The 57,671-nt window shown below is 44.6% G+C and carries 49 protein-coding genes and 1 pseudogene (1 of these 50 running past the window's edge); 21 read left to right on the forward strand and 29 right to left on the reverse strand.

Annotated elements, in window-relative coordinates; translation table 11 throughout:
* From C7Y66_RS30920 to C7Y66_RS06700, 4 genes and pseudogenes are all read left to right on the forward strand, one after another.
* A pseudogene (locus tag C7Y66_RS30920) lies at window positions 1-1,213 on the forward strand (hypothetical protein); the annotation flags it as partial.
* Between the two features lie 497 nt (window positions 1,214-1,710).
* A complete protein-coding gene (locus tag C7Y66_RS06690) occupies window positions 1,711-3,789 on the forward strand; it encodes a PAS domain-containing protein (protein WP_106544968.1) in 2,079 nt (692 codons plus the stop codon).
* 10 nt (window positions 3,790-3,799) lie between these two features.
* Window positions 3,800-4,498 carry a response regulator gene (locus tag C7Y66_RS06695; RefSeq protein WP_015155065.1) on the forward strand — a complete coding sequence of 233 codons (699 nt, stop codon included), beginning with the start codon at window positions 3,800-3,802 and terminating at the stop codon, window positions 4,496-4,498.
* Between the two features lie 182 nt (window positions 4,499-4,680).
* A complete protein-coding gene (locus C7Y66_RS06700; protein WP_106544969.1) occupies window positions 4,681-5,319 on the forward strand; it encodes a response regulator transcription factor in 639 nt (212 codons plus the stop codon).
* Here C7Y66_RS06700 and C7Y66_RS06705 read toward each other — a convergent pair.
* Window positions 5,308-5,733 carry a nucleoside deaminase gene (locus C7Y66_RS06705; RefSeq protein WP_015155067.1) on the reverse strand — a complete coding sequence of 142 codons (426 nt, stop codon included), beginning with the start codon at window positions 5,731-5,733 and terminating at the stop codon, window positions 5,308-5,310. The two genes, C7Y66_RS06700 and C7Y66_RS06705, sit on opposite strands and share 12 nt — an antisense overlap.
* Window positions 5,734-5,740: 7 nt before the next feature.
* Here C7Y66_RS06705 and C7Y66_RS06710 point away from each other — a divergent pair, with 7 nt between their 5' ends.
* Both C7Y66_RS06710 and C7Y66_RS06715 read left to right on the forward strand, forming a co-directional pair.
* Window positions 5,741-6,532 carry an ion transporter gene (locus C7Y66_RS06710; protein WP_015155068.1) on the forward strand — a complete coding sequence of 264 codons (792 nt, stop codon included), beginning with the start codon at window positions 5,741-5,743 and terminating at the stop codon, window positions 6,530-6,532.
* A 198-nt stretch (window positions 6,533-6,730) separates the two neighbouring features.
* Window positions 6,731-7,510, forward strand: a complete 780-nt coding sequence (locus C7Y66_RS06715) for a GAF domain-containing protein (protein WP_233222557.1) — start codon at window positions 6,731-6,733, stop codon at window positions 7,508-7,510.
* Here the strand turns inward: C7Y66_RS06715 and C7Y66_RS06720 are convergent.
* From C7Y66_RS06720 to C7Y66_RS30440, 8 genes are all read right to left on the reverse strand, one after another.
* Window positions 7,440-8,582 (reverse strand): PstS family phosphate ABC transporter substrate-binding protein, encoded by a 1,143-nt coding sequence (locus C7Y66_RS06720; protein ID WP_106544970.1) that lies wholly within the window; start codon window positions 8,580-8,582, stop codon window positions 7,440-7,442. The two genes, C7Y66_RS06715 and C7Y66_RS06720, sit on opposite strands and share 71 nt — an antisense overlap.
* Window positions 8,583-8,642: 60 nt before the next feature.
* Window positions 8,643-10,190, reverse strand: a complete 1,548-nt coding sequence (locus C7Y66_RS06725) for a hypothetical protein (RefSeq protein WP_106544971.1) — start codon at window positions 10,188-10,190, stop codon at window positions 8,643-8,645.
* A gap of 197 nt (window positions 10,191-10,387) precedes the next feature.
* Window positions 10,388-11,413 (reverse strand): hypothetical protein, encoded by a 1,026-nt coding sequence (locus tag C7Y66_RS06730; protein ID WP_106544972.1) that lies wholly within the window; start codon window positions 11,411-11,413, stop codon window positions 10,388-10,390.
* Between the two features lie 327 nt (window positions 11,414-11,740).
* Complete coding sequence (locus tag C7Y66_RS06735) at window positions 11,741-12,043, reverse strand: transcriptional regulator (RefSeq protein WP_106544973.1); 303 nt, start codon at window positions 12,041-12,043, stop codon at window positions 11,741-11,743.
* Window positions 12,044-12,052: 9 nt separating this feature from the next.
* Complete coding sequence (locus C7Y66_RS06740; protein WP_106544974.1) at window positions 12,053-13,042, reverse strand: sodium-dependent bicarbonate transport family permease; 990 nt, start codon at window positions 13,040-13,042, stop codon at window positions 12,053-12,055.
* Between the two features lie 56 nt (window positions 13,043-13,098).
* Window positions 13,099-15,156: a dynamin family protein gene (locus tag C7Y66_RS06745; protein ID WP_106544975.1), complete on the reverse strand. Its 2,058-nt coding sequence runs from the start codon at window positions 15,154-15,156 to the stop codon at window positions 13,099-13,101.
* Window positions 15,157-15,602: 446 nt separating this feature from the next.
* Window positions 15,603-16,391, reverse strand: coding sequence for a sulfite exporter TauE/SafE family protein (locus C7Y66_RS06750; protein ID WP_106544976.1), 789 nt, complete (start codon window positions 16,389-16,391; stop codon window positions 15,603-15,605).
* Between the two features lie 239 nt (window positions 16,392-16,630).
* Window positions 16,631-16,846, reverse strand: coding sequence for a hypothetical protein (locus C7Y66_RS30440; protein ID WP_146149744.1), 216 nt, complete (start codon window positions 16,844-16,846; stop codon window positions 16,631-16,633).
* 525 nt (window positions 16,847-17,371) lie between these two features.
* Here C7Y66_RS30440 and C7Y66_RS30445 point away from each other — a divergent pair.
* From C7Y66_RS30445 to C7Y66_RS06770, 4 genes are all read left to right on the forward strand, one after another.
* Window positions 17,372-17,581: a hypothetical protein gene (locus C7Y66_RS30445; RefSeq protein WP_146149745.1), complete on the forward strand. Its 210-nt coding sequence runs from the start codon at window positions 17,372-17,374 to the stop codon at window positions 17,579-17,581.
* Window positions 17,582-18,051: 470 nt separating this feature from the next.
* Window positions 18,052-22,659 (forward strand): glutamate synthase large subunit, encoded by a 4,608-nt coding sequence (gene gltB, locus C7Y66_RS06760; RefSeq protein ID WP_106544978.1) that lies wholly within the window; start codon window positions 18,052-18,054, stop codon window positions 22,657-22,659.
* Window positions 22,660-22,764: 105 nt separating this feature from the next.
* Window positions 22,765-24,252, forward strand: a complete 1,488-nt coding sequence (gene gltD / locus C7Y66_RS06765; protein ID WP_106544979.1) for a glutamate synthase small subunit — start codon at window positions 22,765-22,767, stop codon at window positions 24,250-24,252.
* Between the two features lie 90 nt (window positions 24,253-24,342).
* Window positions 24,343-24,555: a hypothetical protein gene (locus C7Y66_RS06770; protein ID WP_015155072.1), complete on the forward strand. Its 213-nt coding sequence runs from the start codon at window positions 24,343-24,345 to the stop codon at window positions 24,553-24,555.
* 66 nt (window positions 24,556-24,621) lie between these two features.
* On the opposite strand, the gene C7Y66_RS06775 is transcribed toward C7Y66_RS06770, so the two are convergent.
* Complete coding sequence (locus C7Y66_RS06775; RefSeq protein ID WP_106544980.1) at window positions 24,622-25,104, reverse strand: hypothetical protein; 483 nt, start codon at window positions 25,102-25,104, stop codon at window positions 24,622-24,624.
* A gap of 129 nt (window positions 25,105-25,233) precedes the next feature.
* A complete protein-coding gene (locus C7Y66_RS06780; protein WP_106168795.1) occupies window positions 25,234-25,917 on the reverse strand; it encodes an SDR family oxidoreductase in 684 nt (227 codons plus the stop codon).
* An 85-nt stretch (window positions 25,918-26,002) separates the two neighbouring features.
* Here C7Y66_RS06780 and C7Y66_RS06785 point away from each other — a divergent pair, with 85 nt between their 5' ends.
* The gene (locus tag C7Y66_RS06785; RefSeq protein ID WP_106544981.1) at window positions 26,003-26,455 is read left to right on the forward strand and encodes a trans-aconitate 2-methyltransferase; all 453 of its coding nucleotides are present in this window, start codon (window positions 26,003-26,005) and stop codon (window positions 26,453-26,455) included.
* A gap of 215 nt (window positions 26,456-26,670) precedes the next feature.
* Here C7Y66_RS06785 and C7Y66_RS06790 read toward each other — a convergent pair whose 3' ends face one another.
* From C7Y66_RS06790 to menD, 4 genes are all read right to left on the reverse strand, one after another.
* Complete coding sequence (locus C7Y66_RS06790) at window positions 26,671-27,609, reverse strand: GNAT family N-acetyltransferase (protein ID WP_106544982.1); 939 nt, start codon at window positions 27,607-27,609, stop codon at window positions 26,671-26,673.
* A gap of 93 nt (window positions 27,610-27,702) precedes the next feature.
* Complete coding sequence (locus C7Y66_RS06795) at window positions 27,703-28,143, reverse strand: KTSC domain-containing protein (protein ID WP_106544983.1); 441 nt, start codon at window positions 28,141-28,143, stop codon at window positions 27,703-27,705.
* A gap of 511 nt (window positions 28,144-28,654) precedes the next feature.
* The gene (locus tag C7Y66_RS06800; protein ID WP_106544984.1) at window positions 28,655-29,170 is read right to left on the reverse strand and encodes a hypothetical protein; all 516 of its coding nucleotides are present in this window, start codon (window positions 29,168-29,170) and stop codon (window positions 28,655-28,657) included.
* Between the two features lie 68 nt (window positions 29,171-29,238).
* Window positions 29,239-31,047 (reverse strand): 2-succinyl-5-enolpyruvyl-6-hydroxy-3-cyclohexene-1-carboxylic-acid synthase, encoded by a 1,809-nt coding sequence (gene menD / locus C7Y66_RS06805; RefSeq protein ID WP_106544985.1) that lies wholly within the window; start codon window positions 31,045-31,047, stop codon window positions 29,239-29,241.
* 214 nt (window positions 31,048-31,261) lie between these two features.
* On the opposite strand from menD, the gene C7Y66_RS06810 reads away from it, so the two are divergent.
* The gene (locus C7Y66_RS06810; RefSeq protein WP_015155081.1) at window positions 31,262-32,074 is read left to right on the forward strand and encodes a fumarylacetoacetate hydrolase family protein; all 813 of its coding nucleotides are present in this window, start codon (window positions 31,262-31,264) and stop codon (window positions 32,072-32,074) included.
* A 127-nt stretch (window positions 32,075-32,201) separates the two neighbouring features.
* Here C7Y66_RS06810 and C7Y66_RS06815 read toward each other — a convergent pair whose 3' ends face one another.
* Both C7Y66_RS06815 and C7Y66_RS06820 read right to left on the reverse strand, forming a co-directional pair.
* Window positions 32,202-32,678, reverse strand: a complete 477-nt coding sequence (locus C7Y66_RS06815; RefSeq protein ID WP_015155082.1) for a Tic20 family protein — start codon at window positions 32,676-32,678, stop codon at window positions 32,202-32,204.
* A 161-nt stretch (window positions 32,679-32,839) separates the two neighbouring features.
* Entirely contained in the window at window positions 32,840-33,037 is a 198-nt protein-coding gene (locus C7Y66_RS06820; protein ID WP_015155083.1) for a hypothetical protein, read from the reverse strand.
* Window positions 33,038-33,406: 369 nt separating this feature from the next.
* Here C7Y66_RS06820 and glyA point away from each other — a divergent pair, with 369 nt between their 5' ends.
* The 6 genes from glyA to C7Y66_RS06845 all read left to right on the forward strand — a co-directional run bounded on the left by glyA (window position 33,407) and on the right by C7Y66_RS06845 (window position 40,655).
* Window positions 33,407-34,690, forward strand: coding sequence for a serine hydroxymethyltransferase (gene glyA, locus C7Y66_RS06825; protein WP_106544986.1), 1,284 nt, complete (start codon window positions 33,407-33,409; stop codon window positions 34,688-34,690).
* Window positions 34,691-34,758: 68 nt separating this feature from the next.
* The gene (locus tag C7Y66_RS06830; protein WP_106544987.1) at window positions 34,759-36,057 is read left to right on the forward strand and encodes a competence/damage-inducible protein A; all 1,299 of its coding nucleotides are present in this window, start codon (window positions 34,759-34,761) and stop codon (window positions 36,055-36,057) included.
* Between the two features lie 390 nt (window positions 36,058-36,447).
* Window positions 36,448-36,591 carry a hypothetical protein gene (locus C7Y66_RS31615; RefSeq protein ID WP_015155086.1) on the forward strand — a complete coding sequence of 48 codons (144 nt, stop codon included), beginning with the start codon at window positions 36,448-36,450 and terminating at the stop codon, window positions 36,589-36,591.
* Between the two features lie 7 nt (window positions 36,592-36,598).
* Window positions 36,599-37,075: a type II 3-dehydroquinate dehydratase gene (gene aroQ / locus C7Y66_RS06835; RefSeq protein WP_015155087.1), complete on the forward strand. Its 477-nt coding sequence runs from the start codon at window positions 36,599-36,601 to the stop codon at window positions 37,073-37,075.
* Window positions 37,075-37,953 (forward strand): ADP-ribosylglycohydrolase family protein, encoded by an 879-nt coding sequence (locus C7Y66_RS06840; protein WP_015155088.1) that lies wholly within the window; start codon window positions 37,075-37,077, stop codon window positions 37,951-37,953. The genes aroQ and C7Y66_RS06840 overlap by 1 nt, the downstream gene beginning before the upstream one ends.
* 230 nt (window positions 37,954-38,183) lie before the next feature.
* A complete protein-coding gene (locus C7Y66_RS06845; protein ID WP_106544988.1) occupies window positions 38,184-40,655 on the forward strand; it encodes an HD family phosphohydrolase in 2,472 nt (823 codons plus the stop codon).
* A gap of 3 nt (window positions 40,656-40,658) precedes the next feature.
* On the opposite strand, the gene C7Y66_RS06850 is transcribed toward C7Y66_RS06845, so the two are convergent.
* The 8 genes from C7Y66_RS06850 to C7Y66_RS06885 form a co-directional block, all read right to left on the reverse strand.
* A complete protein-coding gene (locus tag C7Y66_RS06850) occupies window positions 40,659-41,627 on the reverse strand; it encodes a putative 2-dehydropantoate 2-reductase (RefSeq protein ID WP_106544989.1) in 969 nt (322 codons plus the stop codon).
* A complete protein-coding gene (locus C7Y66_RS06855; RefSeq protein WP_106544990.1) occupies window positions 41,602-42,540 on the reverse strand; it encodes an ion channel in 939 nt (312 codons plus the stop codon). Before C7Y66_RS06855 ends, C7Y66_RS06850 begins: the two co-directional genes overlap by 26 nt.
* A 272-nt stretch (window positions 42,541-42,812) precedes the next feature.
* Window positions 42,813-43,751, reverse strand: coding sequence for a YihY/virulence factor BrkB family protein (locus C7Y66_RS06860; RefSeq protein ID WP_106168570.1), 939 nt, complete (start codon window positions 43,749-43,751; stop codon window positions 42,813-42,815).
* Between the two features lie 276 nt (window positions 43,752-44,027).
* Window positions 44,028-45,221, reverse strand: a complete 1,194-nt coding sequence (locus tag C7Y66_RS06865) for a glycosyltransferase family 4 protein (protein ID WP_106544991.1) — start codon at window positions 45,219-45,221, stop codon at window positions 44,028-44,030.
* A 384-nt stretch (window positions 45,222-45,605) separates the two neighbouring features.
* On the reverse strand, window positions 45,606-46,550 hold the full coding sequence (locus C7Y66_RS06870; protein WP_106168568.1) for a GDP-L-fucose synthase: 945 nt from the start codon (window positions 46,548-46,550) through the stop codon (window positions 45,606-45,608).
* Between the two features lie 29 nt (window positions 46,551-46,579).
* On the reverse strand, window positions 46,580-47,659 hold the full coding sequence (gmd, locus tag C7Y66_RS06875) for a GDP-mannose 4,6-dehydratase (RefSeq protein WP_015155096.1): 1,080 nt from the start codon (window positions 47,657-47,659) through the stop codon (window positions 46,580-46,582).
* Window positions 47,660-48,088: 429 nt separating this feature from the next.
* Window positions 48,089-48,820: a sugar transferase gene (locus tag C7Y66_RS06880; RefSeq protein ID WP_015155097.1), complete on the reverse strand. Its 732-nt coding sequence runs from the start codon at window positions 48,818-48,820 to the stop codon at window positions 48,089-48,091.
* 109 nt (window positions 48,821-48,929) lie between these two features.
* The gene (locus tag C7Y66_RS06885; RefSeq protein WP_199197278.1) at window positions 48,930-50,069 is read right to left on the reverse strand and encodes a glycosyltransferase; all 1,140 of its coding nucleotides are present in this window, start codon (window positions 50,067-50,069) and stop codon (window positions 48,930-48,932) included.
* 132 nt (window positions 50,070-50,201) lie between these two features.
* Here C7Y66_RS06885 and C7Y66_RS06890 point away from each other — a divergent pair, with 132 nt between their 5' ends.
* The gene (locus tag C7Y66_RS06890) at window positions 50,202-51,140 is read left to right on the forward strand and encodes an NAD-dependent epimerase/dehydratase family protein (RefSeq protein ID WP_106544993.1); all 939 of its coding nucleotides are present in this window, start codon (window positions 50,202-50,204) and stop codon (window positions 51,138-51,140) included.
* A gap of 18 nt (window positions 51,141-51,158) precedes the next feature.
* On the opposite strand, the gene pgsA is transcribed toward C7Y66_RS06890, so the two are convergent.
* A complete protein-coding gene (gene pgsA / locus C7Y66_RS06895) occupies window positions 51,159-51,704 on the reverse strand; it encodes a CDP-diacylglycerol--glycerol-3-phosphate 3-phosphatidyltransferase (protein WP_106544994.1) in 546 nt (181 codons plus the stop codon).
* 302 nt (window positions 51,705-52,006) lie between these two features.
* Between pgsA and C7Y66_RS06900 the strand changes: the two genes are divergently transcribed.
* Entirely contained in the window at window positions 52,007-52,684 is a 678-nt protein-coding gene (locus C7Y66_RS06900) for a sugar transferase (RefSeq protein WP_015155101.1), read from the forward strand.
* A 119-nt stretch (window positions 52,685-52,803) separates the two neighbouring features.
* Here C7Y66_RS06900 and C7Y66_RS06905 read toward each other — a convergent pair whose 3' ends face one another.
* Both C7Y66_RS06905 and C7Y66_RS06910 read right to left on the reverse strand, forming a co-directional pair.
* The gene (locus tag C7Y66_RS06905) at window positions 52,804-53,991 is read right to left on the reverse strand and encodes a glycosyltransferase family 4 protein (RefSeq protein WP_106544995.1); all 1,188 of its coding nucleotides are present in this window, start codon (window positions 53,989-53,991) and stop codon (window positions 52,804-52,806) included.
* Window positions 53,992-54,171: 180 nt separating this feature from the next.
* Window positions 54,172-55,770 (reverse strand): DUF2079 domain-containing protein, encoded by a 1,599-nt coding sequence (locus tag C7Y66_RS06910; RefSeq protein WP_106544996.1) that lies wholly within the window; start codon window positions 55,768-55,770, stop codon window positions 54,172-54,174.
* Between the two features lie 359 nt (window positions 55,771-56,129).
* Between C7Y66_RS06910 and C7Y66_RS06915 the strand changes: the two genes are divergently transcribed.
* The gene (locus tag C7Y66_RS06915) at window positions 56,130-57,527 is read left to right on the forward strand and encodes a TldD/PmbA family protein (protein WP_106544997.1); all 1,398 of its coding nucleotides are present in this window, start codon (window positions 56,130-56,132) and stop codon (window positions 57,525-57,527) included.
* Window positions 57,528-57,556: 29 nt separating this feature from the next.
* Here C7Y66_RS06915 and C7Y66_RS06920 read toward each other — a convergent pair whose 3' ends face one another.
* A protein-coding gene (locus C7Y66_RS06920) for a hypothetical protein (RefSeq protein WP_106544998.1) crosses the window boundary here: on the reverse strand, window positions 57,557-57,671 show its 3' end. Its footprint extends 302 nt past the window's final position; only the last 115 of its 417 coding nucleotides appear in the window; its start codon lies beyond the right edge, outside the window; it ends in the stop codon at window positions 57,557-57,559.

Consider the following 57,671-nt stretch of genomic DNA (forward strand, 5'->3'; position numbering starts at 1 on the left):
AGATGTGTATAAGAGACAGGTGGAGTTGTCTCCTGAAGAACGAAGCCGCGTACCGCAAGTAGCAGCAGATCCATCTGTCATCCCGCCTATCAATACTGCTCAACAGCAAGCGCCTGCGCCTGCTCAGGGTTTTCAGTCAGAAATCTTACCTCCTCTGCCCGCACCATCACCTTTTTTACCACCACCGCCTGGGACTACGCCAATGTACCAAATGCCCAGTAGCGATGCTTTACCTCCACCTGCGCCTATCCCCCTACCACCGCCACCTCAAAATTTACTCTCGCAAAATCCTTTTGGACAGCCCCCAGCACCACAGCCAAATCAAGCAAATCAAAATCTCCAAATGCGGCAGATAGCGCCGCCAGCGAATGCCTTACCACCCATTCCCCTGCCTCCCACGCAAGGTTTGCAGCCTAGTCCACCACTAGCACAACCTCCCAAAAACTCGCCCGATCGCGCTCAACAAGAAAGGATGGCACGGCAAAATGCCCTGGCGCAACGGTTGGCAGCAAATCGCAGTAAAGCCGATACTTCCTCAACGAGCGATCGCGAACGGCTTTTGGACGCAGCAGCGCAACAGCAAGTTCAACGAGCCAAAGAACGCGAGGAACGTGCCTCTCGCTTAGCAGCCTCCTTACAACAGCGTCAATCTAATCCCGCACCGACTAACCCGCCAGCGACAAATCCGAATAGCGATCGCGCCTCTCGCCTCGCAGCCATACTCCAACAGCGACAACAGCGTCAATCTAATCCCACACCGACTACCCCTCCTGCGACAAATCCGAATAGCGATCGCGCCTCCCGTTTGGCAGCACTTCAGCAACGTCTTGCCCGACCGATCGGCGCTCGACCTGACTTTAAACCCGAATCGGGATCTACGCAGACAATTGCTCAAATTGAAGCCTTGCAGCAACAGTATCAAAAAGTACAACAAGCTTATCCGCAATTTGTCACGGCTGCGCCAATCCGCAAACGAGTTCCTGTATGTAATAAAAAACTCAATGGCGGCGAAGCGATTATTGCAGCACTAACCGATCCCACGGGCAAAATTGTGATTGGACCCGACGTGATTTCTAAAGATAGTCCTAGCGCCGTACAACAAGCTGCGATTCGCTATGTCAAACGCTATCCATTCACCAAGTCGGCTGCTCCCGTGAATCAAACCTTTCGTCTAGAATTCAGCCACAATCCTAGATTATGTTCTAGAAAGTAGTGCAACAATTCTGTTTGACTCTGCTGCTAAAGTTAGCTGCGATCGCTCAGTCATAGCTAACTCATACAATAATTTTTGGTTCAGGCAAGTCTCCCCCTAGCCCCCCTTTTTAAGGAGGGAAATAAAGCCCTCTTAAAAAGGGGGTTGGGGGATCTTCGATTATTCAAAATTACTATAAGTTACATCATCTATCACTTGATAATTTCATATACATCTATCTAAAGAGATACTTTTTAATATTTGTAAATTCGCTATTCTTAGCCTCAGACATCAATATAAGACATAAATGAAATTTGAATATTCAAACTTTTTCTGTTAGTTCTCATCTGATATTGGGAATGATAACTATATCGATCTAGGTTGCAATTTTTATGCATCAAATCAGTATAGTAGGAAGTTCGCAAACTTTTTTGACTCGTAGACCTTATTGCTAATAACAGCGATCGCAAAACTGCATCCATTACTATCATCTTTGGTTAGCAATTGGGCAAGAAATCATGAATCAAGAGCCAACCCCTGAATCCCTGAGCGCAACTATTAGTCAACTGAAACAAATCAACGAACAATTACAGCTTCAAGTTGCAGCACACCAGCGGGCAGAGGCAGAAGTTCGATTTTTGCATGGCATTACCCAGTTTATTAATGAATCTCACGATTTTCACTCTGCATTAGCAATCGCGCTAGAAAAAATCTGTCAGTTTACTGGCTGGCAATTTGGTGAAGCATGGACTCCCAGTTCTGACGATCGAAATTTAACATGTAGCCCTGCTTGGTACAGTGCCGACCCAAGCTTAGAGCAATTTCGCCACAGCAGCGAAGGATATAAATTTGCTGCCAATATCGGTTTACCTGGGCGTGTTTGGGTGTCAAAGCGTCCTGAGTGGTTGCACATTTCTCAGGAACCAGAAACCATATTTTTACGCAAATCCTTTGCAGATCGAGTTGGATTCAAAACGGCGTTGGGTATGCCAATTGTTGATAGTGGCGATCGCGTCCTAGCGGTGTTGGTATTTTTCATGTTTGCATCTTGCGCAGAAAATACCCATTTAATCGAGTTGGTTGCAACTATTGCTGTTCAGCTAGGCACTTTATTACAACGCCAACAAGCAGAAGCAGCACTATATCAAAGTCAAGCATGGCTGCAAGCAATTTTAGATAATTCCACAGCACTAATTTATATCAAAGATTTAGATGGAAAATATTTACTCGTCAATGTCTGGTTTAGCCTTCTATTCTATCCCGATCGCGCTGGGGTAAAAGGAAAAACTGACTACGACATTTTCCCTCCAGAAATTGCTGCTGTCTTACAGCAAAACGATCGAAAAGTTATAGCTGCTAAATCTCCAATTGATTGGGAAGAACTGTTACCACATGAGGATGACGGTTTACATACCTATCTTTCCATTAAATTTCCTCTCTATAACGAACGCGGTGAACCTTATGCGATTTGTGGAATTTCTACCGATATTACCGAACGCAAACGCGCTGAAGATGCCCTACGTTCCAGTATGGCGACAAATAGAGCTTTACTCAATGCGATCCCAGACTTGATGTTTCGCATCAATCGTTCGGGAGTTTTTGTCAACTTCAAAGCCGCAAAAGGCGATCGCTTGCACCTACCAGCACATGAATTTTTAGGTAAACATTTATCTGAAGTATTTCCTACTGAAATTGCCAAAGCATTTGATAGTTGTATAAAACGTACTTTATTTACTAATGAAGTGCAAATTTTAGAATGTCAGCTGATTGTAAATGATGAATTCAGAGATTACGAATTACGCATTGCTGTCAGTGCTGAAAATGAAGTTATGGCAATTGTGCGCGATATTACCGATCGCAAGCGAACGGAAGCAGAAATTCGCCTTGCTTTAGAAAAAGAGAAAGAGCTAGGAGAACTCAAATCGCGGTTTGTAACGATGGCTTCCCATGAATTTCGCACGCCTCTAGCAACGATTTTATCTTCTTCAGAATTGCTCGAACACTACAGTCATAAATGGAGTGAAGATCGAAAACTAAATCATTTACAAAGAATTCAAACATCTGTAAAACACATGACTCAATTATTAAATGACGTACTCTTAATTGGTAAAGCCGAGGCAGGTAAATTAGAATTTAAACCCCTACTCATCGACCTCAAACAATTTTGTCACGAAATTGTTGAAGAAATTCAATTAACAGCCAGCGATCGCCAAATTATTTTTCAGTGTCACGCAGACGAGCGGATTACGGGAATGATGGATGAGAAATTGCTACGTCATATTTTTATCAATCTCCTTTCCAATGCTGTTAAATATTCCCCTGCCGACAGTCCAGTTAATTTTGAATTAACTAACGAATGCGACACAGTTATTTTTCGGGTTCGAGATCGAGGAATTGGTATTCCCTTAGCAGAGCAAGCAGAAATTTTTAGTAGTTTCCACCGTGCTAGTAACGTCGGAAATATTTCTGGTACAGGACTCGGTTTAGCGATTGTAAAAAAATCAATCGATTTACACGATGGCAAAATTGCAGTTGAAAGTTCAGTTGGCTTAGGCACGATTTTCACTGTAGTACTTCCTTTAAACAAGCAGGTATAGGTACAAAAACATGGCTAAAATTCTTGTGATTGAAGACGAACCAGATGTTAGAAATAATCTCGTAGAACTGCTAGAGTCAGAAGACTTTGACGTTGCTAGTTCAGAAAATGGTTTGATGGGAGCGCTGTGGGCGCAGCAGTATTTACCAGACTTAATTATTTGCGATGTCATGATGCCAGAAATTGACGGCTATGAGGTACTCGCTGCTCTACGGGAAGAAGCAACAACAGCGACAATTCCTTTTGTTTTTCTCACAGCAATGGCTGATAAAGCAAATGTCCGTCAAGGCATGGAGTTAGGAGCAGATGATTATTTAACTAAACCTTTTACTAGGGAAGAATTATTAGGAGCAGTTACCACTCGGCTAGCAAAACAGCAAGCGGTGGCACAACAATACCAAGCAGAATACAAAAGAGCAGAAGCGCTTAAACAAAGAGTACAAGAGCTACAACAGTATATCGAAACAAAAGATGAAGTCTTGCAGCAATTACAGCAAAATTTGTCTAGTACTGTACCGAAACTGAATATCGCGATTAATATTCTCAAGAATCTCACACCTGGCGCGCAACGCGATCGCTGTTTAGCAATTATTCAAACAGCCTGTGCTGAGGAAATTTCTATGTTAAGTCAACTTCCCTACTCCAAGATTTTTACAGAGGAATTATCAGAGTTGTTACGCCAATGTCAAATTACCAATGAAGAAACTTAGAATGTAGTGAGGAGAATTCAGAATTCGGAATTCGGAATTCGGAATTCGGAATTGGTAATGGGTAATGGGTAATTGGGTGGTGAGTGGTGAGTGGTGCGTGAATTGACTACCCCTCTGCTCCTCTGCCCCTCTGCTCCTCTGCCCCTCTGCTCCCTGCTCCCTCTACTATCTTTCTAATTCAAATGATCCAAATCTTAGTGGTAGACGATCAAAGCTTAATTCGCCAAGGATTGAAAGCATTATTGGAATTAGATCCTGAATTAACCGTCGTTGGTGAAGCAGAAAATGGGCAACTTGCACTTCAATTAGCTCAAGAATTACGTCCAGATGTAATATTAATGGATATTCGGATGCCGTTGATGGATGGCGTTGCAGCAACACGAGAAATTTTGCAACAACTACCGCAAACTAAAGTTCTAGTTTTAACAACTTTTGACGATGACGAATACGTAAAAGCAGCGATCGCTCACGGAGCTATGGGTTACTTACTCAAAGATACACCTTCAGAGGAATTAGCTGTAGCAATTCATGCCGTACATAAAGGATATACGCAATTGGGACCGGGAATTGTGAAAAAACTCCTGGTATCTCCTCTGTCTGTACCAAAACCCACTCCTCCGCCAGTACTGCAAGAACTCACGCCTAGAGAATTAGAAATTTTACAATTAATTGCTTCTGGGGCAAATAATCGCGAAATTGCTCAGAAACTATTTATTTCTGAAGGAACCGTAAAAAATCACGTTACGAATATTTTAAATCGACTGAATTTGCGCGATCGCACTCAAGCTGCCATTTTTGCGAATACTTTTCTATTTAAATAATTTCACACACTCCTCTCGCAACACGCCTTTTGTCACTTTAATATTTCTAAAAGACTTAGCAATTATCTCATCACATGCTAGATCGATCTGCGATTGGTTCACCGAGATCAAATCTTCGATTGAAGCCCCAATTATAATTTCTGATACACCAGCCCATACGCAAACACTCGCGCACATCGGGCAAGGTTCACCTGTAGCGTATATCGTATATCCTTCTAAAGACGGAGTTTGAATTTTAGCTGTTAAACTACGAATGACATTCATTTCTGCATGAGCAGAAGGATCGCAATCTCGCTTGACTGTGTTATACCCTTTAGCTACGACTTCGTTATCTTTGACAATTACAGCACCGTAAGGAGAATCGCCCTGTTTTGCTTCTGCCAAAGCTAATCGCATAAAATCTTCAGGTGTCATCTGTGTCATGTTACTCAAACAGCGTGTAGGATTTTATTTAGAAGATATTGAAACGCCCGCAGGTCGGACAACCACTTTAATTATTACAGGTTTAGTTCTACTATCTTCTGCTATTTTTGTTGCAGACACTTATTCGATTCCTCCTAAAGTTCGTAGTCTGCTCGATTTTTTTGACACGATAATCATCTTTATTTTTACTTTGGAATATTTGCTGAGGTTCTGGTGTGCAGAAAACAGAATGCAATACTTTTTCAGCGTTTATTCTTTTATCGATCTCATGGCGATTTTGCCAGTTTTTTCAGGATTTATAGATATCAATTTTAGCTACGTCCGCTTGCTGCGATGGTTTCGTATTTTAAAACTAGTTCGTTTTCTGCAAGGGAGAACTTTATTTGGTCGCATTGGGACGGAAGACAGTGTTATCTTTGCTAGAATATTGTTTACTTTATTTGCGATCGTTTTTGTTTATTCGGGTTTGATTTATCAAGCCGAGCATGTTATCAATCCAAAAGTATTTCATACTTTTTTGGATGCAGTGTATTTCTCAGTTGTCACGATGACAACTGTAGGATTTGGTGACGTAACTCCTATTTCCCAAGCAGGAAGGTTTCTCACAGTTCTGATGATTTTAACCGGAATTGCCCTAATTCCTTGGCAATTAGGCGATTTAATTAAACAATTAGTCAAAACATCAGATCGCGTAGAGACAAATTGTCCTACTTGTGGGTTAGCATTGCACGATGCTGATGCTCGGTTTTGTAAAGCTTGCGGTACGAGATTAGAAAAGATTCAGACTTGATTCTCTAACAAACCAGTCGCTCTTTCGCAATTCAGCTTTGTAGAAACGTTACATGTAACGTCTCTACACCGAGAACTAATAGAAGTACTACTTTTGGCGTAGGAACATATGCTTGAACCTGAGTATAATAACTCAAGTAAAAAATGTTATTTTTGTCAAGTTAAGATTTATAGTTCGGTTTCAATTTAGGGTAGTTCTATGGTTTTGTGGGCAGACTACGATAACTTTCCCATCCCTTATAAGGGATGGAATGTGGCTGTGGGCGAAAAATACGTAGGTAACAGACAACAGCTGGCAACCGCCTTCACGAAGCTATTGGCATGGCTGCGAGAGTATATGTCTGTAGACACTGCTACAATCCTACTACCAGATGAAGATCGGGAAAATTTGCTCGTATATGCTACCGTCGGACTTGAAGAAGAAATTACACAAAAAATTCGTATTCCTATAGGTCGGGGTATTGCAGGTAGAATTGCTGCAAGTAGTAAGTCAATGGTGACTCACAATCTATTGGAGGAGGAGATTGTCAGTCCGATTTTACGGCAGAAAGGACTGCGATCGCTCGTCGGCGTTCCCTTGCCAATGCAAGAAGGTATGGTTGGGGTTCTACACGTTGGTTCGCTTCAAGAACGCCAATTTACCGAACGTGACGTGCAGCAACTGCAAGTTGTGGTTCATCGTTTAAAGTCAATCATGCTGACAGCACAATTCAACTGTCTTTCTGATTCTGCCAGCAAGACAGCTAACCGTATTTGTGCAATCCACCTTTCCTGGTTGAAGCATTGTCAGAGATTACAGAAATTCCCAATCTCTCTACCGCAATCCTTAAGAAATGGTTCGTTGGCGATCGAAGCAATAGAACAACAAGCTTATTCCAACCTCCAGCAAAGTCCGATAATTAAATTGCTTACAGGCGAATTGGTACAAACCCTGCTTTCTCGATCGAACGCTGACCTTCACGAGATAACAGCAAATTAGTATAGGCAACTCCCGCTTGCTCGTCCAATAATCCATCCCTGCGAATGACGATAAATAAGCGTCTAGTTAGGGGATAGGAACCATCTCGGATAACTTCTACATTAACCTGGCGATTGATATTTATGGGTTGCACGTATTGATTAGAATTTTCCCTAGCAAGACCGATAGGACGAATCGATCGCTGGCTGGCTACTGCTTGCATAGAAGCGTAGGAAATTGCGCCTGGGGTGGATGCTACTTTGCGTACCTGTTCGGTGTAATCGCGCACGATTTGCACGTTGGAACCTATTTTAGCGCCTTTGATACTGGCAAATAGATACTTGAGCGAACCAGTAGTCTGAGGATCGCGAGCAATTGGTACGATTGGCAGGTTAGGTCCTCCTACCTGTTTCCAGTTAGTTACTTTAGCCATGAAAATATCCTGGAGTTGACCGATCGACAATCCTGCAATGGCTAAATCTCGATGGGTATAAAATGCAATGCCATCAAAGCCAATGGGGATTTGTTCCAATCTGAGATTGCGGTTTTTAGCTTTGTCATACTCAGCGTCCTCAATCGGTCGTGCCGTTTGCCCAAAACTAACGTAGTCGCCAATCAACATGGCAATAACTGAACCGGAACCTGGAGCACTATTATCAATAGGCTCGGTGAACCGCAGGCGAAATTTTGGATGAGCTTGGGCTATAGTTTCATTAAGACCTTGTGAAGCTACAGTAGCAAATAGGGGGGTACGACTATAGTTAAACAAACCTTCTGGGACGTTTGGAACCTCCCGCATAGTATTGTAGAGCTTAATGTTAGGAGAGCGGCTGATATTAGTTTGTGCAACTGAAGATCGATCTGGCAATTGCCAATTCAACAAAACTAATAAGCCTCTACCAATTGGTAGTAACAACAGCAGCGCCAAACCCAACCAAAGAATAGAAGATTGAACCCTAATTCGCTCGATAAGTTTGTTCGGCACAACAGTATTTTGTTTGAGCGGATGATGGCAGATCTCACAGTGCGTAGCAGTAGCGGAATTAGCATCATAACTACATTTACGGCAGACCTGACCTAGTTTTGTCTCCATAAAACATCCTCTATCAGTATTTAATATTTGTGTCCGAGATTACCAGTAGTCCCACAAGACTTAAGGATCGTATTGTCGCTCAAACGTATAAATGTTGCTATTTTCAGAGATAATTGTTGTTGGAGGATTCCTACCGGATAGTCGGTTAAAAGTGTAAATATTACTGTTTTTGGTGTAGGTGAGATTGCCTGCTGCTGCTACTACCTCCAAAGCCTCTGTAAAGGGAACTCGATCGAGTGAAACAGAGACAGTACCGCCGATCGATCTATCTGCGACTACGCAGACATGAGCCATCTTAGCTAGCAACTCCAGCACATCCTGAATATCTACGTTTTGGACTTGCAAGCTGATTAGTTTTTCTGCCTTAGTAAGTCCTGGTTCCGACGGTATGGTTTGGTCTTGACGGTTTAGAAGTTCTAAGTTGAAGATGCAGCGGCAGCACTCTGCATACACTTCTAGGCATAAGGGGCGAGTTTTGAGGAGAATTTGCTCGCATAAAGCCGTAGTTTGACTTGAATCTAATGTATGCCATTGGTCAAAGGTACAATTTGTCCAACTTTCGAGTTCGTCGCGCAGTTGCACTGCATTGACTCGCTCTACCAAAAAGTTCTGCAACAGCGGTAAGAATAGCTGCCCAATTGAGCCACGAGCGGTAAAGTATTCTTGCACCCTAGCAAGCAGATCGTCGATTTGCTTCACTGAGTCGGCATACAGGCGCGTTTGCTGTGCGAGTTCGCCGACTAGTTGCGCCGATTGAGTGTAAATTTCAGCTTCCAATTTAAAATTGTATGCTGTAGCAAAGGCTGATAAAACTACTTGCCAGTTTGCGCGATCGCTACTAAATAATTTCCATCTGCGTTCCTCAAGTTGGGGATTCAGGTTGTAGTAAGCTCTCCAAGCCGAGCTTTCTCGTCTCAGGCAGTCTTGCCGTCGTGCTTCATAATTGGCACGGATACTGTCAAAAGTCTTGATTAAAGAATTTAACCACTCAAGCAGCGATCGCGCTCCTATCTGATGCATTTGGTCAAAATAACCCTGCAATTGGCGCAGCATCTTCGCTCGCAGTACTAGTACGTTAGATTGTAACTGTGCCAAAGAACCGCTTTCTGCCGTTGGAGAGGTAAACCATTCAGCTAGCTGACGAGTTTCCTGCTCTAGCCATTGTTGTCGCTGAGATGCCAATTGTTGTTGACACTTTTGCTGGAGCGATTCCATACGTATTGCTAGTTGTTTAGTCAGCAGCGTGGCTGTGGCTGTCCGGTTTAAAGTAGTGAAGCAAGGTTCTCTACTTCCAGGATCGTTCAGTCCTAATTCGCTGACAACGCTCTCTACTGAGTACTTTAGTAATGGTAGAGAGCGCCACTGCACGATCAACTGCGCTGCCAAATAGTAACTCCAGCTTTCGAGTTGAGAAGTTGGTATAGGAACGTTGACAAAACGTAATTGCCTTAACTGTGGGTATCTAGCACTAGCTTCCAAAACAAGATTCTGTAATAGCGAGAAGTTGCTGTTCTCCCTACTACCCAACCTAATAAGTGCCAATGCCTCTGAGCATTGTTCCCAATCAAATTGCACCCCTGATTCCATAAAAACTACACCCTGCGGCATCTTGTCAATTAGTTTTATGTATGCTTATTTTCTATGCAACCATAAATCGGCGCGATCGCGTTGGTCGATTCACTACAAGAAACAGTTATCTGTTATCATTCAGGACGGCAAAATGATGCAATTTGGAACGAGATAGGGGACGGGAGACGGAAGACTGGAGTACCCATGAATGAATATGTGGAATTGAAACTGTAGTACTAGGGCATCAAGACTTTTGAATTTTCGTTGTCGATCGACTCACTCCTATACAACTGAGGGTATATTAGACCAAAAATTCCCACCAAAGTCAGAATTACCAAAACGATAACCCAGTATTTGCTACTAGTGATGGTAAGTGAAGATAAACTCAGTTGCTGTTTTGGCTTAGTTGCTGTCACCAGATTTTGCAGTTGCCTCTCAATCGGCTTTTGGAAAGGCTGGGAGCCATTCGACCACAGGCGCAAAACCAAGTGGCGATCGCGCAGCCAACTAGAATGGTATTGTTGACTCAACTCCCACACCAGCCACAGCAGCGGTGCTGCCGCCCCTGTTGGTCTAAGGCTAGCAGCATCTGATGTCTGCACTATGGGGATCAGCGAGTAGAAAGTTCGGTAATAGGCATTGACCGCCTTTAAGCTAGCAGTCATCGGTTGGAGTGCTGGTTGGAGTTGCTGATGTAGGCAACTAGGATTGAGTAGGTCGCACTTGGTGAGAATGAGTCCAAAGGGATAGTGTGAGTCATGCAAGTGTACCAAGTTGACGATTTCCATAACCTGTTTAATACTCTCCTTTAGCACCTGCAAGTAGGCTTTGTTGTGTACTAGCGCGTAGGCATCAATAAATACACAGCAGCCGTGGGAGCTAGACACCAAAGTACGAAATTCCCGATTGTGAATTGTGCAAATTTCTCCTGGAATGTCCCACCAGTGAAAATGACATAAAGTTTGAGTTCTCGACCATCTTTGCCGCTTCAAGCTAAAGCTAAAATTGGTGGTTCGCAAGGTCGGGGGTGGATATTGTCCTGACTGGGCGATGTAGCTATAGATGCTGTCGATGTTTGACTGTGCTTGGCTATCCTGGCAGTCAAACCACAAGTGTTGTCGACTTGTACTCGGTGGCAATACTTCAGTCCAACTATTACCATGTAGTTCAGCATAGCTGCCAGCAAGAAAGACTGTTTTGCCCACTCCCCGATGACCAATGCTGACCAAGTTAAATGTTTGTTTAGTAGTTACGGACTTCATTTTTTTGGTCTCGATTTTTTTAAATGCTAATACGTTAGGATGTTGATATTTTCTCTATTTAACTGTTAAGCTTTTAAGTATAAAGATTCATGAAATACGAGTTTTGATAAAGTTTGGGCGATCGTTTTGCAAGGTATCTCTTACCCAACTGTTCGATCTTTTAAACCACTTAATCGAGTAACGATGAAAGATTAAATTTGGTAAGCGAGAAGCAACCTATTTTACGAGTAGTTCGATCTGCTTTTTAACTTGTAAATGCTTCTACTCGATCTTTTAGGTATTTTATTTGCCTATTTTGCGATCGGAATTGATCGACACTCTTTACCCCTAGATATACTTCTCCCCCCGCGAAACCCCTACGTCATGTAAATAGACAATCACCGCGTAGTCAGAAAAGTATTTTTCGGCAAGGCAGGTTAAGATATCTTCGGCAACCTCCGAACTTACCACAGTCTCAATCTTGGAGTTCTTGCGCTCCCACTGGCTGGTTCGCACTCCTCGCGAGCCTTCTCCGCCCACCTGACTTACAGTGTATCCCTTAGCTCCCAGCTGCTTGATTTCGAGTAGAAGTCGATCCTCAAGTATAGCCTCGGCGATGATAACAACCAGTTTTAACGATGTCAGCTTCATCCTAATCCTTTAGTTATAGAACCATCCGGCAATAAAATAGTAGAGCGGCAAGCCTAAAGTGAGGTTGAAAGGCAAGGTGACGGCAAGTGTAGTGGTCAGGTAGTAGCCTGGGTTAGCCTTGGGGAGGGAAAGTCTGACCGCGATTGGAGCGCCAATGTATGACGCACCCGCTGCGATTCCTCCAAGTACGAAGCTTCCGCCTTTAGAAAGCCCAGTCAGCCAGCCTAACCAGATACCTAGAGATGCATAGACGATCGGCATTACAACTCCAAAGCTGACTAGGAAAAGACCGACCTTGGTAAGGTCACGAAAGCGCTGCGCCGCCACAATGCCCGTGTCCAAGAGGAACAGGGTGAGAATTCCCCGGAATGGCTCCACAAATACGGGGGCTACCTGCTTGAAACTCTCCTCACCCGCCATATAGCCAATGAAGAGACCGCCCAAGACGAGCATGATGCTGGGTTCGGTCAGAATTTCGTGCCAGAGGTGAGTCCAAGAGGTTTGCTTCTTCTTCAAGGTCACAAAGGCGATGAGAAGTGACACGACAATGGCTGGCACTTCTGGCAGGGATAGCAGAGCTAGCATAAACCCCTCATAGGGTATCTTGAGTGCCTTTAGGAAGTCCAAGCTGGCAATGAAAGTGACTACAGAGGTCGAGCCATAGTGGGCGGCGATCGCGGCGGCGTTGGAGACATCAAACTTACCCAGGCGGTGTATGATGAAGTACGTCACAAGGGGGATGACTACACCTAGACTCAGGCTGGCTAAAGCTGGAAGCCAGAACTCTGAAAAGGGAGTGTGGGAAAGCGCAACTCCCCCTTCCAGCCCTATAGCAAGAAGCAGATAGATCGTGAGGGATTGGTAAAACGCTTCTGGAAATTTGAAGTGGCTCCGCACCAGCGTAATTACGTTCCCAAAAACATATGCCAAGATAATTGGGGAGTGTAGGTGCTGCCTTAGTGCTGTCTCTAGCGTTACCGTTGCTGTTGATACTGCCATAGCAAGCTGATAGTTTTGTAGAGCTAATGTATTGTTTCTTTTCGGCTATTTTCGGCTCATGCAACTCGACGATCTCTAGTCAAATCTTGTTGTACTTGCAATCTGCCAATCTGAGCAATCAGGATATTTAATTCCCTTTCAAGATCTTCTAGATCTTGCGAAACTACTGCTAATTCATCAATTCTTTGTTCGACATAAGCTTGACCTTTTTGCTTTTCCTTAAGAATTGAATCTACTTGATTCCGAATACTGTGGATTTCTTTACCAAGTCCCCGATCTACAGTAACTTGAATATCGCTGAACTTACTCAGAATATCTTCAGCGAATTTTTCAGCCTGTTCTTTAGCCGATTTTCGCAATTGTTCAGTGAATTTCAAGGTTATTACTTTCTTGATTTTCTGTTCAATTTGCTGATTTACCTTCTTAAACTCATCTTCAGCTAAACTAGCTAAAACAACAATCACAGCTGGGATTACTACCCAGGAACAGAGACCAATCACAACTAAAGAAGCAAGTGCGGCTCCCATTATCTTGACCCCTATAGTTGTGAATCCTGACCAAGGGGTTAATCCTAAAATAACTCTAGTCCATCCAGGACTTCCTGTAATAGGATTTCCAGCAGCAGAGAATAGTCGTTCGAGATCGGAAGCTTTCCTTGTTGTTGAAATAGAAGACTGTTTTCCAGAAACAAGCTGAGATCGGATGTCGTCCACTAAACGGATAAACTCATTTGCTCTCGCATCAATATCTAGCTTGAGATCGTGCAACCGACTAGTAAGAAGTGGTTGTAATTCTCTAGCTTGCCAAGGAATAAATTCATTCTCTATTTGGAGAGCAAGGTGACTGGCTAGTTCGTAAACTATCTGCTTTACCTGCACTTGCATTTCTGCCTCGTTCACAAACATCTTTCCTTGAAAGATATCAATATTACATTCGAGTTGGTACTCTTCTACCCACAAAGCAATTTTCTCAGCAATACTTTCGTAAAAAGTGTAAGCTTGGTCTTTGATTTGCAGTTTTAGATCGTCACAAAAATGAGAGATTCTAATTCCTATTTGTTTGCGCTTAAGTTCGAGCTGCTTTAACGGAATTTGAGCGGCATGATATCGTTGTTCAATAACTTGACTATCGGTTCGCAGCATCGCCTCTCGTTCGGGAATAATCCGCCGCGCTTCATTAATTGATTGCCAGATATACTTTGTTGGCTCAAGAATTTTTAGTCGTCCTCTGTCAGTAGTCAGAAAATTCTCTAATTCCCTTTCTAAAATTGGTAGACCCGACTCAATAACCTTCTGCTCGTCGCCCTCAATGCGACCCTCCAAAGCCTCAGATGCACTCAGGAAAAATACTCCTTTCTCACCCCGTTTAGTCAGAGGTAATAATTTAGACTTTCCAAACCTCTTGACTCTCTCTTTTTCCTTATTTTTAATCAGGTCAAAACGATTGCAGATGAAAAAAATATCTTCGTGACCAATCGCCCTCAAATTATTTTCGATAACTCTCAATTCTGTTTTTGAAGCCAGAGCTTCGCATGAAAGTACAAAAATAACTGCGTCAACGATTGGCAAGTAGTCCATCGCGATCTTCTCACGAATATTATGCTCGTTCAGCCCAGGAGAATCAATAATCTCTACGCCCTTTCGACAAAGCTCCAGAGGCCAAAATATTTTAACTTCTTCAGCAGGATTTATATAGTTTTCATCAATTTCAGTCTTAATTTCAACATATTCCTCAATGTCGTTTATGGAAATTTCTTTTGGTTGCCTTTCTAAACTATCCTGAGCATGAAGATGTAAAAATGCTTTAGGCGAATCACCCCACTGGATTGAATTGATAATTCCAGTACATGGTGTTGCATGTGCTGGTAAAATTTCTTGACCTAGTAGAGCATTGATAAAAGTACTCTTACCCCGTTTGAATTCCCCGATTACAAGTATCTTAAAAGTATCTGTAGAAATACGTTCTTTTAATGAATGGAGAGTCTCTTCCCATTCTGCCATGTCTAGAGTCGATAGTAAGGACAATTGCCGCTCAACTAGAGAGTTCAACTCACTACGCTTTTGGAGGAAGGTCTCATAGTTTTCATGAACGTTAGTGGCGATCGTAGGCAGCATAAAATTTTCCTTAAATGACTTTTTGTTTTACTCAATCATTCATCAACATAAATGCTTGCTAGGCAACTCTAGATAAATTGAAATATTTTCCAAGATTGGTTGTCATTAGTCATGAGTTGTTTTAGCAGAATTTAGTAGCTGATATACAACAAATATCATTGGTGTAAAAGGTTATAAATTTCTCCATTTGGTCTTTTATAGTAGAAGGTACAAGAAAAAACCTTTCAAACAAAAGATGGTAGGTTACTTTGATATCTTTACCTTTCAGTGCTTAACTACACTGTCGGAGCAATGGAGCAAGTTTGTAAGAAAATCAAATTAGTGCGTCCCCAGTTTGTTGCTGTCGGTGAGCGCGTTGTCTTTACCAGCGATTGAGTGTAGATTACACCGCCAAAGGTGACAAAATTGGAACCAAAACGTGACAATTTGGAAGAATATTTACATTCTTAAAAAAGAAAATTAGCGAGTAGATAAATCTGAATAAATAAATAATTTACCAAACCAAAAAAAGAATTTCGTTGTTCCCATAAAATGACCATGCCACTGAATACTGTTAAACAATTAATTAAGTACTTGAACCATTCATCGTTTATTTTTATCAAGACAAACTGACCTATCCAATTGGCTGGAGCTGCTGCTATGCCAATTGCTAAACCATATAACATATAATGCCTAGTCAATGAACCGCAAATAGCGTAAATTAACATTTTGGCAAAATTTACTACCAACACATTCGCTGCCTTAGTAGCAATCATCTGTTCTTTATTCAATCCGTAGTTTAGGTAAAAAGTATTTAATGCAGGTCCTGTACTACCGATAATTCCAGAAATAAAAGAACCCAGAAAACCAGCTATTAAAAAATACCAAGTGCGAACAGTAAAAGATTTTTCTTGCTTGCTAAAGCCAGAACTAAATACTGTAGCTACAAGAAAGAATCCAATCAATATTTGCAGTCCTTCTATCTTGGCGCATGTAAACACGTAAGCACCTAAAAAAGCTCCTGCTCCTGCTCCAGGCAAATACCACTGTACCACTTGCCAATTAATACTCTGCCGGAAAAGCAAGATTCTCTGTGAATTACTAAGCATTATCCCAGTTGTGACAACAGGTGGGACAGCTTGCGCTCCTAACAAGGAATCAATTAGCGGCATGAGTACAAGGTTGCTCCCGCCACCAGCTAGGGTTCCGATCAATCCAGCAGTAAAACTTACTAATGTTAGGCAAATGATGTTCATGGCTGAGTAGTATTAACGTTGCCCTGTATTTACCGCAGCCCGATCTAGCTCACAAATTCCACAACTAAAGTCTTCTAGTCGCAAAATTCCTATTTTTTGTTCAGGGCTTTTCTGTAAGATCTCTGAGTCTCATGGTATTTGTCCATCGGTTACTTTGAATCCCAATTACTCTTGAAGGATGTCGAGCTTTGATGTATTTCCATCAATTAAGCTGTGATGCTTTTGATAGCCTTCTTTAACTAAATGAAGAGAACCGATTTTAAAATGGCAATGGCATAAAGAATACTGCGATCGCGGCATTCGATCTTACTAGAATAAAAGCGATCGCAGTATATGTCCAGAGCAGATGAAACCGAAGACAGGGTAGAAATTATCGTACCAAGCGCTGATGCTTTTACTCTACTCGGTACTGTAAATCGATCGCTAGGATTGAGCTTGTCTATCCTTAACTGCATGGAGCTTAAATTTATGCCTCGTATAGTGTTCTGGAATGAGCTGCTCCAAACGATCTACAAGAATATGTTATCGAAAGATAAGTGTAGGCAGATAGCGACACCAAGTAGCTAGTGCAGCTACAGCAAAGGTGGAAACAAAACCGCAGGCGAAGAATGTTTCAAGGGGTGACATAGGTTTCTCCAAATCATTGACACTCAAGCGTTGTTCAGCAATCTTGTACGCACGAGATAAATAACAAAGCGCAATCGCTCAGAATTGCGTGAATGGTTCTGTAGAGTTGCTGCATCATTTTGGCTAGCAGTTCTATTGCTGAACTTGCTTTAAAGATTAGGCTGATAAGGAGACAAAGCGGAGACGAAAAAGTAACAAACTTGGGAATATCGCAAATTGTCTACAGGGTTCTGTGACAAAAACTGGTAGATTATAATAATTCAGGAAGACAGCCACCCGCGCCTATTTAATTCAACTTCACATCGCTAAAACATCTTCACAGAGTCCAAAAATTACCGATTGAACGGCGGCGATTGCTGAAAAAGAGTTTATTTGGCATAGCACAAAAATATTTAAATGTGTTGGTATGTCAAGATATTCAGATGATGGAGGAAGAACAGCTTGCTTATCTCCTGTGTCCAGAGCGTCAGAACTACGAACTCGATCCAGCCTTGGCTAGCGTAACAAGATTGATGCGCCATCAAGTAGCAAAGAATACGGCAGATTTTTCAGCCTTGAGTTAGTTACGAAAATTAATATCAGAGGCGATCGCGTTTCCCGTAAGAATCGATACAATAAGCTTCTTGTAGGAGTCGATTTTGCCTGTGAAGTCAAAAATAAAATTAGTCAATTAGCGATCGCGCGATCGCGAAGGCTGTCTTCAGAGGGAAATCGGAACCAAAATTGATTTGATTCAAGTGGTTTTGCAATCGTGAAATTTAAAGAATTGAAATTTAAAGAATTGAGATTTTTCGTTAACAAGTGTTTCAGAAATTATTAGGGGCGCATAGCTATGCGCCCCTAATACAACAGATAACTAATAATTTCCTTAAGAGCCGAACATTTACATCTCTACTCGTTAGAGAATGCAAATTAGAATGCGCCTTTACTATCAGGTGTAAACTTCCTACACCCCATATTCCTGTCAATAACTTCCAACTACCGACTGCCAATTTCATCACGACCCTTCATTGCCACGGATAAATCGCCAATTATGAATAGCAATCAACTACCACCAAAACAGGGACTCTACGATCCACAGTTCGAGCATGATGCGTGCGGTGTAGGATTCATCGTTCATATGAAGGGCAAACAATCGCACGAAATTGTAGAACAAGCACTCACAATTCTGTTAAATCTCAATCACCGTGGCGCGTGTGGTAGCGAGATTAATACAGGCGATGGCGCTGGAATTCTCTTGCAAGTTCCGCATAAATTTCTCAAAAAAGTTGCAGCCGCAGAAAATATTAACCTGCCAGAAGCAGGACGTTATGGCGTTGGTATCATCTATTGCGCGCCAGATGCCGCAGTCAGGGAGCAGAGTCGGCAGATATTTGAAAAGATTGTGGCAGAGGAAGGTCAAAAAGTCCTCGGTTGGCGTGATGTACCGACAGATAACTCCTCATTAGGTAACACCGCTAAAGCTAGCGAACCTTTCGTACAGCAAGTTTTCATCCAACGTGCTGACAATTTAATCACTGAAACAGATTTCGATCGCAAACTATACGTCATTCGCAGACGTTCTCAAAACGAAATTCGCACTACGCAGATAGATCCGTACTGGTATCCATCGAGTCTTTCGTGTCGGACAATTGTTTATAAAGGAATGTTAATGCCCGTGCAGGTGGGGCAATATTATCCTGACTTGCAAGATCCGGATCTAGAAAGCGCCCTAGCACTAGTACACTCTCGCTTTAGTACGAATACATTCCCCAGTTGGGAGCGATCGCATCCTTATCGCTACATTGCTCATAATGGTGAAATTAATACCCTGCGCGGTAACATCAACTGGATGCACGCGCGGCAATCTTTGTTTGAGTCAGAATTATTTGGCGCAGATTTAGAGAAGCTAAAGCCAGTCATCAATATGGACGGCAGCGACTCGATGATCTTTGACAACGTGCTAGAGTTACTAACACTCGCAGGGCGATCGCTGCCTCATGCAGTAATGATGATGATCCCCGAACCGTGGACGGCGCACGAGTCGATGAGCGAGGAGAAAAAGGCATTTTATAAATATCATTCCTGTTTAATGGAACCGTGGGATGGTCCCGCCTCAATCGCCTTTACCGATGGGACGACAATCGGCGCGGTACTCGATAGAAATGGCTTGCGTCCGTCACGATATTACGTCACCAAAGACGACTTGGTAATCATGGCATCCGAAGCGGGTGTATTGCCAATTGAACCAGAACGTGTAGCGTCAAAAGGGCGCTTGGAACCAGGAAGAATGTTTCTGGTAGATATGGCACAAGGACGGATTATTGCCGACGAAGAAATCAAACACCAAATCGTCACCGCACATCCATATCGGGAATGGTTGGATAAGTATATGGTGGCGTTAGCGGGAATTGTAGGGGCGCACGGCTGTGCGCCCCTACAAGATAATTCAATCCCTTACCCCTCACCCCTCATTCAGCGCCAAATGGCATTTGGATATACGTTTGAGGAGTTGCGGCTGTTGTTGACTCCGATGGCAAAGGATGGAGTTGAGGCAGTAGGTGCGATGGGTGCGGATACGCCGTTGGCTGTTTTATCTGACCGTCCCAAATTGCTTTACGATTACTTCCAGCAGTTGTTTGCTCAGGTGACGAACCCGCCGATTGATTCGATCCGCGAAGAAATTATTACTTCGGCAGAAACTACTATTGGTTCGGAACGGAATTTACTCAAACCAGAACCAGAAAGTTGTCGTTTAATTGAATTGAAAACACCAATTCTGAGTAATGAAGAGTTGGCAAAACTGAAATATATCAATGAAGATAATTTCAGCTCCGTGACGATTCCCATCCTGTTTAACCCAAAAAATGGGGTGAAGGGATTAGAAACAGCACTGGATGAAATTTGCAGCCAAGCAGACAAAGCCATTGCATCTGGTGTCAATATTATTATCCTGAGCGATCGCGGTGTGGATCGAAATAATGCCCCGATCCCAGCATTACTCGCAGTTTCCGGTTTGCATCACCACTTAATTCGCACGGGAACCCGCACGCGGGTAGGAATTGTCCTGGAATCGGGAGAACCACGGGAGGTACATCATTACGCCGTGTTACTCGGTTACGGTTGTGGGGCAATTAATCCTTATTTGGCTTTTGAGACAATTGAAAGTTTAATTCAGCAAGGTTCGCTACTCGATGTTGATTTCAAAACTGCGTGTAAGAACTACGTCAAAGCCGCAACTAAGGGTGTGATTAAAGTTGCCTCCAAAATTGGGATTTCTACCCTGCAAAGCTATCGTGGAGCGCAAATTTTTGAAGGCATCGGCTTAAATCAGTCGGTAATTGACAAATATTTTACCTGGACGGCATCGCGGATTGAAGGTATAGATATAGAAGCGATCGCCAAAGAAGCAATTTTACGTCACGCTCACGCCTTCCCAGACCGTCCCACCAACGGACATACGCTGGATGTTGGGGGTGAATATCAATGGCGCAAAGAAGGTGAAGCGCACCTATTTAGCCCGCAGACAATCCATACGCTGCAAAAAGCCGTCCGTGAAGGAAATTACGACAGTTACAAGCAATACGCCACCCTAGTAAACGAGCAAAATCAGCAGTTTTTTACCCTACGCGGACTATTGCAATTTAAAGCACGTCAACCAATCCCAATTGAAGAAGTCGAACCGATTGAGGCGATTATGAAACGCTTCAAGACAGGGGCGATGAGTTATGGCTCAATTTCCAAAGAGGCGCACGAAACACTGGCGATCGCCATGAACCGGATTGGTGGTAAATCTAATACTGGGGAAGGTGGCGAAGATCCAGAAAGATATACCTGGACGAACGATCTCGGTGACTCAAAAAATAGCGCCATCAAACAAGTGGCTTCCGGTCGATTTGGCGTAACTAGCTTGTATTTATCCCAAGCGAAGGAACTTCAAATCAAGATGGCGCAGGGGGCAAAACCAGGGGAAGGCGGACAGCTACCAGGACGCAAGGTGTACCCCTCAATTGCCAAAGTCCGTCACTCCACGCCAGGAGTAGGACTAATTTCGCCCCCACCACACCACGATATTTATTCAATTGAAGACCTCGCCGAGTTAATTCACGATTTGAAAAATGCCAATCGTCAAGCACGAGTCAGTGTGAAGCTAGTGTCTGAGGTTGGCGTGGGAACAATTGCCGCAGGGGTTGCCAAAGCGCACGCTGATGTGGTATTAATTTCTGGTTTTGATGGTGGTACGGGTGCTTCGCCGCAGACTTCAATCAAACACGCGGGGCTACCTTGGGAATTGGGGTTAGCAGAGACGCATCAAACTTTGGTGCTGAATAATTTGCGATCGCGCATCGTTGTCGAAACAGACGGACAGATGAAGACGGGGCGCGATGTTGTTGTCGCAGCACTGTTGGGTGCAGAGGAGTTTGGTTTTTCTACCGCACCCCTCGTTTCCCTTGGCTGTATTATGATGCGCGTCTGCCACCTCAACACCTGTCCGGTGGGGGTAGCGACACAAGACCCACAGCTGCGGCAAAACTTCACGGGCGATCCAGAACACACGGTCAACTTTATGAAGTTTATCGCCCAAGAAGTGCGGGAAATTATGGCACAACTCGGTTTCCGCAGCTTGAATGAAATGGTTGGTCGCACTGAAGTACTAGAAGCAAAACAAGCGATCGCCCATTGGAAAGCAAAAGGCATTGACTTGTCAAAGATTCTCTACCAGCCGCAAGTAAGTGCAGAAGTCGGGCGTTATTGTCAAATTCCTCAAGACCACGGGTTAGAACAGTCCCTCGACATGACAGTATTACTGGAATTATGTCAAGAGGCGATCGAACACGGTAAACCAATCAAAGCCACTCTACCGATTAAAAATATCAATCGCGTCGTCGGCACGATTCTCGGAAACGAAATCAGCAAACGTCATTGGGATGGTTTACCCGAAGACACCGTACACCTACATTTCCAAGGTAGTGCAGGGCAGAGTTTCGGTGCATTCGTCCCCAAAGGCGTAACTCTCGAACTCGAAGGTGATGCCAACGATTACCTGGGTAAAGGACTTAGCGGTGGCAAGATTATTGTTTATCCACCCGTAGAGTCTACATTTGTCCCAGAAGAAAACATCATCATTGGGAATGTTGCCTTCTATGGTGCAACCAGTGGTGAGGCGTATATTTCCGGTGTTGCCGGAGAACGCTTCTGCGTGCGTAACTCTGGTGTCAATACCGTTGTGGAAGGCGTAGGGGATCACGGTTGCGAATACATGACTGGTGGTAAAGTTGTCATCCTGGGTACTACCGGACGTAACTTTGCCGCAGGGATGAGTGGTGGTGTTGCCTATATTCTCGACGAGAAAGGCGATTTTGCTACTCGCTGTAATACGCAAATGGTAGGACTGGAAAGACTCGAAGATCCAGAAGAAATCGCGATCGTGCGGCAAATGATTCAGAAACACGCTGACTATACCGATAGCCAGAAAGCAAAGCAAGTTCTCACCAACTGGGAAGCGACAATCCCGCAATTTGTCAAAGTCATGCCACGGGATTACAAGCGCGTGTTGCAAGCCATAAAACAAGCCCTAGCATCCGGCTTAAGTGGCGACGACGCCCTCACCGCCGCCTTTGAAGAAAACGCCCGCGATGTCTCCCGCATTGGCGGCAGCTAATTCAGTGACCAGTGACCAGTGACCAGTGACCAGTTACTAGTGACTTTTCTCCCTCTGCTCTCTTCTTTTTTTCACGCATCACGCACCACGCACCACCTTTAAACTATGGGCAAACCAACAGGCTTTATCGAATATCTCCGTGAAGTGGCATCGGAAGTTGCGCCAGTCGATCGCATCCACAACTGGGACGAGTTTCACATCCATATGCCAGAGGAGAAACTGCGAACCCAAGGCGCGCGCTGTATGGATTGTGGCGTACCGTTTTGCCACACGGGTACAGTTATTAATGGCATGGCAAGCGGTTGTCCGATTAATAATTTGATTCCTGAGTGGAACGACCTGATCTATCGCGGACTTTGGCGCGAAGCCCTCGATCGCCTGCATAAAACTAACAACTTCCCCGAATTTACAGGGCGCGTCTGTCCTGCACCGTGTGAAGGTGCTTGCGTGCTGGGCATTAATAACCCTCCCGTGACAATTAAGAATATTGAAAATGCGATCGCTGATAAAGGTTGGGAAGCGGGCTGGATCGAACCTCATCCCCCAGAAAAGCGCACGGGGAAAAAAGTTGCCGTTGTCGGTTCGGGTCCGGCGGGACTATGTGCCGCAGCACAACTCAATACAGCAGGACACTGGGTCACGGTATTTGAACGCGCCGATCGCCCAGGTGGATTGCTGATGTATGGTATTCCCAACATGAAATTGGATAAGCAGGAAGTCGTCCAGCGTCGCCTGAATATTTTGGAACAGGAGGGCGTAAAATTTGTTTGCAATACCGAAATTGGTAAAGACATCTCTGCGGAAACCCTGCTAAAAGAATTTGATGCTGTAGTTCTCTGTGTCGGTGCGACCAAACCCCGCGACTTACCTATCGAAGGACGAGAGTTGAAGGGAATTCACTTCGCAATGGATTTCCTCACTGCCAATACCCAAGCAATTCTAGATAACCACAGAAACAATAATTTCATCTCTGCTGCCGATAAAGATGTCGTGATTATTGGCGGTGGCGATACTGGAACTGATTGTGTTGGTACGTCAATCCGCCACAGTTGCAACAGCATCGTCCAATTGGAAATTATGCCTCAGCCACCCCTCACCCGTGCCGCGAATAACCCGTGGCCCGAATATCCCAAAGTCTACAAAATGGATTACGGACAGGAGGAAGCGGCAGCTAAATTTGGCGCTGACCCCCGCGTATATATCACCACTGCGACCAAATTTGAAGGCGACGAGAACGGCTGCGTCAAAGCCGTCCACACGGTACAAATAGAATGGACGAAAAACGACAAAGGGCAGTTTATCCCACAGCAAGTCCCTGGTACGGAAAGAGTCATACCCGCCCAACTCGTCTTACTGGCGATGGGTTTCCTTGGACCCGAACAACCCCTAATTGATGCCCTCAGACTCGATCGCGACCCCCGCAGCAATATCAAAGCCGACTATGGTAAGTATGCTACCAGTATCCCTGGAGTTTTCGCCGCTGGCGATTGTCGTCGCGGACAAAGCTTAGTCGTTTGGGCATTCAACGAGGGTCGCGGTGCAGCCCGCGAGTGCGACCTTTACCTCATGGGTAGCACGGATTTACCTTTTTAATGGGGAGTCGGGAGTCGAGAGTCGGTAGGGGCGCACGGCTGTGCGCCCGTACTAGGGAGTCAGGAGTAGCAACCAACAACCAATTACCATATGACAAAAATTTCACCCAGAACTATCTATCACAACCTCAGACTACTGGAACAGGTTAATGCTGCTACTAGTGCTGTTTACAGACAACTGGCACAAGAAGTATTGGCAGATCCAGAAGTGGAACTCGTCTGGCGACAGGCGATCGCCAATCGACTCAATCACGCCAACCACCTACTAGAAATGCAGATGGCTAACGATAACGATAGCTACTGAGGAGAATTCGGAATTCGGAGTTCGGAATTCGGAATTAAATCGTTTCCTTTAGCTGCTTTAGTTCTCTTATCCCGACTCCCCACTCCCGATTCCCCACTCCCCAGTTTGCTCGATTTCTCGGCACTTTGCTTCAGCGTCTTTGAATGCTGCGGCATAATCAGCGCCACCTAGCATGACATCGCCATAATACTCATAAGGGGCTTCTCCGTAGACTGGTAAGGGGTCGTCTTCTGGGTAATCTTCTTTTGACTCTTCTATGGTTGCCTTGAGTTGTGGCACGGTGAGGCGCTGAGCAGGAAAGTAATAGAGTGTTTCAATGTGGCGATCCAGATGGGGAAACGTCGGATCGACAATGCGATCGCCTAATTCGAGCCAGCCATACTCTACCATTTCACACGGCGCGCTGGCAAAGACTAAAAAGCCCTGTACGTAGACCGATTCCTCTATCAACAGCGCCGCTTTATAGGCGTTATCAAAACACTTAGTTGCTTTACTCTTAATCCGTTTGGCAACTTCCATCGAAAGAGTTACATCTAAAATTTTACTCATATCAAACTGTTGTTACATCTCAATCCCAATTTTTGAATGTTTTGACTTTTGTACGGGCGTGTTTACCAATTATCTCTGACTACGACCAAATATTGCTGGCAAACCCGCCCCTACGAATGCATGACTTCCTCAAACGGGAACAGTCAACGGCATTCCATTATCCTTGGCACTCAATTTAAGTAGAAATGGTACGGCTTGCTTGACCCAATCTTTGATCGCAGTATAAGCCGCTGCCTCCTCTCCATAACAAATTTCCAACATATCTGTATGAATGATGCCGGGGTTGAGGGGAATCGCTGCCATTCCCGAGGGTAATTCCTGTGCCAAAGACCTAGTAAGTCCCTCAATTGCCCATTTTGACGCACAGTATGATGCGACCTCTGGAGAAGTGGAACGACCCCAACCAGAACTTAAGTTAACGATAATGCCCCGGTTTTTCTCCTTCATGGCGGGGACAAAGTGACGGATAACGTTTGCTACTCCTTTGATGTTGACATCAATCAGGCGATCGAATTCTTCAACAGGAATCTGCCACAGTGGGGCTAGAGGATTAATTATAGCTGCATTGTTAATTAGTAAATCTGGCACGCCGTGGCGCGAAAGTACTTGTTCTGCCCAAGTTTTCACCTGCTGGTTATCGGCAACGTCTACTACCATAAAATCGTGCGGCGAATTATACTGCTGAGATAGTTTTGCTACTGCTGCCTCAGAACGGGCGCAACCTACAACTGTATGTCCAGCTTGAATGAATCCTTCCGTCATGGCAAGCCCCAAACCGCGACTTACCCCCGTGATGACAATCAGCTTAGTCATGATGAAACTTGGCGTAACTTTACTTTACTAAAAAACTAGTTTGCAGGAGTAGAAGGCATATTTCCCTCTCAAATTATCTTACGCAATGCTTGAAGCTAATGGACTTGCTTCCTGGTTTAAGGAAGAACAGCAAAAAACCGAAAATTGGTATCTTGCATCTAGCAATCCTTACCAACAGTCAGGATGGGGAAGTACGCCCGAACGCTGGCGCTGCGGACGAGAGGTAATTTTAGCAGCGGTCAACAAGAACGGAAGTTTTTTAGATGTGGGTTGTGCCAATGGTTTATTGCTAGAAAGCTTAATACAATGGGCAAGCGAACAAAAAATCCAGTTGATTCCCTATGGAATAGATATTTCGTCCCGCTTGATAGAACTTTCGTGTCAGAGACTACCAGATTTCATCAATAATTTTGCGATCGCTAATGCCTTATACTGGCGCTCGACAACTCAATATGATTTTATACATACCTTATTAGAATATGTCCCTTCTCAGTTACATTCGGATTATATTCAGCGGCTTTTTAATGCTGTGAAATAGGGAGGAAGATTAATTGTCAGTAGTTACAGTAACCGCAGTCGTCAGCAACAAACTTTTGATGTTGTTCAATATCTCAAACAACTTGACTATCCTGTAGCAGGAAATGCTAGCAGTCAAGAGGAAGATGGTTGGATATTAACTCGTGTTGCATGGATAGAAAAGCGTTAAACCTAATTTTAAATACAAAGCTGTTTCGATCGTATTAGTAATTACTATTACCGCCAATCATCTACAACAAATACATCAGGACGACAATATCCTGGTTGGTTCGGTCTATGCATTACTATCCCAGTAATCTCCGTCCGAAAACCCCGCGCTATCATCCGGCGATATGCCTCATGACGACTCGTATTCACCCCAGCTAATAAGCGCGACATACCCATCTGTACGCTCAAAGTTTCGCATAGATCTAATAATTGCTCAAATCGTTTCTCTACATTTTTTCCCGAACGCACAACCCCAAATTTAACATAGCAAGTATCGCTACCTGCTTCGGTTCCCGCACCACAATGACAAACAGCAAATCCTGCTAAACTCTTTTCATCCCAAAAGAAAACCGTGTCGCCTATTTTTTGCGTCTCTATGACAATAATTGCTTGCGACAGATCTAAACCTGCAAAAATGCTATCTGTAATAGTAAGACTTTCTTTTAAAATACTCGATCGCTGTTCTCGATCCATTTGAGAATATCTGATGACTTGCGGCACTGGCTGAGACTGTTGTACGGGTTTAGCCATAATTACAGTTAGGAACCGCTGCCAAAATCCAAATTTTTGATACAGCGCGTGGTGTTTGGAACTATTAGGAAAAGTAAATAAACCCGCCTGCTGGATATTCCATGTATTGAAGCATTCTACAACTGGTTCGATCAGTCGTTGGGCAATTTTTTGGTTCCACCAATCGGGATGAACGCTAAGGGGACCAAAAGAGGCACAACTACCCCATCGAGTTACTAAATTAGATCCTATAATTCTATCTGCGATCGCGGCAAAAGCTGCTGATGGATTTGCGTGCCAGCGACTTTGGATAAAGTTTGCATCACCTCCAAATTCCATTGGATCGGGCAATCCGATAAAAGTGCCAAAAGCTAATCTGAAAACGCGATCTGCTGCGGGTATTTCGCTTTCTTGAAGCTGGCGAATTAAGACTTCCATTGTTGAGATATTTTCTAAAGGTCGGTCGGTTTATATCTTCCTTTATTACCTTTCAATAGCTCATAAAGTCACAAAAAATTTAAATATTACAACCTAGCAACATTCTTCTTCGCTGTAATCGCAGTCGATATAGTCGATGCGCTGGCAATCGTATTGACCTTTAATATTGTTGTTATAAAATCTTCCTAGAGAATCGGTTTCTTGTAAAGCTTCCCAAGTCTCCGGTTCCACATCTGCATACTGATATACACTGCCACTACTAAACTCAACTTGTAAAATGCGATCGTTGCAGCCATAACCAATTGATGTTGCCATTGTAGACTGAACTGGTAGCATTTTTAGAGGTTCAGATGCAGCAGGTAATGCATTAGTATTAACTAATGAATTGACGTGTTGCAAACCTTCATAAGCCTCAATCGGGGCGGGAACCTCCACTAACTCAAACTCATCTCCTCGGTCAATTAACAGCCCTAAATAACCATCTGAATGACCGACAGCTACTAGATTACCCAGATCGAGTTTAGAGAACTTCATCAGGATTCTTACCCTTTTATTTTTAGTACAATTGTACTTAAGAACGGGCGTTTTGTATAGTGCTAAGGCAACATACCACCATCTCTTGCTTTCCCTGTGTGAACCAAGGCTGTCTCAAAGCGAGCAGCGCTACCTCATCTGAAAATCTATGGATTAAAGCCTGAGTTATATTTGAACTTTTGTTTCTATTAACTAAGTTTGATTGCTATTTCGATCCAAATATACAAAAAGGCTTCAGTATTATAAGATACATAGTTTCGGAGTATACAAATAATATGGCAAATTTAAATAGATTGGTACAAGGCGTATCGCAGCAATTCAACCAAAATTCTTTAAGTTGGGGTTCGCTATTGGTTTGGATAAGTGGGTTAGTTGTAATAATGATGTTGATGGTAAGATTTTCTCAAATTTATTAAGTTTTTCAGGCTGATTTTTAGAAAAATAATATAGCAGGGAGCAGATAAGCAAGAGCAATTTACACTTGTAGGATGCTCCCTAACAGCAAGATTTATCATCGACGCTCGATAATATTCCTACCCCAGTTACCGCGATCGCCCGTACCAGTCCAGTAGTACCAAAAAAATTTTGGCGTGAGTCTTTTTACTGGATGAGGTTCTAATTGATATCTTTGGGCTACCATCGCTCCATTAATTCCCCTCAACGCCTCGCGATTAGTGTAGCCTAAATGGTCTTTAGAAATCTCAATTTGTTGAGCGCGACGAAAGTTAATTAAAGCCGTATTGTAATCACCCCTAATTCCCGCCCGAATTCCTGTTTTCATTAAGCGCGTGTAGTCTTTACCATATCCAGGAATAATTGCTAATGGTGGTGGTAAGCAAGTATCATCTTTTGCTTTGCGGCTAGGGACTGCACCAACTGGAACGGGATAAAAAATTTTACAGTCTAATGGGTTGTTGTTATAAAAACTACTGCGAAAATACTTCGGCTCTCTTGTTGTTTGAGCCTGAGTTGGAAGCGCTGTTGCGATCGCAATTAAGACCGCTAAGGTAGCAGAAATTCTTTTCATCAGTTATCAGTTATCAGTTATCAGTTATCAGTGACAAATGACGAAGGACAAATGACCAATATCTAACTTCAAATTCCTTGGACAAATTTTGCTAAATTCGCTTGTCGCCATCGAGCATCAGCTTTTCTATTTGTCCTCAACTCTAAAACTCGAATGCCGCTTGCTGGTATAAACTCTAGCCTTTGTTGCAAATCTTCCCAAGTCGTAATTAACTCATGTTCTACACCATAAGTCTGACAAAGGCAAGCGAAATCAATATCTTGTGGCGTAGCAAAAAACTCTTCAAAGGGTGGTTCAAACTGAGAAATTGGCAGCATTTCAAAAATTCCGCCACCATTGTTATTAATCAGCACAATTGTTAAATGACCCTTAAGTTTTTTACCAATGAGAAAGCCATTAGTATCGTGCAATAAAGCTAAGTCTCCAGTTAGCATGACACTGCTTTGATTGTGATGAGCAATTCCTAAAGCAGTAGATAAAGTACCATCAATGCCATTTGCGCCGCGATTCACAAAAGGTCGCACGCCAGAATTACTAGGCATCCAAAAAAATTCTACATCGCGCACGGGCATACTATTGGCAATAAACAGTGGCGTACCAGGGGGGAGTATTTGAGAGAGCATCCAAGCTACCTTACCTTCAAACGGCTGATTCAGGTTGGCGATCGCCCCATCTACAACACCTCTCACCTTAGTCTCTAAATCGCACCATAGCTGCAGATAGTCGCTAGGTAACTTTGGCTTTGTAGGGTAGATTTGAGCTAACTGTTCCACACAAAGGCGCAGATGAGTTGTTTTACCATGTAGAGGGTCTAGATTTTGGTCGCTAGGATCGACAATCCAACGCTGCGGTTGAGTGCGATCGAGCCAACTACGTAACTCTTTACTTGTAGGCAATTCCCCAATTTGGATTACCAAGTCCGGCTTGAGTTTATCTGCTAGCTGCGGCTGCCGAAGAATTAAATCGTAGGTAGAAATGAGATAGGGATTGAGTTCGGCATAATTTCTGGCTGGAGATAACCCCTCTGCTAGAACTGGGAATTTCACTGTTTTAGCAAGTTGAGCGATCGCCCCACAATATTCTCGTGGGTTCTGTGGTTGCGCAATACCAGCAATGATGATACCGCGTTCGAGCTGTTGCCAAAAGACAGGTAGGGGTGGGTTTAACCCAGATATCTCTTGACTCGTCAACAATTTGGACAAACCTACTCGTACGGGAGTTGCAGGGAGGGACAGATGCGCGTCCGCACGGGAACCGATTTCGATCCCAGCAAAAAAGTCTTCTAATTCTAGTTGAGAAGAGATAAATTCAGAATTATTGCCATCGGGTATGGGTGCGAGGGGGTCGCGAAAAGGTATATTGAGATGAATAACTCCAGGGACGGGGTATAGCGCCCGTTCCCACGCATAAATCGCTGTTTGGCGTAAATATCTTAACGTCGAGATTTCTAAAGATGGTAGAGCTAATTCTGCTTGCCAGTTAGGATAAGAGCCAAATAACTTTAACTGATCGATCGTTTGTCCAGAATGACAGTGTCTCAATTCAGGAGGTCGATCGGCTGTTAGAACTATTAAAGGCACTCGACTTTCCCTTGCTTCCACGATTGCGGGATAGCAGTTAACTCCAGCCGTACCGGAGGTGACGACGACAACTACAGGTTTACTCGTTTGTTTAGCAATTCCCAAGGCGAAAAAGGCAGCAGAACGCTCATCTAACACGGAAATTGCCTCAACTTCTGAGGCTTGTAAGAAAGCGATTGTCAGTGGGGTAGAACGCGAACCAGGACAAATGACAGCAGTATTGAGTCCCAACCGTCGCCATGTTTCTACCAAAATAGAGGCACAAGCAGAATTTGTATTTCTTAAATCGATTGACATTGCGATCGCACAAACTATTAAGTAGTCATCCGTTATCAGTGGCTAGTGGCTAGTGGAACCGTTGACAAGAATTGAGTCTAGCCACTTGTCACTCACGACTCACGACTCACTTCCCAACGACCAACAACCAACGAAAAAATGCTTTGTAAAACTATCAACACAAAAATTCACGCTCAAACGATAGAGTAAACGATCAGGTATCTAATAACACTTTATGGCGCAACGCTACATTCGAGTTCAATCTCTAGAGGGACGCATCTACTACGGCATACTCCAACTTAGCTTGGAAGTTCTGCTATTAGATGCTCCGCCTTGGTTACAAGGACAGCCTACGGAGGAAAGCTTAACACCAGATGAATATCAGATTCTCGCACCTTGCGCTCCCTCCAAAATCGTAGCAGTGGGTAAAAACTACGTGGAACATGCAGCAGAAATGGGTTCAAGTGTACCGAAGGAACCTTTGTTGTTTCTGAAGCCACCTTCAGCAGTGATTGCCACGGCGACGGAAATTAAATACCCGCAACAGTCGAGACGGGTAGACTATGAAGGAGAATTAGCTTTAGTGATTGGCGATCGCACGTCAGATTGTACGCCAGAACAAGCGCAGAAAAAAATTTGGGGCTATACGATCGCTAACGATATCACGGCGCGAGATTTACAAAGGCAGGATAGTCAGTGGACGCGAGCCAAAGGATTTGATACCTTTTGCCCCCTTGGTCCCTGGATCGTCCGAGAAATCAATCCATCTGCCCAACTACAGACATTTTTAAACGATAATCCCCAACCCGTACAATCTGCCAGCATCGAAGAAATGGTCTATTCTCCATCTGTCCTCGTGTCCTACATCAGTCAAGTCATGACGCTGTTACCTGGGGATGTCGTCTTGACTGGAACTCCTCCTGGGGTAGGAGTGCTGAATGCAGGCGATCGCATCCGCGTTGAGATTGAAGGGATTGGTCGCTTAGAAAATACTGTAATTTTAAGGTACGCCAACGAGAATTCTGAATCGACAATTCAAAACTTATGATGTTTTCATGACTAAAGCAACAAGATTGTTAAAAGTAGTAAAATGTGCAATCGACTTTTAGAAAATAGATAAGTCTCTTGCACTCAGATCGCCAATGACCAATGCCTAATTACCGATGACAAAATATCTATCTCACCTGCATATGAACTGCATCAGAGAGAGCAGGAATTTCTGCATATTTTCCTCTTAGAGACTGAGTTACAGCAAACGCTACAGCTGCCACTATTCCAAGGAAAATTGTACTGGCTATAGTCTGCGTGGCAAAACTAGCCCCAGGAATTGGAGCCAAAATTGGCAGCACCAACCCACACAAAAATATTACAATATCAATTAAAATTGCTTGCATGGTATTGAAACGAATAAAGTGGCTGATGCTTTCATTTCTAACTACCAATAGATATAAAGCAAAAAAGACAATTAAACTAGCAAAAGGTATACTACTGTATATTTGCAATAAAGGTATCAGCGGTAGAAATAGATATTGTAGAACTGGAAATTCTCGCAGTAAGAAAACGCCAAATGCAAACCCATGCATCAAGGGCAGTAAATATGGTAAACAAGCAAAGATTCGCTCTTGCACCGTAGTAGACCCGCGCCAAGCCATTGTTTATTCTCCTAAAAGAATTTATTTGAATTTAACTCTTCATATGCACAGGATAGCGCAGGTTTTACAGTTATTCAGTTGTCAGCGACCAGCGACCGATGACCAGTGACTAGTTAATTATGACTTGCGACTTGCGACTTGCGACTTGCGATGCACTACCATCATTCAACATTGGCAATGCGGAAGCCCATCATACATTCGTACTGATCTGGTTGTCCTGGCGAGAGTTTAGGTACAGCTTGACCACAGCGTAATTGTCCTTGTCTCCAACGTGGCTGTCCAGCACGATCGGCAAGCAAACAGCTTTGGCAAACTTGCTGAGGGGCAAGGATTCGATCTTCCATCAAAATCACTAACATCCAGATCCCTCCAGAATATCCTATGATCCCTTAAGTCAATTTTATGCTAGTCACTTATAAAGAGTGTTATAAGGCATACAGAGCTTAATATCCGCGTTAGTAGTTGGTAAGTTGTAAGTCGGAATTAAATTCTCCCTCAGCTCCCTCAGCTCCCCTGCTCCTCTACTCATTAGGTTGCGGATAACTGGTCACTGGTCACTGGTTACTGATAACTGCTCGTGCGCTCCCTGCTCCCTATGATTGAGTTAAAGTATCTATGTTGAGTTATGCTGTCCGCAAATTTTGATTGATGGTGTGGTTTCGGAAAACGCGATCGCTCCTATTAATCTAGACAGGTACAGTCGTGTAAATTGCTTAAGGTTAACCACAGTGTCTTCGACTAACTTAGATTTACTTGCTTCCTCCGATCCGGTTGTGGCTGAATTAATTAGCGGCGAACTTCAGCGCCAGCGCGACCACTTAGAATTAATTGCTAGTGAAAACTTTACCTCGGCTGCTGTTTTAGCTGCCCAGGGTTCGGTATTGACCAATAAATATGCTGAAGGCTTACCAGGAAAGCGTTATTACGGTGGTTGTGAATATATCGATCGCGTCGAGCAATTAGCGATCGATCGCGTCAAACAACTGTTTGGTGCGGCTCATGCCAACGTTCAACCCCATTCTGGCGCTCAAGCTAATTTTGCCGTCTTCATGACTCTGCTAGAGCCAGGAGACGCAATTATGGGGATGGATTTATCCCACGGCGGACACTTAACCCACGGTTCGCCCGTAAATTTCTCTGGGAAGTGGTTCAAAGTCCACCATTACGGCGTGAATCCCCAGACCGAACAATTAGACTACGACCAAATTCGGGAATTGGCGCTGCAACATCGTCCCAAGCTACTCATTTGCGGTTATTCTGCTTATCCACGCATAATTGACTTTGAAAAGTTTAGAGCGATCGCCGATGAAGTTGGTGCTTACTTATTAGCCGATATCGCTCACATTGCTGGCTTGGTTGCTACTGGCTTGCATCCTAACCCCATTCCCTACTGCGATGTGGTTACGACAACCACCCATAAAACTTTGCGCGGACCAAGAGGCGGATTAATTCTCACTCGCGATCCCGAACTGGGTAAAAAACTAGATAAATCCGTGTTCCCTGGTAGCCAAGGCGGACCCTTGGAACACGTCATCGCGGCGAAAGCAGTTGCCTTTGGCGAAGCATTGCAGCCTCAATTCAAGACTTATGCAGCCCAAGTCATTGAAAATGCTAAAGCTATGGCGGCTCAATTACAAAACAGAGGCTTCAAACTGGTATCCAACGGTACAGAAAATCATTTGATGCTGGTTGACTTGCGCTGTATTGGCATGACAGGTAAAGAAGGCGATCGCCTTTTAGGTGAAACAAATATCACTGCCAATAAGAATACAGTCCCCTTCGATACAGAATCGCCTTTTGTTACCAGTGGTATCCGTTTGGGTTCCCCAGCCATGACCACACGAGGCATGGGTACGGAAGAATTTACCGAAATTGCCAATATTATCGCCGAGCGCCTGCTACATCCTCAAGATGATACCGTGGCGCAAGACTGTCGCCGCCGAGTCGCGGCATTGTGCGATCGCTTCCCCCTCTATCCGCATCTCAACGTTCCCGTACCTGCGCTAGCATAAGTGACTAGTGACTAGTGACTAGTGACTAGTTTCGTCTAACCACTAACCGCTAACCACTAGCCACTACCATGAGTGCCGAAATCATTTGTGTTGGAACTGAATTACTGCTGGGCGATATTCTCAATACCAACGCGCAATTTTTAGCTCAGCAATTAGCAAATCTAGGAATTCCCCATTACTATCAAACTGTAGTGGGGGATAATCCAGCAAGAATCAAACACGCGATTCAAGTCGCTCTAGATCGAACATCAACTCAAGATAACTCAACTCAAGTTCTCATCTTTACGGGTGGATTAGGTCCTACGCCCGACGATCTGACCCACGAAACTTTAGCCGATTTCTTTGGCGTACCGCTCGCAGAACACCAAGAAATTATTGAAGACATTACTCGCAAATATGCTGCACGCGGGCGAAAAATGTCTCCTAGCAATCGCAAGCAAGCCTTACTACCTCAAGGTGCGGCAGTTTTACCCAATCCAGGTGGAACCGCCCCAGGTATTCTCTGGCAACCGCGCACTGGGGTGGCAATCCTTACCTTTCCTGGCGTACCGTCAGAAATGCAGCGAATGTGGCAAGAAACCGCCGTCCCTTACCTTAAGACTCTTGGTTACGGTCGAGAAATTATTTATAGCCAAACTTTGAAATTTTGGGGGATTGCCGAAGCCGCTTTAGCAGAAAAAGCAGCAGCCTTTCTCAATTTACCTAACCCTACCGTAGCTCCTTATGCCAGCCAAGGAGAAGTAAAGTTGCGTGTCTCAGCAAAAGCAACTTCTCCAGAAACAGCCCAGCAAATTATTGCTCCAGTGGCTCGACAATTGCAGGAAATTGGAGACTTAAATTATTTCGGTTCTGACGAAGAAACTTTAGCCTCGGCGGTTGGTAAATTGTTAACTGCGACGGGAGAAACTCTGAGTGTGGCAGAATCCTGTACGGGTGGCGGTTTAGGGCAGATGCTCACGGATATACCAGGTAGTTCTAGATATTTCTGGGGGGGAGTTATCTCCTACGACAATGCAGTAAAAATTTCTGTTTTGGGCGTTAATCCTGATGATTTGAGTCAATTTGGCGCTGTCAGCGCGATCGTCGCCGAACAAATGGCAGCAGGAGTGCGATCGCGTCTCGGTACGACTTGGGGTTTGAGCATCACGGGAATTGCCGGACCCGATGGTGGTACGGCAACCAAACCTGTTGGCTTAGTGTACATCGGTTTGGCGGGAGCCGATGGCAAGGTTCAAAGTTTTGAAAATCATTTCGGAACTGGACGCGATCGCGCTCTGATTCGCCATATCAGCGCCTGCACCGCTCTCGATCTCTTGCGCCGCCTACTAAAATCTAGGGAGCAGAGGGGAGAAGAGGGCTGCTCTTGAGCTGGGGAGGCTCTCGGGATCTGGGGGAGCAATTCTAGTCACTAGCCACCAGTCACCAGTCACTGATAACTGATAACCATTCCCTCAAAAGAGAGATGTGTCTGCTGTTGGAATTTGTGATATCTTTATATTAAATAAAAAGATTAAGCTGTCACCTTCGTTTTCCCAACAAAATGTTGGTAGAGCAAAGGAAACAGAAAGTTAAAGCGGTTGAGAATAAGTAGCTAAGCTACATTTTGACTTGAAAAAGTTAAACTTTGTGTGCTAGCAACAGCAAAAAGCTAAGCAAATATAAAGAATAAGTAGCGGCAAAATCAAGAGCGCACAAAGATAGATTCCAATCGATTATCATCAAGAAATCAAGGTAGTTTTGTAGGAGTAATCGGTTCGATGGATTACATAGATCGGGTACTGGAAAAGCTGAAAGAATGGGCGCGCAAGCTAATTGAAGCCTTGCTAGGACCGGAAGCTGAACCGGAACCAGAGCCGATCCCAATTCCAGTTGACGATCGCCGCACTCGTCGTCACAGATAGATATTGAATGGGCTTAGCTGGCGTGTCTTCTCATTCGTCACTTATTAGGATACTCGTGCTGCATGGACCGAATTTGAACCTGCTGGGAGCAAGAGAACCAGGAATTTACGGTTCAGTGACGTTAGCTGAGATCGACAGCATGTTAGTGGCAGAAGGGAATCAACTGCAAGCAGAAGTGAAGGCGATGCAGTCTAACCATGAAGGCGTGCTAGTGGATGCGATCCAAGCAGCTAAGTCAGAATACCAGGGAATTGTGATTAATGCGGGTGCTTATACCCATACAAGCGTGGCGCTGCGAGATGCGATCGCTGCGGTAAAAATGCCCACAGTAGAAGTTCATTTAAGTAATATTTATCAACGAGAATCTTTTCGCCATCACTCCTATATTGCAGGTGTAGCAATCGGGCAAATTAGTGGTTTTGGCGTACAGAGTTATCGCTTAGGTTTACACGCCTTGATTCACCATATCAGGCACTCCAATTAATGAGTTACTCGATTCATAGTCGATTTCGCGGCACGATGCTGGGAATGGCAGTTGGCGAAGTCGCAAACCACCCTAAACTTAAGGCGATATTATCTGAAAGGGCAATCGATAACTCATCCCAATCGGGGTTGCTTGACTCAGTATTGCAAGGAATAAAGACTTTGATCGCGCTCGGTAAGTTCGATTACGAAGCGTGGCACAAATTCATGACAAAAGAGTTGACTGGTAATCCAATCGCTTCACCTTTAACAACTCTTCCCATATCAGTATTTTTTCATGAGAATGAGTTGAAGCTGCGGCAAAATTTGCAACTGGCGCTAGTCGCGATCGATCGGGATGAGCCAGAAAGCCGAGATGGAACCTTAGCAATAGGACAAGCAATCGCCATTGCTTTACAAGCAAAATCGAACCCAATCGAGATAATTTCCCAAGCAATTGCTTTTGTAGGAACATCCCCAACTGCAACAGCTGCAAAACTCTCACAAGTCAAAGAGCTACTGGACGAACGAGCAGGATTGGAAAGAGCGATCGCTCAGTTAGGACAACCCCATGAATTGAGCAGTCAAATCGCTTTGGCGTTTTTTTGCTACCTGAGTACTCCAGCAGACTTTCGCTTGACCGTTCAAAGAGCAGCAATAAGCGATCGCTCTGGCGTGACGAGCGCGATCGCGGGTGCGCTTTCAGGAGCTTACAATGGCGTGGCAAGCATTCCAGTTACTCAAGCACTAGCAATAGGGGTGACAAATCAGGCTGAAGTGCTAAGATTGTGTGATGTACTAGTCGCAGTGTGGTCGGGAGTATATCAGCAGAGCGATCGAGCTACTACCAACAATCAAATAGTTGCAATTGCTGCCCCTAAAATCGTGCGGAGGCGCTGAGAATAATTGCTGTCTTTCCAAAATCGATCTGAAAAATTTGATTTCAGGAAAGTTTAGTTTCTAAATACTTGAGTTGTAGAACAGGCAATAAGCTTAATCGCCAGTTGTGAGCTCTCATTGTGGAAAGATCCATAGACTGGATGTAATTATTGTCATTCAACCTAAGATTACAGATGAGGCTTTATGCCATTTAACTTTTTGCTCCATGCCGATTGCATGTAATAAGGGTAATGAAAAAGCGCACGCTATTTGAATTGCTCGACCTGCAACTCAAGAAGTGGTGGCAATTGCTACCAAACCAGCAGCAATTAACTCGTAAAGTATGCCAAGCTCAACCAGGAGTTAAAGCTAAAAAACCTCCTAAAGTGCGCAGAGAACGCACCTCTGCGCTCCTGATACTGGCAGTGATATTGCTGAGTATAATGTTGGGACATCGCTTTGCCAACCAACCTCGGCTAGATGAAGGCACGATCGCACCAGAGACAATTCGCGCCCCTAAAGCAGCTCAAATTGTCGATACGAAAACTACAGCCCAAAACCGCCAAATTGCATGGAGAAAAGCAGAGCCGATCTTAGTCATTGACTCGACGGTAAACCAAAAAATTTGGCAAAAGTTGCAAACTAACTTGACACAGGGAGAGCAACTGCGGCAGCTAGCAGGAGATTTTCCATTTACAACCACAACCAACTTATCTACAGCAGCACAAATTTATCTACGCAGCTGCCCAGATTCCCAGTGGCAGAAAGTCTTAGCCTTTTTACGAGACACGCAAAGTCGAGAACGCAAGCAAAATACCGCGACAACGAACTTTGCTCCGGTTAAACTCGAAAGATTTGAAAATGAGGCAATGGCTCAGGCAGCAAGGGAACTGAATGCTTATCGCTTGAAAACAGCGAAGTCTCACCAGTTCTCGATGTTAATGGCAAAGCTATCTCAAGTCCGCCAGCAATACGCTCAAGCTTTATCGCAACTGGCACAATTACAAAAAGCAACTCCGCCAACTCTTTACGAATCTTCCTGGTTAGATTTATCCGATCCCATTTGGTCGAAGACAGTTGCAGGTATCCGCGCCACTACACAACGCATTCTCGCCCAAGGAGTTTATCGAGGTATATCATCCGACACTTTGCAAACAGCGGTGAACTTACAAGTGCGATCGCATGTACCACCGCAGATGGAACCTCTAGCAACCCAAATGCTGTTAACCGTCCTCGAACCAAATCTCAAAGAAGACGAGGCACAAACAAAGTTAGCAGCAGCTGAAGCGGTAGCAAAAATTACCCCCCAAATGCTGAATCTAGAGCGAGGCGAGGTCATAGTCAGAAAAGGCGAAACGATCGACCATGCTGCATTTATTACTCTCGACTATTTCGGTCTGTCGCGACGCGGGATCGGTTGGTCGGGGCTATCAAAATTTGGTGGGATCGTCAGTGTAGCCGTTGGTATTTTTGCCTGGATTGCCTGGAAATTCGAGCGGCAAAAACTACGGCAGCGTGACTGTGTTTTAATTTTATTATTAGCATTGAGTACTCCGCTACTCTTAAGGCTAAATTTACGGTATATTAACTTACCTGCTGTAGGACTGTTACTAGGTAGCTTCTACGGCTTCCCAATTGGTGGCACAGTTGTAGGGTTGTTGGGGCTGCTCGTACCTATAGGAATGGATATTAGCGGCAAGTCTTTATTAACAGGCTTAGCGGGCGGAATGCTAGCTAGTTGGATGGCTGGGTGGATGCGATCGCGAGAAGAGTTAGCTCTAATCGGAGTCGCGGTTAGTGCAATCCAAGGATTAGCTTACCTGCTCGGGAAAGTCGTACTCAGCGCGATCGGGACTGATTCAGTATGGAATTGGTACGATGTTGCCCTTCAAGCTGGCTTATTTAGCCTTGCAGGGATTGTCTGGAGCGCGATCGCGATCGGCATTAGCCCCTATTTAGAGCATTTTTTCGATCTAGTTACCCCAATTCGGCTAGCAGAACTTGCCAACCCCAACCGACCATTATTAAAGCGTTTGGCAACGGAAGCCCCCGGAACCTTTCAACACACGCTGTTTGTCTCCACTCTGGCAGAGGCAGCGGCGAGGGCATTGGGATGCAACGTCGAATTGGTGCGGACGGGAACCTTATATCACGATATTGGCAAACTCCACGATCCCCTCGCTTTTATTGAGAATCAGATGGGTGGGGTCAATAAACACGATGAAATTAACGATCCTTGGGAGAGTGCGGCAATTATTAGAAAGCACGTGACTGAAGGGTTGGTCATGGCACGCAAGTGTCGTTTACCAATGGCAATCCAAGCCTTTATTCCCGAACATCAAGGCACGATGGCGATCGCCTATTTTTACCACCAAGCGCAGCAGATCGCACGACAAGACCATAGCATTACAGTAGACGAAAGAGATTTTTGTTACGCGGGTCCAGCGCCCCAGTCGCGAGAAACAGCCTTGGTGATGCTAGCAGATTCCTGTGAAGCAGCTTTACGCACTCTACCAGCAGCGGGAAAATCAGGCGGAAAAGAACCGACGCGAGAGGAAGCCCTAGCTATGGTACAAAAAATTCTGCGATCGCGCTGGCAAGATAATCAATTAGTTGACTCTGGACTAACGCGGGCAGACATGGATACGATCGCTGAAACCTTTGTCAACATTTGGCAACAATTTCATCACAAGCGGATTGCTTATCCAAAGAGGAAGGAGTAAATTCTACCCCTGATTTTTTCCATCTAAAAACTTCAACTGCCGATACAAAGTGCGAATTTGAGGTAAATTTGTCCCAGCAGCCTCAGCTAGACGTAATGGACTGCCAACGATCGCTTCAACTTCCAAAGGACGCTGCAAATCATAGTCAATTTTCATACTAGTTTTATAGGGCTTCATTTTGGCAGTGCGATCGAGCATGTTTTGGACAAAACTACTGGAAATATGGCGATCGAACCTAGCTGCACCCGCTACCACTTCCGCCATCAACTCTTCGACTAAAGCCCGAGTGGATGCATCTGCCATCAACTCATCGGTTCGAGCATTAAGTATGACAGATAGCCCATTATAGGGAATATTCCATACCAATTTTTGCCAACGTGCTAAGAGCAAATCTTCTGATAAGTCAATGGGAATGCCAGCAGATTCAAAATCAGTGGCAATTTGCTGCATTCTTGCCGTAATTCCCGCCGGATGATAGTTAGCAGTATATTCCCCCAGGGAGATCGCCTTGTAATCTAAATGGCGAATATGTCCTGGGGCAACTTTATTAGCGCAGACAAAACACATACCACCGATAACTCGATGAGAACCGACAATTTCAGCTACCGCGTCTTCTATGCCCAAACCATTTTGCAATACCAAAACTACGCCATCGTCTTTCAGAACTGGAAGTAATAGATCGGGTAGTAGATGATTTTGAGTCGTTTTCAGCGCGATCGCCACCACATCGCAACGCGGCATATCCTTCACGTCTTGGTAAGCATTGACTTGGGATAGGGTAAAGTCCCCGTCAGTTGACTCGATAACTAAACCAGATTGAGAAACATGGGTATAATCGCTGCGAAGCAAAAAATGGACATCTAAACCAGCCTTTTGCAGACAACCACCATAATAACCACCCAATGCCCCCGTTCCTAACATGGCGTAACTGCGTTTACCATCACAATTATGGCGATCGGGATACGACTCCATTTGTTTCTTCCCTCTGGCTAGAAACGGGCATTACCTCATGAAAGTGGTTGTAATCGATATAGCGTTGCCCGTCAGACTTCTGGAATAAAATATCAGCAAATCGATGATGCCACAACATCTCTGAAGCAATGTATGTATGACGAGCATGTATCATCTGAGATACAGTCTCATCAATGCCAGTCAGCGTCACCACCAACATTGTCTCTGCTGCTTCTAGATCTGCTAAAGTAGCGCCGTAAAAAGGGCTGTACTCGTCAATCGGATGCATCACTGTCCAAGAGAGAATAAAAATTGGGTTATTAGCACGTACCAAAGGCAGGTCGTACAATCGGCGCATAAACTGCCCCTCAGCATTCATTTCGTCTCGTACCAGTACAACTCTAATCTGCGCTTCAATAATTTGGTTGCGACGCTTATTCGCCACGCGAAACATCAAAGTTGGAATCTCATCATAAGCCGTGACCACAGCCACTCGACTGAAAACCACTCGCGCCGTAGGACGAGAGAAACGAGCAAAAGCGATTCCCGTTCCCATAGCTACGCCCAATAAACCCACCCAAGATTCGATCGCCACTAGGACATTAGCGTAGTCAGTTTGCGGATTCATCACGCCATAGCCAATAGTTGCCATTGTTTGAATGCTGAAAAAGAAAGCATCCCAGAAATTGCCAGGTCGAGCGTTAGCTATGCTACCTGGTTGTAATAAATAGGCAAGAGCAAACAAAGAATTGAGTAATATGTATCCAGAAGCTACGATACCTAAGAACCAAGACCAAGGCATAGTAATCAACAAATGGTATGGATCGCGCCAGTAGTAATACCATTTATTAATCCCCTGAACGTTTAACCGTCCATTCTGCCTGACAATCGGAATAATTGGTTTACGGGGGAGACGACGCTTTGCTTTTGTCATTTGTCCTTGGTTGGAGGTGATTCCAACTCATGAATCGCAACTTGTGAGTTAGGCGTTACCAACTACCTCTAGATAGATATTCTGACTTGATTTGGTAAAAGATGGGAAACAGTTGTTAATAGGGAGTGACTAGTGGCTAGTGACTGGTGACTAGAATTGCTCCTGAAGTTCCTCTGCTTCCTTGTCCCCCTTCGCCCCCTAATCCCCACTCCCTTCGGTCGTGGGGAAGAGCGAGTTCCCCCTTGTCCCCCTTGTCTTACTTATTCCGACTTCTATCTCGTCTTCCGGCGACGACGATCGCGATCCGTTCTCATCCCTTGCTCGTCACGGTTTTTTTCCGTTAGCGGTATGGCATTTTTTGTTGGTACGATGCGAGAACCATATCTTCTAGCATAAACTTGAGTAAATTCTGCACCGAAAAAGAGGATTTGGGCAGCATAGTAAACCCAAACTAAGATAATGACGACTGAACCTGCCGCGCCGTAGGTAGAACCAAAACTACTGTTTCCTAGATACAGTCCCAAAGCAAACCTACCAATTGAGAATAGCAGCGAAGTAACGATCGCGCCGCTCCAAACATCGCTCCAGGCAATTTTGACATCTGGCAAGACTTTGTAAATCAGTCCGAATAGTAGTGTCGTCACGGCAAAAGAGAGGACGAAGTTAGCTATCTGTAACAATGCTCCGATTCCCGGTAGCAAGCTGCCCAAAAAATTAACCAATCCTGATAAACCTGCACTTAAAACCAGGGAAACGAGTAGCAAAAAGCCTACGCCGAGTACCATCGTGAATGACAAAAAGCGATCGCGCAAGATGCCGATTAAACCCCGTCCTGGTTTCGGCTGAACTTCCCAGATCGTATTCAAAGAGTCTTGTAACTGAGCGAATAAGCCAGAAGCGCCAAATAGTAAGACAGCAATACTAATCAGGGAGGCAATGGTTCCTGCTTTAGGTTTACTAGCGCCTTCAATTGCCGTTTCAATAAATTGTGCCCCGTCCCTACCTACCAAACCTTGAATCTGCGTCACAATTTCGCCTCTGGCTGCTTCTTCACCAAAGACTGCTCCAGCAATCGCGATCGCAATAATTAACATGGGGGCGAGGGAAAATACCGTGTAATATGCGAGTGCTGCGGCTAGTCGCGAAGCTTTATCTTCGTTCCATTCAGTAAATGTCTCTCGCAATAAACTAATAATTGTCTTAATTCTCACTGCTAAATCTCCTCTTTGCCAGATGCACGGTCATTTTGATGACTATGACAAAATCGGAAATTTTACACATCTCCAAGGAGATAGAAAAAATTTAAATCTAGTTAATTTGATACTTTTAAATGAAGTTTTAGTATCTTTAGTTACTCTCTCAACTCAGGTAGGTGAATTTCGAGCGAAATTGTTGCTGCAATAGTTAATTACTAGTTGTTAGTTGTTGGTTAATAGTGCTGAATGACAAATAACTATCAACTAACAACTGTGAAATATTATCCTTGACTAATTATCAAATAATCTTTGATAAATTTCTAAGTGCTGTTGAGTAATATTTTGCCAGTTAAGATTTTCGCTAAAAATCTGACTGGCTTTAGCCTGTTGTCTTCGTTTTTCGGGGCAATCGATCAGTTCTATTAATACAGTTGTCAGGGCAGCAACATCATGCGGCGGGACAAGTAATAATGGATGCGTATCTGGTAAATACGACGGCATATAAGTGGCGATCGCTGGTAAACCGTGAGATAAAAGCGACATCAAAGAACTATTATTGAGACTCACATCGCGATCTAACACTCCGATATCCGATCCTGCGAGATAGCGAGACACAATTTCCTCGTCCAAATATCCTGTGAAATGGACGAACGAATGTAATTCGAGTGCGTCAATCGTTGTTTGCAGTTGTGTTAAGTATGTATTATCGTCTTGAACCGTTGATTTTGGGCTATCTTTCCTATCCATCACCAGTAGCCTTGTTTGGGGCTGAGTTGTGAGAACCTGTTGAAAAGCTAGTAGTAAAGTCGCTAACTCCTTCCCAGAATGGAGAAAGCCAAAATAAGTGATGACGAGCGTATCTTCATGCCAATTGCAGTTTTGCCGTAAAATCTGGCGTGCTGCACTACAGTTCGTTTCGCTCGCTTGTACGTTAGGAATTGTGGGAACGTGCCACAAACGACGCTCTATATTAGGTAATCTTGCTTGAATTAAGGTTTTTGCTTCCGGCGCGATCGCAATTGTAGCGTTGCTTAACGTCAGCAAAAATCCCCCTTCTCGATCCCACCACGTATACTGCTGCAACCAACCCGAAAATCGAGATAGCAATCCTCGTTGCCACTCCCAATTACCATACTCGTGTACTGTCGTCACGATGGGCGATCGCCACCCAGATAAACGCAATAACAACGGTAGTAACAAGATTGCGGGCTGATGACCGTAGATCTGCGGATGGTACTGAATGTGTACGGCATCCGCACCACTATCCCATACTGCTTTGACCAAAGCCTTTAGATCGACCCACCGCCATCCATGTACGACTCCTAAAGCATGAGGATCGTAAGCTGCTTCTGCCGCGTAGTAAGTTGTCAGTACAATAGATTCCACACCGCGATCGCGAAGGGAAGTATGTAGGCGAGCAGTGTAGTCTGAAACACTATCGCTTTCTGGTAAGTACGTACCAGCAATGAAAGCAATGCGGCTCATGGCACAAGACGGCGGGTAGAAGCCAATATCTCCTTCTTGACTCTGGCTTGTACGAGTACGATCACTGCTAACAACTACTATCACGATCGGTAAATAATTTACTATTCTTCGATGATGAAAATAAAGCTGGCAGAGTTCCTAATTCTACAGTAATAATACTGATTTCAAACACCAGAAAGAGAATAATATCAGCGAAATTACGGTCTTTACTTCTTCAGGTATATGCGATCGGTCAAAGATTAGTCAACGAAAAAAGGTGAGCATTGCCCACCTTACACTGTTTTAATCATTAATTTTTAATTTTGGTACGGGAAGGTTTACTCAATAATTCCTACTCAGATAAATATTATGAATTATGAGTCAACCCATTGCTACAAATTTGACTTATGCTCCGTGCTTTCGATACCAATCAATCGTATTGGTCAATCCCTGTCTGAAACCTACTTGAGTCACAAAACCATAGGCTTGTTTTGCCCTTTCGGTATCTAAACAGCGACGGGGTTGACCGTTGGGCTTATCGGTTTGCCAAATAATTTCCCCGTCATATTCCATTAATTCGCAAATTAAATGAATCAAGTCGCGAATTGAAATTTCCTCGCCCGTTCCCAAATTAACAGGTTCGGGGTCGTTATAAAACTGAGTCCCCATGACAATTCCCCGTGCTGCATCTTCTGAGTAGAGAAATTCGCGGGTAGGAGTACCGTCACCCCAAACAGGAATTTGCTTATCTCCCCGCAGTTGAGCTTCATGCACTTTGCGGATCAAAGCTGGGATAACGTGGGAACTCTTGGGGTCGAAGTTATCTTCAGGACCGTATAAGTTGACTGGCAAGAGATAGATCCCATTAAAGCCGTACTGTTGGCGATAAGCTTGCAATTGTACTAATAGGGCTTTTTTGGCAATGCCATAGGGGGCGTTGGTTTCCTCTGGGTAGCCATTCCAGAGGTCATCTTCTTTGAATGGAACTGGTGTAAATTTAGGGTAGGCACAGATCGTACCGACACAGACAAACTTTTCCACTCCTGCTTGATAAGCCGAGTGGATCAGTTGCGCCCCCATCATCAAGTTATCGTAAAATAGCTCGGCAGGTTTAGCTTGATTCAGCCCAATACCGCCAACGTGGGCAGCCAGATGGATGATAATATCTTGCTGGTCAACCGCACGCTGGCAGTTTTCTAAGACTCGTAAATCGCAATCGCGCGATCGCGTTACGGTAATCTTGTTTTTATCTGCACCAGCTTGACATAGTTGGTCTATTACCTGACGACCTAAGAACCCAGCACCACCAGTCACGAGAATGCGTTTGTTGTTTAAATCTAAGGCGGTCATGAGTTCAGCCTCGTAGGTAGGTTTTAGGACTAGGATAGGTAGCTGACCATATCTTGACGGATTGTTGCGATGTCATGGATGACTGAAGCACCATTTCCATTCGGGGCAGATAGACCGATCGCTTTTAAATCTGCGTCCACCATTAAAGCAACAAGCTGCTCGAATGTCACGCTAGGAGTCCATCCCAATTTTTGTCGTGCCTTGGTAGAATCTCCAATTAGTAATTCTACCTCTGCTGGTCTGAGGTAGCGATCGTCAAATTCTACGTAGTCTTGCCAATTTAAATTTACATAGCCAAAAGCTAATTCGAGAAACTCGCGCACGGAATGGGTTTCACCCGTAGAAATTACGTAATCATCAGCTTGAGACTGCTGTAACATCAACCACATTGCCCTTACGTAATCCTTCGCATAGCCCCAGTCGCGCTTTGCGTCTAAGTTACCCATGTAGATTTTCTTCTGCTTACCACCCACAATGCGGGCAACAGCGCGGGTAATTTTGCGCGTCACGAAAGTTTCACCCCGACGCGGGCTTTCGTGGTTAAATAAGATACCGTTACAGGCAAACATCCCATAAGATTCGCGATAGTTGATTGTTTGCCAGTGAGCGTAAACTTTAGCACAAGCGTAAGGACTGCGAGGATAGAAAGGAGTTGATTCTTTTTGCGGAATTTCCTGTACTAATCCATACATTTCTGAAGAACCAGCTTGATAGAACCGAACTTCTATACCCGTCCGGTGTTGGTAATCGCGAATTGCTTCTAATAACCGTAACGTTCCCATGCCTACAGAGTCCACCGTGTATTCAGGGGAGTCAAAGCTAACGCGGACGTGGGATTGAGAACCTAAATTATAGATTTCTATAGGTTTGACTTCTTCTAAAATGCGTCGGAGTGTCGTGCCGTCGGTCAAGTCCCCATAGTGCAGAAACATCCGCACTCCTTCTTTGTGCGGGTCTTCATAAATATGATCGATCCGGTCTGTGTTAAACGTCGAGGTACGGCGAATGATTCCGTGTACCTCATAACCTTGTTCCAACAGAAACTCGCTCAGGTACGAACCGTCTTGACCTGTAATACCAGTAATTAAAGCTCTCTTTGTTTGCGTCATACTTAATACTATATTTTTCTTTTTCCCTAAAACAATAGAGCGAGAACGCTGCTACAACTTAAGCAAATAATGGCAAAATTGCCCTCAGAAAGATCACCTAGTCGTGCAGTTGCCGTCTGGTTGGCGTTAATGCAAGCTTGGCTAAAATACAAATTAACTTAAAGTTTGCTTTTCATTATTAAGTAATTATTGAGTAATTGCAAAGATTGCGTGGATTGAGAGGGCGATCGCTTCAGGCTGCTCGCTCTCAGCACTGTTTAGAACAGCACTAAATATACCGCTCGTAGAAACCGTAGGACAATGGATCGAAAAGAAAAGTAGTGTTTCCGATCGAAAAGGGGCAATTGATGCCCCTAAACGCGAAACTGATAATTTTCAGCAAACCATAACAAATCTCAAATGCTGACGGCTACAAGCTAACGGATACACTTAATAAGCGCCATTATTTTTTGGTACAATTACCACAAATACCGTCTTTAAAATGACCCACACATCTAGCCACATGCTGTAAGAGCTGGCATAGTGAACGTCTATTTGCACTCTACGATTGTAAGGAATGTCATTTCTGCCCGACACTTGCCACAAACCAGTAATTCCTGGCTTGATGGTTAAGACCTTATCAATATGACGACCATATCGCGGTAGCTCTTCTGCTACCAAAGGTCGGGGACCGACGATACTCATATCACCCATAAGCACGTTCCAAAATTGGGGAAATTCATCTAGGCTAGTTAAGCGCAAAAAATGACCGACTTTGGTAATGCGCGGGTCTTGTTTTAACTTGAAATTATCCTCAAATTCCTGCCGCAATCCTGGCGACGAGGCAATCAATTCTGACAAAATCTCATCAGCATTGGCTACCATAGTACGGAATTTAATACAATAAAAAGGCTTGTGATTCCTGCCTACTCGTTCCTGAACGTAAAAGATCGGTCCAGGCGAACTCAAGGCGATCGAGAAGCCTAACACCAGATAAACTGGCGCAAATAAAATTAGAACGGAAAGCGAAAATAAAACATCGAACAATCTTTTGGCAAACTCTTTGTTGAGTCGAGCGAGCAATAAACCCTTCGGTTTAGCTCTGGTTCTAAACGGCTCTTGCCCGCGTTTGACAAAAGCCTGTAACCGCTTGCCAAAGAGGAGTGAGCTTTGGGCTGTCATCATACTCCTAAACCATCCACACCACACATAGTCCCGATCTTAAAGCCAGAAGCACCATTCTGAGGCATATTTAATTTTAGAGGCTGTAAAACCAGCTAAAAATCAACTCCTAAGAACTAGGGACGAAGAACTCCTGACACGAGCGTTCTAGAAAAGCTAAAAACTGCTCTTCAAAGATTTTAGGGGTAAATTGAGTTGCCTGGGTGCGAATGCGATCGGAATCGAACGCTACCCAGTTGGCTTCAAATTTTTCCACAGCTGCCACCAATGCGTCTACTGTTTGCTCTAAAAAAAATATTCCCGTCGCGCTATCGGGGTAGCGGTGCAAGTCTCGCACTGTTTCCAACGCTCCCCCAGCACCCAAGGCGATGACTGGAGTGCCGCAAGCTTGAGCCTCGACGATCGCGATGCCAAAATCCTCTAGAGCTGCATAAACAAACGCTTTTGCTTGAGCCATATATTTTTCTACTACATCATTAGGCTGCGCTCCTAAAATTTGAACGTGCGACTGTGCCAGTTTGCGAATCTCTGGTAGTTCTGAACCCGTACCGATTACGACTAAAGGTTTTTTGAGTTGATTGAAGGCGCGGACAATGGTTGAGACTTGCTTGTAGCTGACCAATCGCGAGACCGTGAGGTAAAAATCTTGTTTGTCTTTCACCACGGGGAAGCGATCGATATCTACAGGCGGATAAATTACTGTAGCAGGACGACGATAGCAGCGCCAAATCCGGCGTGCCGTATGGTGAGAGTTAGCAATGAAATAATCAACCCGGTTAGCGGCGATCGCATCCCACTGGCGCAGGCGATGGAGTAAATACCTGGTGACGATTCCAGGTAGACCGCGACCCATGCGGCTTGAGCGGAGGTAATCGAACGTCATATCCCAAGCAAAGCGCATTGGACTGTGACAGTAGCAAACATGAAGCTGCTGGGGACTGGCAAGTACGGCTTTGGCAACGGTATGAGACGAAGAAACGATCGCATCATAGGCACGCAAATCTAATTGTTCGATCGCCAACGGCAACAAAGGGAGATATTTCTGTACGCCATAGCGCGAGAACGGTAAGTGTTGCAAAAATGTCGTACCAATTTTGCGTCCGAACAAATAACTTTGGGAATTAGCAGATTCAAAGTCAATCAGTGCGTAGAGATCGGCATTGATGCACCTGAGAATTTCTCGCACTACTAATTCCGAACCGCCAGTAGCTTGAGGCGTTAACCACTCATGGACAAGGGCATATTTCAAGGTTACACTTAGCTGAATTTTGACTCTATGAGAATTTATAGCTTAAAAGAGAGTGACTAGTGACTAGAAAAACATCTAGCCACTAGCCACTCACCCCTAAACTGAGAGTAGACGAATTGGGGTTGGGTAATTATGCGAATTTTGATTATGGGTGGTACGCGCTTTATTGGTGTTTACCTAACCAAAATCCTAGTGGCGCAGGGTCATGAAGTGGTGTTGTTTAATCGCGGTAATCGCCCTATTCCAGTTGAGGGCATAACTCAGATTCAAGGCGATCGCACTTCTCCAGAACAATTAAAGGCAAAGCTATCTGAAGAGCATTTTGATGCCATTTATGACAATAACGGCAGGGAACTGAGCGATACTCAACCGCTAGCTGAGATCTTTCACGACCGGGTGCAGCACTTTGTCTATATGAGTTCGGCTGGCGTGTACCTCCGCTCCGACCAAATGCCTCACGTAGAAGGCGATCCAGTCGATCCTAAGAGCCGCCACCGAGGAAAATACGAAACAGAGGCATACTTAGCTCAGGTAGGCTTGCCCTTCACGGCAATTCGTCCTACGTATATCTACGGAGCTAGTAACTACAACGATTTGGAAAGCTGGTTTTTCGATCGCATCGTCCGCGATCGACCTATTCCTATTCCTGCTAACGGGCTACATATAACTCAAATGGGTCATGTTGAAGATCTAGCTCAAGCTATGGCTCGGGTATTAGGCAACGAGAGAGCCATAGGGCAGGTTTATAACGTCTCTGGCGATCGCTACGTTACTTTTGATGGTTTAGCTCGCGCTTGCGCTGTAGCTGCCGGAAAATCGGCGGAGAAGCTAGCGATCGTACACTACGAGCCGAAAAATTTCGATTTTGGCAAGCGCAAAGCTTTCCCCTTGCGAGTACAGCATTTTTTCGCCAGTGTCAATAAAGCCATTACAGAACTAAACTGGCAGCCAAAATACGACTTAATTTCTGGGTTAAAAGACTCTTTCCAAAATGACTACTTGGCTAATGGACGAGACAAAGCCGAGGTAGATTTTTCTGTAGACAAAGAGATTTTGCAGGGGCTGGAGTAACTGCTAACTGGTCACTGGTCACTGGTCACTGGTCACTGATAACTGCTCCCTGGCAGGCAACACATAAATCAACCCCGAAATTAAAGTTAAAGCGACAGAAAGCCAAAAAACTCCCAGCGCGGGGACGTGCCACGTTGGGGGTAAGGGAGCAATTAATAAGGCGATCGCGGTAATTTGACTGACTGTTTTGAGCTTGCCCCAAAGATTTGCCCCCGCGATCGCATTTGTGCCTGTCAAGTTAGGAGAAACGCGCCAGCCTGCTATACCCAATTCTCGCGCCAAAATCAAAAATACTCCCCAAGCAGGAAGTTGTCCTAGCTGAATCAGCGATAACAGTGGAGCCAGTACTAGCAATTTGTCTACCAAAGGATCGAGAAATTTCCCTAGATCGGTAATAGCGTTCAGTTTCCGGGCTAAATAACCATCCAGCCAATCCGTCAAAGCCGCAACCAAAAATATTGTTAAGCACAACCAACGTGCGCTTACTGTCGGTACTGGCAAAAGATAAAGCAGCAAAGGCAGGGCTAGAAGTCGAGAGAGAGTGACCCAGTTAGGTATATTCATCTATGCGAATGTGAAGAAATCATGAAGTTTAGATGAAGCTCAAGTCAGTAATTTGAAGAGAAATTGACTGCTGGACAGCTCTATTTCTTGAGTAAAATCTTTGAAGGAGCCAACTTTATATTATCTTTACAAAGTCCGAGTGGAACCAGGTTCTTGATAAAGATTCGGCAAAATGTAAGTTAAAGTACTGTCATTCTAGCCAAGAGAGAGATTATATTCGGGATACAAGTTCAGTAAATCTACTTCGGTAAATCTACCTCAGTAATACTACGATCTATCCGATCCAGGTTTTAGTCGTGACAATGTACCAAGCACCGTTCCCCACCGCCATCAAAACTGTCGAACTTAAGTCTCCCCAGACACTAGATGCAGTTCATCCATCAGCCAGATCGGCTTTTAAGAGATGTTTGGACATCGTTGGCAGCTTAGTCGGACTGTCGATCTTGGCAGTTATCTTCATCCCTTTAGCGATCGCCATTAAGTTAGACAGCCCAGGACCAATTTTCTACGGACAAGAGCGCTACGGACTGCAAGGAAAAACATTCCGTATGTGGAAGTTTCGTTCAATGGTTCCCAACGCAGACGCACTAAAGTCTCAAGTGCAAAATGAAGCATCGGGACTAATTTTCAAAAACACGCAAGACCCAAGAATTACGAGAGTGGGTCGTTTCTTAAGAAGCACCAGCCTAGACGAACTGCCCCAATTTTGGAACGTATTAGTTGGAGACATGAGTTTAGTAGGTACTCGTCCACCAACTGCTGACGAAGTTGCTCAGTACAACGATCGCCACTGGCAAAGATTAAACGTGAAGCCGGGATTAACAGGAGAGTGGCAAGTCAGCGGACGCTCTAGCATTAAAGATTTTGAAGAGATTGTCAATCTTGACCTGCGCTACCAAAAAATGTGGCATCCCTTCTACGACTTGTTTATTATTGCTAAGACTGTGTACGTAATTTTTGCTAAAGTAGGTGCTTGCTAAGCAGCGGTTAACGATCGGCAACTAGTTGATATAGAATTCCTTGGGGGACGACCAGCCTGTATACGGCTGGTTTTTATTATGTCTAAATGTAGAGACGTTACATGTAACGTCTCTACATTTCACCACGAAATTTGCGATCGCTCTCGTGCGACTTGTTGATACACTGCTTGCGTTTGTCGGGCTAACTTGCTCCAATTAAAGCGGCGATCTAAATCCTCATATGCATTGTCAACTAACCATTGCCGATAACCAGGATTTTTCAAAACCTCCAAAATTCCCCATGCCAGGGAGTCAGAGTTATTCGTCCAAGTCACAACTCCAGTCTTAGTATGCTGCACGACTTCTGGAAATCCGCCCGTATCGGAGACAACGACGGGTACGCGGGCAGCAAAGCTTTCTAGGGCAACAATACCAAACGGTTCGTAAAGGCTAGGAAACACGGCACAATCAGCTACCGCTTGGAATTTATCAAGAAAGTCATCGTACATAAAGCCCGTGAAATAGCATTTGTGCCAAATACCTAGATCCCAAGCTTGCCGCTTCAAAGCTTCGGTATTACCACCACCAACGAGTACGAATTTAGCACGACCTCCCATTTCCCACAGCACTTTGGGAGCTGCATTCAGCATTACGGACACGCCTTTTTCGTAAGTCATACGACCGACGTAGTAAACGATCTTCTCATCATCGTCAGCATATTGACGGCGGAAGTGCCAATAATCAAAATCTTGCCGTCTGTGCTTCTTTTCAGGACGGATACCGTTATAGATTACGTCGATTTTGTCCCAAGGACTCGCTAGCGCCCGTTCTACTTCGCGCCGCATGTAGTCGGTACAGACGATAATTCGCCAAGCATCATAAGCGAGTAATTGCTCTTTGCCATTGATGTAGCGCTGTTCTTCGGTATAGATACCGTTGTAACGACCGTGTTCTGTAGCGTGAATGGTGGCAATCAGCGGGATTTTAAAATTATGCTTGAGGGCGATCGCCGCATCTGCTACCAACCAGTCATGGGCGTGGATTAGATCGAACGGTTCTTCTTCTAAGATCAACTTTGCACCGTGGCTGCCCATGCTCTCATTCATGTTCGCCACCCAATGGAAAAAGTCATTTCCCCAGGCAACTGGAACCCGGTGTACGTGGATTCCCTCAAAAAGCTCGTACATTGGTGCATGACCGAATTCCACTGTCACCATGTGGACTTCATGTCCTAGTTTGACGAGTTCGGGGTATAATTCCCCAACATGACGAGCAATGCCTCCTACAATGCGCGGCGGAAATTCCCAGCTTAATACGAGTATTTTCATCGACCCCAATCCCTGCGACTTACTTGCTGCTTACCTAAATCTATCAATCTATCTAAATGTATAGGATTGGGAATTGAATGAGTATTATCACTCAATTCTTCACAAAAATTAACTGTGTTGGTTTAGATTATAAGACTGCGATCGCCCCCCATTACCGATTACCAATTACCAATTACCAAATCACAAATTTTGCCGAAAAGCCAACCAAGCAGATGTGGCTTCGGGAAGTGAAGTGACACCTTTATGCAGCAAAATGACCCCATCTTGAAAGCCGACGATTCCATATTCGCCAGTATTAAAGAGCCGATCGATCAGTTTTACATTGTCTTGTAACTGCTGGCGATCGCCCATGAAAGCTACTTGATATTGTTGCAGTTGCCAGAGGTCGGCAATTATATACTCTACCTGAATGACTTCCCTGGCATCGTTACGCAATTGCAATCCTGGTAGACGCAGAATCTCGCGACGGCTGGAAAGGTGAGGCACGATATGGGTCGTTGCCGATACACTGGCTTGTGGGGGAATTTGTGCTAGCAGCGATCGCATTTGGCTGACGTGTTGCCATTGACGCGGGAGGGAAATATGTACCCAAGGTTGAATCGAGTCGGGAATTAAAAAGTAAAGCGTCCGATTGGGATTGTAGGCAATTGTAATTACTAGGGAAAGGCAAATACATCCAATCCAGAAGCGCTGAAACTTGGGCTTAAAGACTTTAGGATGCACTGACCACCACAAAATCGCGCCGTAAAATAATCCTGGGACGACACTCATGGCATAGCGAATCGTAATGGCTAGAACAGATTCTCCCTGACCTAAGAATAGTTTCAAAAGAGGAAAACCCGCGATCGCCCAAGCCGTGCCAGAAAGTGCGGGAACGAAAGCCAAAGGCAACCACTGCCCTAGTAAATACAAAAATGTCCCAGGAAAAGGAGCGATTAATTCTACGAGCAATCGCCAAGGATTACTGACAATTCCCCAAATAATCTCAACGGTAGAAGCATCTTCCCCAGTGGCATACTGTCCGAATCGCTCCATCATGAAACGCTTGGAAATATCTTCTGAAAATAGCGGCATGATCAGATTTGTCAAAGCCAGCATGTAGCCAAAACTAAGAATGCAAGTCGCTAAACCAGCACGGGGAAAGCGCCGACTTAAAACCATATAAGCGCCTACCCCAAATAACCCAATGCCGCTATCTTCTCTCACAGCTAAAAGCAACACTGCCAACAACCAAAAGACCCACCACTTGCGCTTTTCCATCGCCAGCAGAATACCAAACGTCAACAAAGGTATTTGGCTGATGTCGTGGAAATTGGTTAAAGTTGAACCAACAACAGCGATCGCGCCATAAAAACTGACGCTAACCATCGCTGCTAAGAGTGGTTCGAGATACAAGCGAGCCAAGAAATATAAAACAATCCCAGCAGCGGTTACTAGAACGACCTGTAACACGCTCAAAGTCGCCGGGGAGGGGAAAAGGGCATACAGCGGTAGCCAAACGAGTAAGGCAGGGGTAAAATGCTGTCCTAGACGATGGTAGTAAACCTCTGGGATTTCTCCAGCATGGACGACATTCGTGGAGAGGCTGGAAGAAAGAGAACTCTGGAAAAATCTACCGTGAATCCCATTCCAGAAAACTTGATTAAATATGCCCTGGTCGAAAGTAGCATAGAAGCTATAGTACCGATGCAAGACCAGAATTAATCCCACGAGCAAAAAAGCGATCGCGCCACCGAGGAATAAATGGGTTCCTGGCTGCTTTTGCCATTTCAATAACATGACTCACTCACACTTAAATTAGAGAGATAAAGGGGACAAGGAGGACAAGGGGGACAAGGGGGACAAGGGAGACAAGGGAGAATTAATTGCAAATCGCTTGCTACTCGCTAATCACCAGTCAAGCAAGGATCTATCAAGCTCAAGCGACATCTCGGTATTTAGAATATAGTCTTTTGACACGCTCCTCACATCCCTGGCAGAGAAACACCTACAATCGAATAGTGACGACTTGAAGCCAAGATTGATTTTCACTAGGTCGATCTACATTAATTTGTATGCGCTGTAGTTATCAGAACTGCTCGTAAGAACAATTTTGCTATTTTTGACTTTTAATTTTTGACTTTTGACTTTTCTTTCCCATGCCTACTGCGCTTGCCGATACCAAAAACTTGCTCGCTGATGCGATCGCAAAATACTCTCACAAAGTCGATTATTTACTCATTCGCCTCGAAGAGTCCCAGGGAACAGATATTATGCTGCGGGGGAATAAGATAGAAACATTGAGCGAAGGAATTTCTATCGGCGGACAAGTTCGCGCGTGCTACAAAGGCGGTTGGGGATTGAGTAGTTTTAATCAGTTATCCGAGTTCAACTCTCGCATCGAAGAAGCGATCGCGGCAGCACGAATTGTAGGTAATGATGAAACCCTGCTAGCAAATATAGAACCAGTGCAAGCCACCTGCTTTGTCCCGTTGACAGGAACCGATCCGCGTCACGTTCCGCTAGCACAAAAAAAGGAATTGTGCGATCGCTATGGCGAAATTCTCAAAAGCGCCAGCGATCGGATTACGACTACGTCAGTCCGCTACGGTGATATTTGCCAGCGAGTCATCATCGCCAGTTCGGAAGGAACGTTAATCGATCAATCTTGGGTGGATATGGAAATGCGCTTTGCTGCAACTGCACGCGATGGCGATACAGTCCAGACAGGTAGAGAAACCACTGGTTCTCGCAAGGCTTATGAGGATTTAGTGAGTTTGGATGCCCAAGTTCAAAGTGCAGCTCGAAGGGCTGTAGCGGCTCTTTCTCTACCTTCAGTTAAAGGCAACACCTATACTGTCGTGATCGATCCGATCCTCGCTGGTTTATTCGTTCACGAAGCCTTCGGGCATCTTTCGGAAGCAGATATGGCGTATGAAAACCCCGATCTGCTAGAAGTTATGAGCATGGGACGGCGCTTTGGACCCAAGGAGCTACAAATTTTTGATGGTGCAGCACCCCAAGGACATCGTGGTAGTTACTTCTACGACGATGAAGGGACTCCAGCCACAACGACGCAATTAATTCAAGATGGCGTTTTAGTTGGTAGGCTCCATTCACGCGAAACTGCTGGCAAGTTGGGAGAAACACCCACAGGAAACGCTCGTTGTCTCAGCTATCACTACGCTCCCATCGTCCGCATGACAAACACTTGGATCGAGCGGGGAACGACACCAGTGGCAGATTTATTTACCGATATTAAAGACGGAGTATATGCCCGCAACTGGTTGGGAGGGATGACTAATGGTGAAATGTTTACCTTCAGCGCGGGAGAAGCTTGGATAATCCGCAATGGTAAACTTGCCGAACCCGTGCGCGATGTCACACTGTCGGGAAATGTCTTTCAAACCCTAGCAGATATCGAGGCGATCGGAGATGATTTCTACTGGGATGAATCTGGTGGCTGCGGTAAAGGTGGGCAAAATGGTTTACCCGTTGGTTGCGGTGGTCCCAGCTTGAGAATTCGGAATGTGGTTGTAGGTGGAGAAGCGTATTGAATTCGGAATTCGGAATTCGGAATTCGGAATTAAAGGCTTACCTCTCTTTCGTGATGCCATTCTTTTAGAATTAAAGCCGATCGCAGAAGAAAAATTAGTAGAAAGATCCCCGCGATCGCATCTGACCAAATTAATAAATGCATC

Source organism: Chroococcidiopsis sp. CCALA 051, from assembly GCF_003015105.1.
In the GTDB taxonomy this organism is placed as follows: Bacteria; Cyanobacteriota; Cyanobacteriia; order Cyanobacteriales; family Chroococcidiopsidaceae; genus Chroococcidiopsis; species Chroococcidiopsis thermalis.

Excerpts from the sequence above, each read along its gene's own strand:
- C7Y66_RS06690 (WP_106544968.1), top strand. The coding sequence starts at position 1,711 with ATGAATCAAGAGCCAACCCCTGAATCCCTGAGCGCAACTATTAGTCAA.
- C7Y66_RS06695 (WP_015155065.1), top strand. The coding sequence starts at position 3,800 with ATGGCTAAAATTCTTGTGATTGAAGACGAACCAGATGTTAGAAATAAT.
- C7Y66_RS06700 (WP_106544969.1), top strand. The coding sequence starts at position 4,681 with ATGATCCAAATCTTAGTGGTAGACGATCAAAGCTTAATTCGCCAAGGA.
- C7Y66_RS06705 (WP_015155067.1), bottom strand. The coding sequence starts at position 5,733 with ATGACACCTGAAGATTTTATGCGATTAGCTTTGGCAGAAGCAAAACAG.
- C7Y66_RS06710 (WP_015155068.1), top strand. The coding sequence starts at position 5,741 with ATGTTACTCAAACAGCGTGTAGGATTTTATTTAGAAGATATTGAAACG.
- C7Y66_RS06715 (WP_233222557.1), top strand. The coding sequence starts at position 6,731 with ATGGTTTTGTGGGCAGACTACGATAACTTTCCCATCCCTTATAAGGGA.
- C7Y66_RS06720 (WP_106544970.1), bottom strand. The coding sequence starts at position 8,582 with ATGGAGACAAAACTAGGTCAGGTCTGCCGTAAATGTAGTTATGATGCT.
- C7Y66_RS06725 (WP_106544971.1), bottom strand. The coding sequence starts at position 10,190 with ATGCCGCAGGGTGTAGTTTTTATGGAATCAGGGGTGCAATTTGATTGG.
- C7Y66_RS06730 (WP_106544972.1), bottom strand. The coding sequence starts at position 11,413 with ATGAAGTCCGTAACTACTAAACAAACATTTAACTTGGTCAGCATTGGT.
- C7Y66_RS06735 (WP_106544973.1), bottom strand. The coding sequence starts at position 12,043 with ATGAAGCTGACATCGTTAAAACTGGTTGTTATCATCGCCGAGGCTATA.
- C7Y66_RS06740 (WP_106544974.1), bottom strand. The coding sequence starts at position 13,042 with ATGGCAGTATCAACAGCAACGGTAACGCTAGAGACAGCACTAAGGCAG.
- C7Y66_RS06745 (WP_106544975.1), bottom strand. The coding sequence starts at position 15,156 with ATGCTGCCTACGATCGCCACTAACGTTCATGAAAACTATGAGACCTTC.
- C7Y66_RS06750 (WP_106544976.1), bottom strand. The coding sequence starts at position 16,391 with ATGAACATCATTTGCCTAACATTAGTAAGTTTTACTGCTGGATTGATC.
- C7Y66_RS30440 (WP_146149744.1), bottom strand. The coding sequence starts at position 16,846 with ATGCAGTTAAGGATAGACAAGCTCAATCCTAGCGATCGATTTACAGTA.
- gltB (WP_106544978.1), top strand. The coding sequence starts at position 18,052 with ATGAATAGCAATCAACTACCACCAAAACAGGGACTCTACGATCCACAG.
- gltD (WP_106544979.1), top strand. The coding sequence starts at position 22,765 with ATGGGCAAACCAACAGGCTTTATCGAATATCTCCGTGAAGTGGCATCG.
- C7Y66_RS06770 (WP_015155072.1), top strand. The coding sequence starts at position 24,343 with ATGACAAAAATTTCACCCAGAACTATCTATCACAACCTCAGACTACTG.
- C7Y66_RS06775 (WP_106544980.1), bottom strand. The coding sequence starts at position 25,104 with ATGAGTAAAATTTTAGATGTAACTCTTTCGATGGAAGTTGCCAAACGG.
- C7Y66_RS06780 (WP_106168795.1), bottom strand. The coding sequence starts at position 25,917 with ATGACTAAGCTGATTGTCATCACGGGGGTAAGTCGCGGTTTGGGGCTT.
- C7Y66_RS06785 (WP_106544981.1), top strand. The coding sequence starts at position 26,003 with ATGCTTGAAGCTAATGGACTTGCTTCCTGGTTTAAGGAAGAACAGCAA.
- C7Y66_RS06790 (WP_106544982.1), bottom strand. The coding sequence starts at position 27,609 with ATGGAAGTCTTAATTCGCCAGCTTCAAGAAAGCGAAATACCCGCAGCA.
- C7Y66_RS06795 (WP_106544983.1), bottom strand. The coding sequence starts at position 28,143 with ATGAAGTTCTCTAAACTCGATCTGGGTAATCTAGTAGCTGTCGGTCAT.
- C7Y66_RS06800 (WP_106544984.1), bottom strand. The coding sequence starts at position 29,170 with ATGAAAAGAATTTCTGCTACCTTAGCGGTCTTAATTGCGATCGCAACA.
- menD (WP_106544985.1), bottom strand. The coding sequence starts at position 31,047 with ATGTCAATCGATTTAAGAAATACAAATTCTGCTTGTGCCTCTATTTTG.
- C7Y66_RS06810 (WP_015155081.1), top strand. The coding sequence starts at position 31,262 with ATGGCGCAACGCTACATTCGAGTTCAATCTCTAGAGGGACGCATCTAC.
- C7Y66_RS06815 (WP_015155082.1), bottom strand. The coding sequence starts at position 32,678 with ATGGCTTGGCGCGGGTCTACTACGGTGCAAGAGCGAATCTTTGCTTGT.
- C7Y66_RS06820 (WP_015155083.1), bottom strand. The coding sequence starts at position 33,037 with ATGTTAGTGATTTTGATGGAAGATCGAATCCTTGCCCCTCAGCAAGTT.
- C7Y66_RS06830 (WP_106544987.1), top strand. The coding sequence starts at position 34,759 with ATGAGTGCCGAAATCATTTGTGTTGGAACTGAATTACTGCTGGGCGAT.
- C7Y66_RS31615 (WP_015155086.1), top strand. The coding sequence starts at position 36,448 with ATGGATTACATAGATCGGGTACTGGAAAAGCTGAAAGAATGGGCGCGC.
- aroQ (WP_015155087.1), top strand. The coding sequence starts at position 36,599 with ATGGGCTTAGCTGGCGTGTCTTCTCATTCGTCACTTATTAGGATACTC.
- C7Y66_RS06840 (WP_015155088.1), top strand. The coding sequence starts at position 37,075 with ATGAGTTACTCGATTCATAGTCGATTTCGCGGCACGATGCTGGGAATG.
- C7Y66_RS06845 (WP_106544988.1), top strand. The coding sequence starts at position 38,184 with ATGAAAAAGCGCACGCTATTTGAATTGCTCGACCTGCAACTCAAGAAG.
- C7Y66_RS06850 (WP_106544989.1), bottom strand. The coding sequence starts at position 41,627 with ATGGAGTCGTATCCCGATCGCCATAATTGTGATGGTAAACGCAGTTAC.
- C7Y66_RS06855 (WP_106544990.1), bottom strand. The coding sequence starts at position 42,540 with ATGACAAAAGCAAAGCGTCGTCTCCCCCGTAAACCAATTATTCCGATT.
- C7Y66_RS06865 (WP_106544991.1), bottom strand. The coding sequence starts at position 45,221 with ATGAGCCGCATTGCTTTCATTGCTGGTACGTACTTACCAGAAAGCGAT.
- C7Y66_RS06870 (WP_106168568.1), bottom strand. The coding sequence starts at position 46,550 with ATGACCGCCTTAGATTTAAACAACAAACGCATTCTCGTGACTGGTGGT.
- gmd (WP_015155096.1), bottom strand. The coding sequence starts at position 47,659 with ATGACGCAAACAAAGAGAGCTTTAATTACTGGTATTACAGGTCAAGAC.
- C7Y66_RS06880 (WP_015155097.1), bottom strand. The coding sequence starts at position 48,820 with ATGACAGCCCAAAGCTCACTCCTCTTTGGCAAGCGGTTACAGGCTTTT.
- C7Y66_RS06890 (WP_106544993.1), top strand. The coding sequence starts at position 50,202 with ATGCGAATTTTGATTATGGGTGGTACGCGCTTTATTGGTGTTTACCTA.
- pgsA (WP_106544994.1), bottom strand. The coding sequence starts at position 51,704 with ATGAATATACCTAACTGGGTCACTCTCTCTCGACTTCTAGCCCTGCCT.
- C7Y66_RS06900 (WP_015155101.1), top strand. The coding sequence starts at position 52,007 with ATGTACCAAGCACCGTTCCCCACCGCCATCAAAACTGTCGAACTTAAG.
- C7Y66_RS06905 (WP_106544995.1), bottom strand. The coding sequence starts at position 53,991 with ATGAAAATACTCGTATTAAGCTGGGAATTTCCGCCGCGCATTGTAGGA.
- C7Y66_RS06910 (WP_106544996.1), bottom strand. The coding sequence starts at position 55,770 with ATGTTATTGAAATGGCAAAAGCAGCCAGGAACCCATTTATTCCTCGGT.
- C7Y66_RS06915 (WP_106544997.1), top strand. The coding sequence starts at position 56,130 with ATGCCTACTGCGCTTGCCGATACCAAAAACTTGCTCGCTGATGCGATC.